Consider the following 46224-nt stretch of genomic DNA (forward strand, 5'->3'; position numbering starts at 1 on the left):
GTTCGATACCGGAATGTGCCCGACGTCCGCCCCGATCAGGTAGGACTCGTACCAGCGCACCATCAGGCCGGTGAAGCCCATCAGCACGGCGACCCACGTGAGCTTCTGGCCGATCGCGGAGCCCGACTCCGAGCGCGCGAGCAAGCCGATCCAGTAGAAAATCGTCGCGAGCACGAACAGCGCGCTCATCCACAGGATCGCCGACTGGCTCGACAGGAAGTACTTGAGGAAGAACGCCGAATCGGCGCGCGCGAGTTCGCCCTGGTAGATCTGGATCGACAGCAGCGCCAGCACGGCGATCGACGCCATCATCAGCCGCGCGGGCTTCCAGCGCCAGCCGAGCGCGATGAGCGCCGGCACGGTGCCGATCATCACCGCCTTGTCGTAGTAATCCATGTGCCCGTTGTAGTGCACGAGCGCATAGCCCGCGCCCACCACGAGCGCCAGTGCGAACAGCCAGTCGAGCAGCGACAGGCGCGCGAGGAACGGACGGTCGTCGAACAGCGGCGCCGTCACCGGAGCCTGGGCCGACGCCCGATGGGAAGAGGAGACTTGCGTGAGATCCATGATGTTACCGGGTGGAATTCTCGGAATCGGAACCGCCGCCGGCAGGCGGACGGGCCGTCGATACCGCACCGGCCGGTGCGGCGTCGCGAGGTGCGGCGTGCAAGGCGGCACCGGCCGCGTCGCGCGTCTGCACGAACTCTTTCTCGAAATCGAAGGTCTTGCGGGCCGTGGACATTGCCATCACCACATCGACGCCCGAACCGGCGTCCTTCAACCAGAACCAGAGGCGCCGCTCGCGCACGTAGAACATCGAGAAGATGCCGGCGACCAGCAGCAGGCTGCCAAGATACACCAGATTCTTGCCGGGTGCGCGCGTCAACTGAAATACCGAAGCTTGCACCTGCTTGAATGAGTCAAGCTGCAAATAGACCGGCGATCCATACAAAAAGCTGTCGGATAGCGCGTTGATCGCGTTCTGCACGAAGCGGATCGTGTCGGTGCCCTGCTGCGCCGCCGGCTCGCCCGCACGCTCGCGCGCGATCTGCCAGACCTCCCACATCGAGCCTTCGAGCATGCGCAACAGCAGGCTCGCGGCCTTCTCCTGCTCGGCCTTCGGCACCGAGCGGTCGATGAACGTCGCCACGGCCTGGAAGCCGCCGATCGGCTGGCCATCGGCGCCACGGCCGACGCTGTCGTCGCCCGCCGCAAAAAGGGTCAGCACCTTCAGCGCGCTGTCCTGCAGGCGGCTGCGCAGCGATGCGTCCATGCCCGGCAGCGAACGCTGCGCGAAGCGCGCAGCGGCCTCGGCGCGCGCGGACGGATCCTCGAGCGCGGCACGCAGGTGCATCCATTCGCCGATCGAATCCTGGCTGTCGGCCGGAATCCGCATGTAGCGGAACGGGTCGTTCGGGCTCGCACGCACGCCGGCGAGGAACACGCGCTCGCCGTTCATGTCGACGGGCAGCATGTAGTTGTTGAATTCGCGCGCCTGGCCGTCCTTGCCGCGGATCTTGTACTGCACGGACGGGCCGATGTTGTGGAGCTGCGTCGGCTTCGACGTCTTCGCGCCGGAGCCCAGGCGTTCGTCGAACGCTTCTTTCAACGAGCTCGTCGTCGCGACGCCGCGCACGTCCGGCTTGCCGTTCGCGTCGGCCATGTTCTCGACGTTGATCGCACGGAAATCGGAGAACTCGATCGTGTCGCCGTCGTTGCCCGGCATCTGCAGCGGCGCCGAACTGCCGATCGTCCCCTTCACGGGGAAGGTTTTCGCGTTGCCGCCGGTCATCGGGTAGGCCGTCATCTGCATCTGCGAGCCGCCGTCCTGGAAGCTCGACTGGTAGATCGACACGCCCTTGTACGTGAACGGCTTGTTGACCTCGACGCGCGCCGGGATCTTCTGGCCGGTCTCGCGATCGATCACGACGATGTCGCTCGCGAACAGCTTCGGCATGCCCGTCGTGTAGTAGTCGACGATGAATTTGTTGAGCTGGATCGAGAACGGCAGGTCCTGGATCAGCGAGCCGCTCGGCTGGTTCAGGATCGCGGTCGACACGAACTGCCCCTCGGGCACCCACGCGTAGCCGCGGAACGTCGGGTTCGACGCGGACAGGCGATGGTCGGGTGAGATCTCGCTGATCGTCGCGCTCGTGTTGACCGGGCTCTTGCCGAACATCCACATCTGGAATTTGATCGGCAGGTTGCTGTCGAGCAGGCCGCCGATACAGATCACGACGATCGCGAGGTGCGCGGAGATGTAGCCCCACTTGGTCATTGCACCGCGCTTCGCGGAGATCAGCGTCGCGCCGTCGTTCTCACGCACGATGTGCTTGTAGCCGGCCTTGGTGACGAACGTCGCGAGCGTCGCCGTGACCGTCGCGCGCGTGCCGGACGTCGTGTATTCGGCCTTGTGGTGGAACGCCCGCAGGCTGCCTTCGCGAACCTTGTCCTTCCAGCTCTTCGCATCGGCGAGCATCTTCGGCGCGTTGCGGATCACGCACAGCGAGATCGACACGACGAGGAAGATCAGGATCAGCATGAACCACCACGCGCTGTACACGTTGTACAGGCCGAGCGAGCGGAAGATGTCCGCCCAGAACGGCCCGAACTGGTTCACATAATTCGGATACGGATCGTCCTGGGTAAGGACCGTGCCGATGATGCTCGCAATCGACAGCACCACCAGCAGCGCAATCGCGAAGCGCATCGAGCTCAGCAACTCGACCGCACGCTTCGGTGCACCCTGACCCGACTTCGACTGCAACCCCGACGTGGTAACGCTCATTCAAACTCCGACTCAGGGGAAACAGCCCCCAACGCTCACTTTGATTATTGCCCCCGAAGGGGCGGCCAGCACGCTCGTGACGGCCGGCGCGCTGACAAAAAAGAAGGGCGAGGCAACCGCAACGATGCGGCGCCCCACCCTTTTCTTGTTCTGACTCCGGCCGCCCTTCGGGCGCCCGGTCATTCCGTTCGCGGCTGACCGCTCAACGCAGGCCCGCGATGTAATCCGCGACGGCCTTGATCTCGTTGTCCGACAGCCTCGTGGCGATCTGATGCATCGCCTCGTTGTTGTTGCGCGCGCCGGCACCCTGCTGGAACGCGGTCAACTGCGCGACCGTGTAATCGGCCCATTGCCCCGACAGACGCGGGTACTGAACCGGGATCCCTTGCCCTGTCGGCCCGTGGCAGCTCGCGCAGGCGGGTACGCCCTTTTCCGCGATGCCGCCGCGATAGATCTTCTGGCCGATCGGCACGGTTGCCGCATCGCGTGCGGTGCCGAGCTTCGTCGTCTGCGACCCGTAGTACGCTGCGACGTTGCGCATGTCGTCCGCGCTCAGCGCACTCGCGAATCCGACCATCACCGCGTTGGTACGCACCGGCCCCTTCGCGCCCGGCTGCGTCTTGAAGTCGTTCAACTGCTTGACCAGATATTCGGGATGCTGGCCGGCGAGCTTCGGGAAACTGCCCGACGCGCTATTGCCGTCGGCGCCGTGACACGACGCGCAGACTTGCCCGGCAATCGCCTTGCCACGGTCGAGATCCGGCTTTGCCGCATCCGCCGCGTTTGCCTCCGCTACCAAACCTACGAACCCTGCTGCAACCTGAAGCACCATCAGAGACTTGCACAGTCGATTCATTCGCACACCCTGTTTCGTCTTGTGGGAATTTGAGGTTCTGCAAAAAACGACGGCGTTCAGTCTACCGCAGAAGCTACATAAAAGCGCGAGGCAGGCGCCCGGTAGCCTTCGGTAAAACCGCCGTATTGTACAATATCGTGTTGAAAGCTCCGGCGCCTATCGGGGCTACCCCGCCTCCACCAAGCGGCTCGCGCCGCCCGTCCTTCCGGTTCCCATGGCCTTTCTGCTCCATCAAGCCCGCTTCTACACGACCGTCAACCATCTGCGCGACCTGCCGCCGACGGTCCAGCCGGAAATCGCGTTCGCGGGCCGCTCGAATGCCGGCAAGTCGACGGCGATCAACGTGCTGTGCAACCAGAAGCGGCTCGCCTTCGCGTCGAAGACGCCCGGCCGCACGCAGCATATCAACTACTTCTCCGTCGGCCCGGCCGCCGAACCCGTCGCAAACCTCGTCGACCTGCCCGGCTACGGCTACGCGGAAGTGCCCGGCGCCGCCAAGGCGCATTGGGAAATGCTGCTGTCGTCCTACCTCGCGACCCGCTCGCAGCTCTGCGGCCTGATCCTGATGATGGATTCGCGCCGTCCGCTGACCGATCTCGACCGCCGCATGATCGAGTGGTTCGTGCCGACCGGCAAGCCGATCCACACGCTGCTGACGAAGTGCGACAAATTGACGCGGCAGGAAAGCATCAACGCGCTGCGGACCACGCAAAAGGGGCTCGATGCGTATCGTGACCAGGGCGTTCAGGGCAAGCTGACGGTCCAGCTGTTCTCGGCGATGAAGCGCATTGGGCTCGACGAGGCGCACGAATTGATCGAAAGCTGGGTGCGGCCGTCCGTCGCCGACGAAAAAAGCGAGCCTGTAGCACAATGATCGGGCAACGCGCGGCCGGGATCGGCGGCGCGCACCTGACGGCGCCTGCGGTTTCGGCCGGCTCATAAAAAAACCCGCCGTTGAACGGCGGGTCAAACAGCCTAATCGAAAAACGACAGGCACCCGCTCAGGGAGGAGAAGCGGGGAGCTGCACGCGACGCGTGCCGCTCGATCGCTATCATATACCAACGCTCCCGAAAATGACCTAAGGGTTCCGTAAGGTCTTACTGCCCTGATTTCTACCCAATCGCCATGAGCTTCCATCCGCTTCATCGTCCGCGCCGGATGCGCCGCGACGACTTCTCCCGGCGCCTGATGCGCGAAAACCGCCTGACCACCGACGACCTGATCTATCCGGTGTTCGTCGTCGAAGGCACCAACGAACGGCAGCCGGTGCCGTCGATGCCCGGCGTCGAACGCGTGTCCGTCGATCTGCTGATGCAGGTCGCCGAGCAGTGCGTCGAACTCGGCGTGCCCGTGCTGTCGCTGTTCCCGGCCATCGAGCCGTCGGTGAAAACGCCTGACGGCCGCGAGGCAGCCAATCCGGAAGGCCTGATCCCGCGCGCGGTGCGCGAGCTGAAGAAGCGCTTCCCCGAACTCGGCGTGCTGACCGACGTCGCACTCGATCCGTACACGAGCCACGGCCAGGACGGCGTGCTCGACGAAAACGGCTACGTGATCAACGACGACACGATCGAGATCCTGATTGATCAGGCGCGCGCGCAGGCGGAAGCCGGCGTCGACATCGTCGCCCCGTCGGACATGATGGACGGCCGCATCGGCGCGATCCGCGAAATGCTGGAAAGCGACGGTCATATCCACACGCGGATCATGGCCTATTCGGCCAAGTTCGCGTCGGCGTTCTACGGCCCGTTCCGCGACGCGGTCGGCTCGGCGTCCAATCTGGGCAAGGGCAACAAGATGACCTACCAGATGGATCCGGCGAACAGCGACGAAGCGCTGCGCGAAGTGCGCCTGGACATCGACGAAGGCGCCGACATGGTGATGGTCAAGCCCGGCATGCCGTACCTCGACATCGTGCGCCGCGTGAAGGACGAGTTCCGCTTCCCGACCTACGTGTACCAGGTGAGCGGTGAATACGCGATGCTGAAGGCCGCCGCGATGAACGGCTGGCTCGATCACGACAAGGTCGTGCTGGAATCGCTGCTCGCGTTCAAGCGTGCGGGCGCCGACGGCGTGCTCACGTACTTCGCGCTCGACGCCGCGCGTCTGCTGAAAGCACAGCGCTAAGCGCCTGCCGGCAGGTGGAAAGAAAAACGGCGGGACACTTCGGTGTCCCGCCGTTTTTTTGTTTGCTGTCGATCGCGGCCGTATGCCTCGATCGTCAATTCATGCCACGCAAGCGCCCCGGTTCGCCACGAGCGCGCCCGCGACGCGCATGGTCATACCGTCGGGACCGCAGCCCGGTCGAGGCTGCGCAGGAACGTCTCGGCCGCCTGATAGCCGACCACGCGCCCGATCTCGTTGCCGCTTCGATCGAAGAAGATGATGCCCGGCGGGCCGAACAGGTTGAAGCGCTTCAGCAGCGCCTGGTCATCCGGGTTGTTCGCGGTGACGTCCGCGCGCACCAGGTGAAGCTGCGCGAGTCGCGCCTGCACGCGCGCGTCGGTGAACGTCAGATGCTCCATCTCCTTGCAGCTCACGCACCAGTCGGCGTAGAAGTCGAGCATCACGGGCTGGCCCGCCGTCTTCAGCAGCGTGTCGAGCTCGCCGCTCGAGCGCACCGATGCGAACGCGGGCCCGTCCTGAGCAGCGGCCGCGCCTGCTGCCGCCGTACCGCCCGACGCAACCGTGCGTGCCGCCAGCACCGCCAGCGGCTTGACCGGATCGGTCGAGCCCGCGGCCAGGCCGACGAGCAGCGTAGCCGCCCAGATCGCGAGCGCAGCGCCCACGCCACGGCCAAGGCGACGCCAGATCGACGTGGCGCCGGCATTCGGCGTGAACAGCCCGAGCGCCGCGGCCGCGATCAGCAGCCACAACGCAGCGAGCACCATCTTCAGGCCACCGGCCAGCACCGGCCACACGATCCACAGCGCGGCTGCGAGCAGCACGATGCCGAAGAACACCTTCACGCCGTCCATCCATGCGCCGGCGCGCGGCAGTACCGTCCCGGCCCCGACGCCGACGACCAGCAGCGGCACGCCCAGCCCCAGCCCCATCGCGAACAGTGCAGCGCCGCCGAGCAGTGCATTGCCCGTGTGCGCGATGAAGGCGAGTACCGCGAACAGCGGTGCCGTCATGCATGCGCCGACAACCAGTGCGGACAGCGCGCCCATCGCCGCGACCGCGACGAAATGACCGCCCTGGCGCGCGCTCGATGCCTCGGCCGCGCCGTTCTGCCAGCGTGCGGGCAGCGCGATGTCCTTGCCCGAGATCAGCGAGACGGCAAACGCGGTCAACAGCACGCCGAACGCGCCGAGCACCCACGGGTTCTGCAGCCACGCGCCGAGGCTCTGGCCCACCAGCGCCGCGGCGATGCCGAGCACCGTGTAGACCAGCGCCATGCCGACCACATAGGTCAGCGACAACGCGAAGCCGCGCGCATGCGTCGCGCGTGTGCCTTGTCCGATGATGATCGCCGACACGATCGGAATCATCGGATACGAACACGGCAGGAGGCTCAGCACGACGCCCGCGACGAAATACAGTCCGACGATCGTGAAGAAGCCATGCCCTTCGAGCAGCGACTGCGCGAAATCGGCGCTCGTGACCTTGTCGAACCAGCTGCCCGCGGCAACCGCATCGGCGGACGACGGCGACGACGAGGCGGCGCCCAGCGCGGCGCCATCGACCTTCACGACGTGCTCGGCCGGCGGATAGCAGATGCCCTCGTCCGCGCACCCCTGCGACGTCACCGCGAGCTCGAACGGACCTGACGCCTGCTTGACGGGCACATGCACGACGACTTCGTCACGGTAGGTCTCGACGTCCTTCTGGAACGTCTGGTCGAACTTCACGTGGCCGGCCGGGAATTGCGGATCGCCGAGCGTCGCCTGCCCGCTCTTCACCGCGAACGCGAACCGCTCGCGGTACAGGTAATAGCCGTTGGCGACCTTGAAGTGGACGTCCACCTGCCCCGGCGATTCGCTCGCACTGAACTTGAACGCAACCGACGGATCGAGGAAATCGTCGGCCGCGCGCGCGACCGACAGGCTGCCGAGCACGAGCATGAACGACAACAGGACTGCGAGGAATCGCAGCGCGCGCACGCGCACGGGAAGCGCCATACCGTTAAACATGAAATAGACGTTGAGTTTCGCTCGTCACCCACTGGCCGTACGCGGCCGATGCCGTCGTCTGCCACGAGACGATTTCGGGCGTCTCGTAAGGATGATGCGCGAGAATAAATCGCTCCAGTTCGAGCGCCCGCACAGGGCTCGTCTTGAACAGCAACTGGATCTCGTCGGCCGTTTCGACCTTGCCCTGCCAGTGGTAGCGCGACTTGATCGCGCCGAGCTCCGACACGCACGCGGCAAGCCGCCCATCGAGCGCACCGTCGGAAAGCGTCTTGGCGGTCTCGGCATCGGGCACCGTCGTCAGCATCAGCACCACTATCATCCGCGCCCTCCTGGCTGGTCTATCGGCTCCTGCCGACGCGAATTGCCCACCTGGAGCGCGCGCCGGCTGCCCCGTATCGTAGCGCAGCCCGCGCAACGCTGCCGGCACCGCCCTGCGACAATCGATCGCAGCCGGCGCCGGAAAAACAAAAAGGGCCAAGCAATTGCTCGGCCCCTTTCAGATACTGCTGCGTACCGGAAGCTTACTCAGCTTCTTGCACGTTTTCCGTTTCGTCGACTTCCGGACGATCGAGCAGCTCGACCAGTGCCATCGGCGCGTTGTCGCCCACGCGGAAGCCGAACTTCAGCACGCGCAGGTAGCCGCCCGGACGGTTCGCGAAACGCGGACCGAGCACGTCGAACAGCTTCGCCACCGAGTCACGATCGCGCAGGCGGTTGAACGCCAGGCGACGGTTTGCCAGCGACGGCTTCTTGCCGAGCGTGATCAGCGGCTCGACGACTTTACGGAGTTCCTTCGCCTTCGGCAGCGTCGTCTTGATGACTTCGTGCTCGATCAGCGAGTTGGACATGTTACGGAGCATAGCCAGACGGTGGCTGCTCGTGCGGTTCAGTTTCCGCAGACCATGACGATGGCGCATTTCAGTTTCCTTGATTCAAAGTTTTGATCCAGCTCTTCTATCGCACCTCGATGGGTGCACGGGCCGGTAACGAAAAAAAGCAAGATGCGGATTTTAAAGGAAAATCCGCATCTTTGCCAACTACAGCAACAACCAGGCTTACTTGTCGAGACCAGCCGGCGGCCAGTTTTCGAGCTTCATGCCCAGCGTGAGACCGCGCGAAGCGAGCACTTCCTTGATCTCGTTGAGCGACTTGCGACCGAGGTTCGGCGTCTTCAGCAGCTCGTTTTCCGTGCGCTGGATCAGGTCGCCGATGTAGTAGATGTTCTCGGCCTTCAGGCAGTTCGCCGAACGAACCGTCAGCTCGAGATCGTCCACCGGACGCAGCAGGATCGGGTCGATCTGCGGTGCACGCGACGGCGCTTCGGCTGCCGTTTCCGTGCCTTCCAGCGCCGCGAACACGGACAGTTGGTCGACCAGGATGCGGGCCGATTGACGGATCGCTTCTTCCGGCGTGATCACACCGCTCGTCTCGATGTTCATCACGAGCTTGTCGAGGTCGGTACGCTGCTCGACACGTGCGCTTTCGACAGCGTAGCTCACGCGGCGAACCGGCGAGAACGATGCGTCGAGGACGATGCGGCCGATGATCTTGGCCGTGTCTTCGCCGTAGCGACGAACGTTGCCGGGCACATAGCCGCGACCCTTTTCGATCTTGATCTGAACGTCGAGCTTGCCGCCCTTCGACAGATGCGCAATCACGTGATTCGGGTTGATGACTTCGCAGTCGTGAGCCAGCTCGATATCGCCGGCCGTGACCACGCCTTCACCTTCCTTGCGCAGCGTAACCGTCACTTCGTCACGGTTATGCAGCTTGAACACCACGCCCTTCAGGTTCAGCAGCAGGTTGACGACGTCTTCCTGCACGCCATCCAGCGTCGAGTACTCGTGCACCACGCCCGCGATCGTCACTTCGGTCGGCGCGTAGCCAACCATCGACGACAGCAGCACGCGGCGAAGCGCATTGCCCAAGGTGTGGCCGTAACCGCGTTCGAACGGTTCCATGACCACCCTCGCGTGGTTCTCGCCCAGCGATTCCACGGCGATGATCTTGGGTTTCAGCAAACTGGTTTGCATGGGCTTTCCTTTTCAATACCCTCGGCTCGTTACACCGATAAGGCTGACCGGTAACAACCAGAAAATAAACAGCCGAGGCCCCTCCTTGCGCAACGCAATCGGGGTACCTCGGCCGTCAATCGGATTAACGCGAATACAATTCGACGATCAGGCTTTCGTTGATGTCGCCTGCGATTTCAGCGCGTTCCGGCATTTGCTTGAACGTGCCTTCGAACTTCTTCGCATCGACTGCAACCCAGCTCGGCATGCCGCCTTGCTCGGCCAGCGACAGCGCTTCGACGATACGCGCCTGCTTCTTCGCCTTTTCGCGGATCGCGACGATGTCACCTGCCTTCACTTGCTGCGACGGGACGTTCGCAACGACGCCGTTCACGGTGATCGACTTGTGGCTCACCAGCTGACGCGCTTCAGCGCGGGTCGAGCCGAAGCCCATGCGATACACGACGTTGTCGAGACGCGACTCCAGCAGTTGCAGCAGGTTTTCACCCGTGTTGCCCTTGCGGCGGTCGGCTTCAGCGAAGTAGCGGCGGAACTGACGCTCCAGCACGCCGTAGATACGCTTGACCTTCTGCTTTTCGCGCAGCTGCGTACCGTAGTCGGACGTACGTGCGCCCGAGGTACGGCCGTGCTGACCCGGCTTGCTGTCGAGCTTGCACTTGTCGGCGAGCGAGCGGCGTGCGCTCTTCAGGAACAGGTCGGTGCCTTCACGGCGGGACAGCTTGGCCTTCGGGCCGATATAACGTGCCACTTTGCATTCCTCTATCAATCAGTCACGCAGATCTGAATCCGCGCTAGTTCGCGCCCTTTGGGGCGAACGGTGGGCTTAGTCAATCAAAAAAGCAACGCCCGTCGACGCTAAGCGGCGACAGGCAATGTGCTAGCACGAACGTGCCAGCACACCTTTAGATACGACGACGCTTCGGCGGACGGCAGCCGTTGTGCGGAATCGGGGTGACGTCCGAAATCGCGGTGATCTTGATGCCGAGGCCGTGCAGTGCGCGCACTGCCGACTCGCGACCCGGGCCCGGGCCCTTGATCCGCACTTCCAGATTCTTCACGCCGTATTCCATCGCGACGCGGCCAGCCGACTCGGCTGCGACCTGGGCAGCGAACGGCGTCGATTTGCGCGAGCCCTTGAAGCCCTGACCGCCCGACGTCGCCCATGCCAGTGCGTTGCCTTGGCGATCGGTGATCGTGATGATCGTGTTGTTGAACGACGCGTGAACGTGAACCACGCCTTCAGCGACGTTCTTCTTAACCTTCTTGCGAACGCGTTGCGCCGCGGTGTTCGAAGCCTTAGCCATTACGTTTTCCTGTAACTGTCAGTTCCGCTTACTTCTTCAGCGCTTGCGCTGCACGACGTGGACCCTTGCGAGTACGTGCGTTCGTACGCGTACGCTGACCGCGCATCGGCAGGCCCTTGCGATGACGAACACCACGGTAGCAACCGAGGTCCATCAGGCGCTTGATGTTCATCGTCACTTCACGGCGCAGATCGCCTTCGACGACAAACTTGCCCACTTCTTCACGCAGCTTTTCCAAGTCTGCGTCGGTCAAGTCCTTGACCTTCTTCGAAAAATCGACGCCAGCTGCCACGCAGATGCTGCGCGAACGGGTGCGGCCGACACCAAAGATTGCCGTCAGGCCGATCTCGGTGTGCTGGTGATTCGGGATGTTAACCCCTGCGATACGAGCCATTGTTTTTCCTCAAACAAAAAGCGCAAACAAACGCGCGGTCAGCCTTGGCGCTGCTTGTGGCGCGGATCCGAGCTGCAGATCACGCGAACGACGCCTTTGCGCTTGATGATCTTGCAATTGCGGCAAATGCGCTTAACCGATGCCATCACTTTCATGATAATACCCTTTTTTCAAATCACTTCGCCCGGAACACGATCCGCGCACGAGACAGATCGTAAGGCGTCAATTCAACCGTCACCTTGTCGCCCGGCAGGATGCGGATGTAGTGCATCCGCATCTTTCCGGAAATATGCCCCAACACGACATGGCCGTTTTCCAGCTTCACACGGAAGGTCGCATTCGGGAGGTTTTCGATCACCTCACCCTGCATCTGGATTACATCGTCTTTGGCCATAGTCCTTTCAACGCATCGGGATGTTGCCGCCCTTGAAGTTCGCCTTCTTGAGCAGTGACTCATACTGTTGCGACATAACGTACGACTGCACCTGCGCCATAAAGTCCATCGTGACGACGACAATGATCAGCAGCGACGTTCCACCAAAATAAAACGGCACGTTCCAGCGCAGCACCAGAAACTCTGGCAGCAGACACACGAAGACGATGTAGATCGCACCGGCCAGCGTCAGACGCGTGAGGATGCGGTCGATATATCGTGCGGTCTGATCGCCCGGGCGGATGCCCGGAACAAACGCGCCACTCTTCTTCAGGTTGTCTGCGGTTTCCCTGCTGTTGAACACCAGTGCGGTGTAGAAAAAGCAGAAAAACACGATCGCCAGCGTGTACAGCAGCACATAGACCGGCTGGCCCGGCTTCAGCGCTTCCGCAACGTTATGCAACGTATTGGAAATCCAGCTTCCCGTCGGCTGACCGGTACTGAACCAGCCGAGAATCGTTGCCGGGAACAGAATGATCGACGATGCGAAGATCGGCGGAATCACACCCGACATGTTCAGCTTCAGCGGCAGATGCGACGACTGCCCACCGTAGATCTTGTTGCCGACCTGGCGCTTCGCGTAGTTCACGAGGATCTTGCGCTGACCGCGTTCGATGAACACGACCAGGTAAGTCACCGCGGCAATCAGGACGACGATGATGATCGCCGAAATGATGCTCATCGAACCCGTACGCACCAGCTCGAACAACCCACCGACGGCATTCGGGAACCCTGCTGCGATCCCGCCGAAGATGATGATCGAGATACCGTTGCCCAGACCACGCTCGGTAATCTGCTCGCCGAGCCACATCAGGAACATCGTACCGGTAACCAGCGTCACGACCGTCGTCAGACGGAACAGCATGCCGGGGTCAGTAACGAGGCCCGGCTGGTTTTCCAGCGCAGCCGCGATACCGAACGCCTGGAAGGTCGCGAGCACCACGGTGAAATACCGCGTGTACTGCGTGATCTTCCGTTGCCCTGCCTGCCCTTCCTTCTTCAGCGCCTCGAGCTGCGGCGAGACAATCGCCAGCAACTGCATGATGATCGACGCCGAGATGTACGGCATGATCCCCAGCGCAAAGATCGTGAAGCGGGAAAGCGCGCCGCCCGAGAACATGTTGAACATGCCCAGGATGCCGCCCGCCTGGCTCTGGAACAGCTTCGCCAGTTGATCCGGATCGATGCCCGGCACGGGAATGTGCGCGCCGATGCGATAGACGATCAGCGCCAGGAGCAAGAACATTGCTCGCCGGCGCAGATCGCCGAATTTCGCCGTGCTTCGACCGGGTTTTGCAAGACTCGGGCTGTTAGCCAAGTACCTTCTCCGATGAATGCAAGTGACGACGCGCTACGCGTGTCACTCGGCGAACGAACCGCCAGCCGCTTCGATCGCAGCGCGCGCACCCTTGGTGGCACCGAGACCCTTCACGACGATCTTGCGCTTCAGTTCGCCCGTCGCGATGATCTTTGCGCTCTTCGTCAGCTCGCCGACCAGGCCGGCTTGCTTCAGTGCGAGCAGATCGATCTCATCGACCGGCAGCTTCTCGAGGTCGCTCAGGCGCACTTCACCGACGAATTCCTTCGTCAGCGACGTGAAGCCGCGCTTCGGCAGACGACGTTGCAGCGGCATCTGACCGCCTTCGAAACCGACTTTGTGGAAGCCGCCCGAACGCGATTTCTGACCCTTGTGACCACGGCCAGCCGTCTTGCCGAGGCCCGAACCGATGCCACGGCCGACGCGACGCTTGGCGTGCTTGGCGCCAGCTGCCGGCTTCAGGTTATTCAATTCCATATCAACTCCTTGATCCGTAGGGCCGCTTACGCGATGACCTTAACGAGGTACGAGACCTTGTTGATCATGCCGCGGACCGCCGGCGTGTCCTGAAGCTCGCTGACCGAGTTGAGTCGGCGCAGGCCCAGGCCACGCACGGTCGCGCGGTGCGATTCGCGGGTCCCGATCAGGCTCTTAACGAGCTGAACCTTGACAGTTTTTTCAGACATGGTGACCACCCGGGCTTAGCCCAAAATTTCTTCGACGGACTTGCCGCGCTTCGCCGCGATGTCTGCCGGGGTGGACTGCTTGCGCAGACCGTCCAGCGTGGCGCGAACGAGGTTGTACGGGTTCGTCGAACCGTGGCTCTTCGCCACGACGTTCTGAACGCCCATCACATCGAACACTGCGCGCATCGGGCCGCCGGCGATCACGCCCGTACCTGCCTTCGCCGGAGCGAGGAGGACAGCGGATGCGCCATGCTTGCCGTGCACTTCGTGTTGCAGCGTGCCGTTCTTGAGCGGCACCTTGAACATGTTGCGGCGAGCTTGTTCCATTGCCTTCTGGACAGCGACCGGCACTTCCTTCGCCTTGCCCTTGCCCATACCGATGCGGCCATCACCGTCGCCAACCACGGTCAGTGCGGCGAAGCCGAGAATACGGCCACCCTTCACGACCTTGGTCACGCGATTGACCGAAATCATCTTTTCGCGAAGGCCGTCGTCGCGCTCGTCAGCCTGAACTTTCGCTTGCATCTTTGCCATGACGAATTCCTTCCTTAGAACTTGAGCCCAGCTTCGCGAGCTGCCTCAGCCAGCGCCTTGACGCGGCCGTGGTAGCGGAAGCCCGAGCGGTCGAAGGCGACGGATTCGATGCCGGCAGCCTTTGCCTTTTCGGCAATACGCTTGCCGATCAGCGTCGCGGCATTGACGTTGCCGCCCTTGCCCGACTTGTCGGCCAGTTCTGCGCGCACTTCTGCTTCGAGCGTCGACGCGCTGGCGAGCACCTTGGTGCCGCACGGCGAGAACACTTGAGCGTAGATGTGCGTGTTCGTGCGATGCACGGCGAGACGCGCGACCTGCAGCTCAGCGATCTTGATACGCGTCTGGCGAGCGCGGCGCAGGCGAGATTGAGTCTTATCCATGATTGCGCACCCTTACTTCTTCTTCGTTTCTTTGAGGATCACAACCTCGTCGGAATAGCGCACGCCCTTGCCCTTGTAGGGTTCCGGCGGACGGTAACCGCGGACTTCCGCAGCCACTTGACCGACTTGTTGCTTGTTGATCCCCTTGATCACGATTTCGGTTTGCGTCGGGGTTTCTGCCTTGACGCCTTCCGGCATCTGGTGCACCACCGGGTGCGAGAAACCCAGCGACAGGTTCAGCTTGTCGCCTTGCGCTTGCGCACGATAACCGACGCCAACCAGCGTCAGCTTGCGCTCGAAACCCTTGGTCACGCCGTGCACGGCATTCGCGATAATCGCGCGCATCGTGCCCGACAGTGCATTTGCTTCGCGGCTTTCGTCCACCGGCGACAGGTTCAGCGTGCCGTCGTTGTTCGCCACGTTCACGAGCGGATTGATCGCTTGCGTGATGGTGCCCAGCGGGCCCTTGACGGTGATCGCACCGTCGGCCAGCTTGACTTCCGCGCCTTGCAGCGCGATCGGGCTCTTACCTACTCGAGACATGTTTCTCTCTCCTCGGCTTTAAGCGACGTAGCAGATGACTTCGCCGCCGACGCCGGTAGCGCGCGCCTTGCGGTCGGTCATCACGCCCTTGGGCGTCGACACGATTGCCACACCGAGGCCATTCATGACCTGCGGGATGTCGTTACGGCCGCGGTACACGCGCAGGCCAGGCTTCGACACGCGTTCGATGCGTTCGATGACCGGGCGGCCAGCGTAGTACTTCAGCGCGATATTCAGTTCGGACTTCGCACCTTCCGCCTTCACGGCGAAATCGTCGATATAGCCTTCGTCTTTCAGGACTTGCGCGATTGCAACCTTGACTTTCGACGAGGGCATCGACACCGATACCTTCTCGACCATCTGCCCGTTGCGGATGCGAGTCAGCATATCGGCGATAGGATCACTCATGCTCATTTACGTTTCTCCTATTACCAGCTCGCCTTGGTCAGGCCAGGAATCTCGCCACGGAATGCGATTTCACGAATCTTGTTACGCGCGAGGCCGAATTTACGGAACGTGCCACGCGGACGGCCCGTGATCGCGCAGCGGTTACGCTGGCGGGTCGGGTTTGCGTTGCGGGGCAGTTGCTGCAGCTCAAGGCGTGCTTCGTAGCGCTCTTCTTCCGACTTGCTTTGGTCTTCGACGATCGCCTTCAGCGCATCGCGCTTTGCTGCGAACTTCGCGACCAGGCGGGCGCGCTTCTTTTCACGTTCGATCAGTGCCAGTTTAGCCACGGTAACCTCAGTTTCTGAACGGGAACTTGAAGCTGGCGAGCAGAGCCTTTGCTTCGTCGTCGGTCTTCGCAGTCGTCGTGATGCTGATGTTCAGCCCACGCAGTGCGTCGATCTTGTCGTAGTCGATTTCGGGGAAAATGATCTGCTCTTTCACACCGATGTTGTAGTTGCCACGGCCATCGAAAGCACGACCCGACACGCCGCGGAAGTCACGCACGCGGGGCAGGGCAACCGTCACGAAACGGTCGAGGAATTCGTACATCGCTTGGCCACGCAGCGTCACCATCGCGCCGATCGGGTAGCCCTGGCGGATCTTGAAACCTGCGATTGCCTTGCGTGCCTTGGTCACGACCGGCTTCTGACCAGCGATCTTCGTGAGGTCGCCAACGGCGTTCTCGATGATCTTCTTGTCAGCGATCGCTTCGCCAAGACCCATGTTCAGCGTGATCTTGGTGATGCGCGGCACTTCCATGACCGACTTGTAACCGAACTTCTCGATCAGGCCGGGCACAACCTTTTCTTTGTAAAACTCTTGAAAACGAGCCATTTTTTACTCCGCTGCGTCAGGCGCTCAGTACAGCACCGGTCGTCTTCAGGAAGCGAACCTTCTTGCCTTCCTCGACCTTGATGCCAACACGCGACGCCTTGCCATTCGCGTCGACCAGTGCGACGTTCGAAATATGCAGGGGCATCGTCTTCGCTTCCACGCCGCCCGTCGTACCCTTCATCGGGTTCGGCTTCACATGCTTCTTGACGAGGTTGATACCTTCAACCGTCACATGCTCTGCACCGACAGCCAGCACGACGCCGCGCTTGCCCTTGTCCTTGCCAGTGACGACGATGACTTCGTCACCTTTGCGAATCTTGTTCATCGCGACTCCTTACAGCACTTCCGGCGCAAGCGAAACGATCTTCATGAATCGTTCGCTACGCAGCTCACGCGTGACCGGCCCGAAAATACGGGTGCCGATCGGCTCGAGCTTGTTATTCAAAAGCACAGCGGCGTTGCCGTCGAACTTGATCAGCGAGCCGTCTTGACGGCGCACGCCCTTGGCGGTGCGGACCACCACGGCGTTGTAAATTTCGCCTTTCTTCACGCGCCCGCGCGGCGTTGCCTCTTTGACGCTCACCTTGATGATGTCGCCAATGCCGGCATAACGACGCTTCGAGCCGCCGAGCACCTTGATGCACAGGACTTCACGTGCACCCGTGTTGTCGGCTACTTCGAGCCGAGATTCGGTCTGGATCATGGTTTGTCTTTCCCAACTTAATCCGGATGCACCACCATGATGCATTCGGTCAGTCTTGGTCCCGTCAGCCAATCGGCTGCTTGGGTTGGAACAGCAGCGACGGCAAACGAAACCCGCCATCGCAATTCGGTGAATCTTTCGGACAGGCAGGCGCCAGTCCGCTTCCCCCACCAACTTCGCCCGCGACGGGGCTCCCATAAAGAGGGAAGACCAGGATTATAACAAATAATCCTGGTCACGCAAGCAAATACTTTGCGATTTCAAGCACTTCGCGGAGAAGTGCCTGTTACTGCCTACTGCGCTGCCCGCTTAGATGACGCGAGCTGCTTCGACGAGGCGCGACACCGTCCAGGCCTTCGTCTTCGACACAGGACGAGTTTCCTGGATTTCGACGAGATCGCCTTCGTTGTAGGTGTTCGCTTCATCGTGCGCGTGGTACTTCTTCGAACGCACGACATACTTGCCGTAGATCGGGTGCTTGACGCGGTGCTCGATCAGCACGGTGACGGTCTTGTCCATCTTGTTGCTGACGACCCGACCGACCAGCGTCCGCTTCAGCGAGGTTTTCACGCTATCGTTCATTTCTGGTTCGCCTTCTGAGTCATGACGGTCCGCACACGTGCGATGTCGCGACGAACCTTCTTCAGCTGGCTCGTGTTCGTGAGCTGCTGGGTCGCGAGTTGCATGCGCAGGCCGAATTGCGCCTTCAGCAGGTCCGCCAGCTCCTTGTTGAGCGCGGCCTGGTCTTTCTGGAGAAGTTCGGAAGCCTTCATATTTTCTCCTTAGGCGCCGAGCTGGCGCACGATGAACGCCGTCTTCAGCGGCAGCTTGGCTGCAGCCAGACGGAACGCTTCGCGTGCCAGTTCTTCGGTTACGCCGTCCATTTCATAGAGCATCTTGCCCGGCTGAATCTCGGCGACGTAGTACTCCGGGTTACCCTTACCGTTACCCATACGCACTTCGGCCGGCTTCTGCGAAATCGGCTTGTCCGGGAAGATCCGGATCCAGATGCGGCCGCCACGCTTGATGTGACGCGTCATTGCACGACGCGCCGCTTCAATCTGGCGTGCGGTCAGACGACCGCGACCGATAGCCTTCAGGCCGAATTCACCGAACGACACTGCGTTGCCGCGCGTCGCCTTGCCGGTGTTACGACCCTTCTGCTCTTTACGATACTTTCTGCGTTTCGGTTGCAGCATCGTTATTCTCCAGTCTTGCCGTCTTCGGGCTTGCCGGCGCCGCGGCGCGGTGCGCCACGACGAGCACCCGGAGCGCCGCCTTCGCCGTCACGGCGCGGACGACGGTCGCCCGGACGCGCATTGCGACGCGGACGCTTGTCTTCGGCTACTTCTTCCACCACCGGTGCGTCGTTGCGGCCGAGCGTGTCGCCCTTGTAAACCCACACCTTGACGCCGATGATCCCGTAGGTCGTCTTCGCTTCCGAGGTTGCGTAGTCGATATCGGCACGCAGCGTGTGAAGGGGCACGCGACCTTCGCGATACCACTCCGTACGAGCGATTTCGATACCGTTCAGACGGCCCGCGCTCATGATCTTGATGCCTTGGGCACCCAGACGCATCGCGTTCTGCATCGCACGCTTCATCGCGCGACGGAACATGATCCGGCGCTCGAGCTGTTGCGTGATCGAGTCAGCGATCAGCTGAGCATCGGTTTCCGGCTTGCGGATTTCTTCGATGTTGACGTGAACCGGAACGCCCATGCGGCGTTGCAGTTCCGTCTTCAGCTGCTCGATATCCTCGCCCTTCTTGCCGATGACCACACCCGGACGCGAGCTGTAAATCGTGATGCGCGCGTTCTTCGCCGGACGCTCGATGACGACCCGACCGACCGAAGCGTTCTTCAGCTTCTTCTTCAGGTATTCACGAACACCGATGTCTTCCTGCAGCATCGCCGCGAAATTGTTGTTGTTCGCGTACCAACGCGAAGCCCAATTGCGGCTGACAGCCAGGCGGAAGCCAGTCGGATGAATTTTCTGTCCCATCGTATGGCTCCTTAATTCCCGACCGTCACAGTGATGTGACAGGATTGCTTCTCGATGCGGTTACCGCGGCCCTTGGCGCGCGCGGTGAAACGCTTGAGCGATGCAGCCTTGTCGACGTAGATGCTCTTGATCTTGAGCTCGTCGATATCAGCGCCTTCGTTGTGCTCCGCATTCGCGATTGCCGACAGCACAACCTTCTTCACGATGCCAGCCGCCTTCTTCGGCGAGAACGTCAGAACGTTCAGCGCCTTGTCGACCGGCAAACCGCGGATCTGGTCAGCCACAAGGCGCGTTTTCTGCGCCGAGATGCGGGCACCGCGATGAATTGCTTTCACTTCCATCTTGATTGCCCCTTATTTCTTGGCCTTCTTGTCGGCTGCGTGACCCTTGAACGTACGGGTCAGTGCGAACTCGCCAAGCTTGTGGCCGACCATGTTTTCCGAGATGTACACCGGAACGTGTTGACGGCCGTTGTGAACAGCGATCGTCAGGCCGATGAAATCCGGCAGAATCGTCGAGCGACGCGACCAGGTCTTGATCGGCTTTTTGTCGCGCGAAGCTGCAGCCGCCTCAACTTTCTTCAGCAAATGGGCGTCGCAGAACGGACCTTTTTTAACAGAACGTGCCATTGCCTACTCCTTAACGCTTGTGACGGCGCTGGACGATCATCGTCGTCGTGCGCTTGTTGCTACGGGTGCGATAACCCTTAGCCGGCGTACCCCACGGGCTAACCGGATCGCGACCTGCAGCCGTCTTGCCCTCACCACCACCGTGCGGGTGATCAACCGGGTTCATCGCAACGCCACGCACCGTCGGGCGGATACCGCGCCAGCGGTTCGCGCCAGCCTTGCCGATCTGGCGCAGGCTATGCTCTTCGTTGCCGACTTCACCGATCGTTGCACGGCACTCGATGTGCACGCGGCGGATTTCGCCCGAACGCAGACGAACCTGCGCGTAGACGCCTTCACGTGCGAGCAGCATGGCCGACGTACCAGCCGAACGCGCCATTTGCGCGCCCTTGCCCGGCAGCATCTCGATGCAGTGGATCGTCGTACCGACCGGAATGTTGCGGATCGGCAGCGTGTTGCCTGCACGGATCGGCGCTTCCGAACCCGACATCAGCTGTTGGCCGACGGTCAGGCCCTTCGGGGCGATGATGTAGCGACGTTCGCCGTCTGCGTAGAGCACCAGCGCGATGTTCGCGCTACGGTTCGGGTCGTACTCGAGACGCTCGACCTTTGCCGGAATGCCATCCTTCGTGCGACGGAAATCGACGATACGGTAGTGCTGCTTGTGACCACCACCCTTGTGACGCGTGGTGATACGACCGTTGTTGTTACGGCCGGCGGTCGAGCTCTGCGAATCGAGCAGTGCCGCGAACGGCTTGCCCTGGTGCAGGTTCTTGTTGACCACCTTGACCATCGCGCGGCGACCCGGCGATGTCGGCTTAACTTTAACGATTGCCATGATTACTTGGCCTCCGCTTCAAAGTTGATTTCCTGGCCGGGCTTCAGGCAAACGTACGCCTTCTTCACGTCCTTGCGGCGGCCCATCGAACGGCCAAAGCGCTTCTGCTTGCCCTTCTGAACCAGCACGTTGACGGAATCAACTTCAACCTTGAACAGCAGCTCGACAGCCGCCTTCACTTCCTGCTTCGTGGCATCCGGTGCGACTTCGAACACGACTTGCTCGTTCTTGTCGGCAACCAGCGTCGCCTTTTCCGAGATCACCGGCGCGAGCAGGACCTGCATCAAACGATGATCGTTCTTGCGAATCTCGCTCATGACAGCAACTCCTCGATCTGGGCGACCGCAGCCTTCGTGACCAGCACTTTCTTGAAGTAGATCAGCGACAGCGGGTCAGCGTAGCGCGGCTCGACAATCGCCACGTGCGGCAGGTTGCGCGAAGCCAGGTACAGGTTCTCGTCGACCGTATCCGTAATGATCAGCACGGAGTCGAGACCCATGGTCTTGAATTTTTCGGCCAGCAGCTTGGTCTTCGGCGCTTCGAGGATGATGTCCTCGACGACCGACAGACGGCCTTCACGGGCCAGCTGCGAGAAGATCGAGCAGAGACCTGCGCGATGCATCTTCTTGTTGACCTTGTGCGAGAAGTTTTCTTCCGGCGAATTCGGGAAGATACGACCACCGCCACGCCACAACGGGCTCGACGACATACCGGCACGAGCGCGGCCCGTACCCTTCTGGCGCCACGGCTTCTTCGTCGTGTGCTTGACTTGCTCACGGTCCTTCTGTGCGCGGTTACCCTGGCGAGCATTCGCCTGGTAAGCGACGACGACCTGGTGGATCAGCGCTTCGTTGTAGTCACGACCGAACACGACGTCCGATGCGTTGACCACTGCACCTTCCTGACCATTTTCGTTCAGGAGCTTGAGTTCCATTATTTCGCCCCCTTGGTCTTGACGGCCGGCGTCACGAAGACCTTGCCGCCCTTCGCGCCCGGAATCGCACCCTTCACGAGCAGCAGCTTGCGCTCTGCGTCGATACGGGCGATTTCGAGGTTCTGCACCGTCACCGTCACGTCACCCATGTGACCCGTCATGCGTTTACCCGGGAAAACACGACCCGGATCCTGCGCCATACCGATCGAGCCCGGCACGTTGTGCGAGCGCGAGTTACCGTGCGTGGCACGGCCGGAGGAGAAGTTGTAACGCTTGATCGTACCGGCGTAGCCCTTACCGATCGACACGCCTTGCACGTCGACCTTCTGGCCCACTTCGAAAAGATCAGCACCGACCACGGCGCCATTCGACAGCTCAGCTGCCTTGGCCGCGTCAATGCGGAATTCCTTGAGGATTTCACCGGCTTCGACACCGGCTTTGGCGAGATGACCTGCCAGCGGCTTCGTCACGCGCGAGGCACGACGGGAGCCGAATGCAACCTGCACGGCCGTGTAGCCGTCGGTTTCAACAGTCTTGATCTGCGTCACGCGGTTGTCCGACACGTCCAGCACGGTGACGGGAATCGAATCCCCTTCCGCCGTGAAGATACGGGTCATGCCAACCTTGCGACCTACGAGTCCAAGGCTCATCATTTTCTCCATTCCCGACTGCGATTGGTCGGGGCTGATTTACAAAATGCCGGGCACGCAAGGCCCAACTTTTTTACGCGAATACGCGAAAAGCCAAGCATTATAGCCCGCCTCCGCGTTTTCCGCAAGCAATCAAAGACTTAGCGCCGCCCGGCAAGCCGATCGACGCCGGAAGCCTTACTGCAGCTTGATTTCCACGTCGACGCCAGCCGGCAGGTCGAGCTTCATCAGCGCGTCAACCGTCTTGTCGGTCGGATCGACGATGTCCATCAGGCGCTGGTGGGTACGGATTTCGAGCTGATCGCGCGACGTCTTGTTGACGTGCGGCGAACGCAGGATGTCAAAACGCTGAATGCGCGTCGGCAGCGGCACCGGGCCACGGACGATTGCGCCAGTCCGCTTCGCGGTATCGACGATCTCGGCAGCCGATTGATCGATCAGACGATAGTCGAATGCCTTCAGGCGAATGCGGATTTTCTGTTGCTGCATGACGATTCCTTGGAAAGAGCGAGGCGATGTTGCATCGCCGGACACTAAAAGAACGTGAAACTTGACGCCTGCGGGGAGCGAGACATCAGGTTCCGGACGGTACTTCCACTGCTAAGCCCGCGATTCTACACGAAATTCCGGCGCGTTGGTGCGAGTTTCTCGCCCCGCGCTTTCGCGTGACGGAAAAACAAAACCGGGTGCCAGCGCAAGCTGGACACCCGGTTTCGACGGTACGGACTGCATACCGCGGAATCGCGGACCCCGTCGGGATCCGCGGATCGTCGATATTACTCGATGATCTTGGCGACGACACCGGCGCCGACCGTACGGCCGCCTTCGCGGATTGCGAAGCGCAGACCTTCTTCCATCGCGATCGGAGCAATCAGCTTCACCGTGATCGACACGTTGTCGCCCGGCATCACCATTTCCTTGTCCTTCGGCAGCTCGATCGAGCCCGTCACGTCCGTCGTACGGAAGTAGAACTGCGGACGGTAGTTGTTGAAGAACGGCGTGTGACGGCCGCCTTCGTCCTTGCTCAGCACGTACACTTCAGCCGTGAAGTGCGTGTGCGGCGTGATCGAACCCGGCTTCGCCAGAACCTGGCCACGCTCCACGTCTTCACGCTTCGTGCCGCGCAGCAGGATACCAACGTTGTCGCCTGCTTGACCTTGGTCCAGCAGCTTGCGGAACATTTCAACGCCCGTGCAGGTCGTCTTCACCGTCGGCTTGATACCGACGATTTCGATTTCTTCGCCGACCTTCACGATGCCGCGCTCAACGCGACCCGTCACAACCGTACCGCGGCCCGAGATCGAGAACACGTCTTCCACCGGCATCAGGAACGCGCCGTCACCTGCACGCTCCGGCGTCGGGATGTACGTGTCCAGCGCGTCGGCCAGGCTCATGATCGCCACTTCGCCCAGCTCGCCCGTGTCGCCTTCCAGCGCCAGCTTGGCCGAACCCTTCACGATCGGCGTGTCGTCGCCCGGGAAGTCGTACTTCGACAGGAGTTCGCGAACTTCCATCTCGACCAGCTCGAGCAACTCAGCGTCGTCCACCATGTCGCACTTGTTCAGGAACACGATGATGTACGGAACGCCAACCTGACGTGCCAGCAGGATGTGCTCACGCGTCTGCGGCATCGGGCCGTCAGCTGCCGAGCAAACCAGGATCGCGCCGTCCATCTGCGCTGCGCCCGTGATCATGTTCTTCACATAGTCAGCGTGGCCCGGGCAGTCGACGTGTGCGTAGTGGCGGTTAGCCGTTTCGTACTCGACGTGTGCCGTGTTGATCGTGATGCCGCGCGCCTTTTCTTCCGGTGCCGCGTCGATCTGGTCGTATGCCTTCGCTTCGCCGCCGAACTTCTTCGTCAGAACCGTCGTGATCGCTGCCGTCAGCGTCGTCTTGCCGTGGTCAACGTGACCAATCGTACCAACGTTCACGTGCGGCTTGGTCCGCTCGAATTTACCTTTTGCCATGATTCTCTTCTTTCAAAAATTATCGATTGAGATAACGAATTACTTCGACTTCGCGCTGATGATCGCGTCAGCAACGTTGCGCGGAGCTTCAGCGTAGTGCTTGAACTCCATCGTGTACGTTGCACGACCTTGCGTCAGCGAACGCAGCGACGTCGAGTAACCGAACATTTCCGACAGCGGTACTTCGGCGCGCACGATCTTGCCGCCGCCAACCATGTCTTCCATGCCCTGGACGATACCGCGACGGCCCGACAGGTCGCCCATCACGTTGCCCATGTAGTCTTCCGGCGTCTCGACTTCGACAGCCATCATCGGCTCGAGGACGACCGGGTTCGCCTTGCGCATCGCTTCCTTGAACGCCATCGAACCGGCCATGCGGAACGCGTTTTCGTTCGAGTCAACGTCGTGGTACGAACCGAACGTCAGGTGAACCTTCACGTCGACGACCGGGAAGCCGGCCAGCACGCCCGACTTCAGCGTGTCCTGGATACCCTTGTCGACCGCCGGGATGTATTCACGCGGAATCACACCACCCTTGATCTCGTCGAAGAACTCGTAGCCCTTGCCTTGTTCGTTCGGCTCGAGCGTGATGACTGCGTGACCGTACTGGCCGCGACCACCCGACTGCTTGACGAACTTGCCGTCGACGTCCTTCGCCGTCGAACGGATCGTTTCGCGGTAGGCAACCTGCGGCTTGCCGACGGTTGCTTCCACGCCGAATTCACGCTTCATTCGGTCGACCAGAATTTCGAGGTGGAGCTCGCCCATGCCCGAAATGATGGTCTGGCCCGACTCTTCGTCGGTCTGCACGCGGAACGACGGATCTTCCTGAGCCAGACGGTTCAGCGCCAGGCCCATCTTTTCCTGGTCAGCCTTGGTCTTCGGCTCGACAGCCTGCGAAATCACCGGCTCCGGGAACACCATGCGCTCGAGAATGATCGGGTTCGCCGGATCGCACAGCGTGTCGCCCGTGGTCGCTTCCTTCAGGCCGACCGCAGCAGCGATGTCGCCTGCGCGAACTTCCTTGATTTCTTCGCGCTGGTTCGCGTGCATCTGCAGAATACGACCCAGACGTTCCTTCTTGTCCTTCGTCGAGTTCAGCAGCGTGTCGCCCGAATTCACCACGCCCGAGTACACGCGGAAGAAGATCAGCTGGCCGACGAACGGGTCGGTCATGATCTTGAACGCGAGTGCCGAGAACTTCTCGTCGTCCGACGCGCGGCGCTCTGCCGACTCGCCGTTTTCGAGTTCGCCCTTGACCGGCGGGATGTCGACAGGCGACGGCAGGAAGTCGATCACGGCGTCGAGCATACGCTGCACGCCCTTGTTCTTGAACGCGGTACCGCACAGCATCGGCTGGATTTCGCACGCGATCGTACGGTCACGCAGCGCCTTGACGATGTCGGCTTCCGGCAGGTCGCCTTCTTCCAGGTACTTGTTCATCAGGTCTTCGTTGGCTTCAGCAGCCACTTCGACCATCTTTTCACGCCATTCCTTGCAGGTCTCTGCGAGCTCGGCCGGGATGTCGACGTAGTCGAACTTCGTGCCTTGCGACGCTTCGTCCCAAATGATCGCCTTCATCTTGATCAGGTCGACGACGCCCTTGAAGTTCTCTTCCGCGCCGATCGGCACCACGACCGGAACCGGGTTCGCCTTCAGGCGCAGACGGAGCTGGTCGTAGACCTTGAAGAAGTTCGCGCCGGTACGGTCCATCTTGTTGACGAACGCGAGACGGGGCACCTTGTACTTGTTAGCCTGGCGCCACACCGTTTCCGACTGCGGCTGCACGCCGCCCACTGCGCAGTACACCATGCACGCGCCGTCGAGCACGCGCATCGAGCGCTCGACTTCAATCGTGAAGTCGACGTGGCCCGGGGTGTCGATGATGTTGATGCGGTGTTCCGGATAGTTGCCGCCCATGCCCTTCCAGAAGGCGGTGGTAGCAGCGGACGTGATCGTGATGCCACGCTCCTGTTCCTGCTCCATCCAGTCCATCGTAGCTGCGCCGTCGTGGACTTCACCGATCTTGTGGTTCACACCGGTGTAAAACAGAATGCGCTCGGTCGTCGTCGTTTTGCCGGCGTCGATGTGAGCGCTAATACCGATATTGCGGTAGCGCTCGATAGGAGTCTTGCGAGCCACTTTGATCCTCTACTGGGATGACACGATGCAGCCCTGCTGCATCATGCTTCAACACAAACGGGCGAGGCGCCTGAAAAGCGCACCCGCCCGGAATTTATTTCCGCTAAAAGCCCAGCCAGGCGCTTAGAAACGGAAATGCGAGAACGCGCGGTTGGCTTCTGCCATGCGGTGAACTTCGTCGCGCTTCTTCATCGCGCCGCCACGGCCTTCGGCCGCTTCGGAGAGTTCACCTGCCAGACGCAGGGCCATCGACTTCTCGCTACGCTTCTTCGCAGCCTCACGCAGCCAGCGCATCGCCAATGCCATACGACGCGACGGGCGCACTTCGACCGGAACTTGATAGTTGGCACCACCAACGCGACGGCTCTTCACTTCGACCACCGGCTTGACGTTGTTGAGCGCAACCGTGAACACTTCCAGCGGGTCCTTGCCACCCTTGGTCTGGATTTGTTCGAATGCGCCATAAACGATGCGCTCTGCGACCGACTTCTTGCCGGACAGCATCAGCATGTTCATGAACTTGGCTACATCAACGTTACCGAACTTCGGATCCGGCAACACTTCCCGCTTGGGGACTTCGCGACGACGCGGCATGATTCTTCCTTTACTTGTTCAGTTGGAGCTGGTTCCAGCTCCGCGGCCACCAACAAACCCGATCACATCTTCACGACTAACCAGCTTGGCCGGGTGACCACTTACTCGACAGCACCGGCAATCCGGCACTCCCGCCTTGACCGCCCTGTGGCGATCCCTGATCAAAAACTGCTTACTTGGCAGCCTTTGCACGCTTCGCGCCGTACTTCGAGCGCGCTTGCTTACGGTCCTTGACGCCCTGGGTATCCAGCGAGCCGCGAACCATGTGGTAACGCACACCCGGCAAGTCCTTCACACGGCCGCCGCGGATCAGCACAACCGAGTGTTCCTGCAGGTTGTGGCCTTCACCGCCGATGTACGAAATCACTTCGAAGCCGTTCGTCAGACGAACCTTGGCGACCTTACGGAGTGCCGAGTTCGGCTTCTTCGGCGTCGTCGTGTACACACGGGTGCACACGCCGCGACGCTGGGGGCAGTCCTGCAGGGCCGGGCTCTTGCTCTTCGTCGTTTCCGACTGACGGCCTTTGCGAACCAGTTGGTTGATGGTTGGCATTGTTTATTCCTGAAATTGAACAAAATCTGCGCATCGATTTCGGGCAAAGCGAGAATCGGCGCACAGTTGACTTCCGAACCGGCGAAACGGGTGCGAACCTTGGAACGCGACTCGGCCCACCGAATACCGGAACCCAGCATGATATTCCGGAAATGCCAACTAAGTCAACGGCTTGCGTGATTCGCCAGCCGGACGCTTGGTTTGCCGGAAGGGTCGGAACGCCTGTGTCAGGCCGACTCGACGACGTCGATGATCTCGTCGCCGAAGCGCTCGAGCTTGCGCACGCCCATGCCGGGGATATGGCGCAGGTCCTCGATCGACTCCGGCGCGTTGCGCGCGATCTCGGCAAGCGTCGCATCGTGGAAGATCACGTAGGCCGGCACGCCGTCCGTTTTCGCCGTTTCCGCACGCCAGGCGCGCAGCGCATCCCACCGTGCGCGCTCACGCGTGCCCATGCCGGCCGTCGGATCGACGCGCGTCCCGCTGCGGCTCGACGACTGGCGCGTGCGCTGCGGCTTCACGTAGCGGCGCAGCGTGACCTTCTCCTCGTTCTTCAGCACGGGCTTCGCGGCCTCGGTCAGCACGAGCGCGCCGAAGCCGCCATGATCGACGGCCAGGTAGCCGTACGCGACGAGCTGCCGGAAAATCGCCCGCCATTCGGGCTCCGACAGCGACGCGCCGATTCCGAACGTCGTGAGCTGATCGTGGCCGCGCTGCAACACCTTCTCGGTGCGCCCGCCGCGCAGGATCTCGATCAGGTGGCTCGAGCCGAAATTGAAACCGCTCGCGCGCTGCGCGCGGAACACGCAGGACAGCGCCATCTGCGCTTCACGCGTGGCGTCCCACGAAGCCGGCGGCTCGAGGCACGTGTCGCAGTTGCCGCACGGCTTGCTCTCCTCGCCGAAGTAGTTCAGCAGCCTCACGCGGCGGCACGAGATCGTCTCGCACAGCCCGAGCAGCGCGTCGAGCTTCGACGTCTGGACGCGCTTGTGCGCATCATCCGCATCGGACTCGTCGATCATCTTGCGCTGCTGGACGACGTCGCCGAGGCCGTACGCCATCCACGCATTCGCGGGCATCCCGTCGCGGCCGGCGCGGCCCGTCTCCTGGTAGTAGCCTTCGACGCTCTTCGGCAGGTCCAGGTGCGCGACGAAGCGCACGTCCGGCTTGTCGATGCCCATGCCGAACGCGATCGTCGCGCACATCACGATACCTTCCTCGCGCTGGAACATTTCCTGATGCTTCTGCCGCACCTCGAACTCCATCCCCGCGTGATACGGCAGCGCACGCACGCCCTGCGCCTTCAGCCATTCGGCCGTTTCCTCGACCTTGCGGCGCGACAGGCAATAGACGACGCCTGCATCGGTCGTACCGTCGGCATTCGTGTGCTCGGCGCGAATGAAATCGAGCAGTTGCGAACGCGCGTTGTCCTTTTCGACGATCCGGTAGCGGATGTTCGGGCGGTCGAAGCTCGACACGAACAGGCGCGCATCGTCGAGCGCGAGACGGTGGATGATCTCGTCGCGCGTGATCGCATCGGCCGTGGCGGTCAGCGCGATGCGCGGCACCGACGGAAACCGCTCGTGCAGCACCGACAGCTGGATATATTCCGGGCGGAAATCGTGCCCCCATTGCGACACGCAGTGCGCTTCGTCGATCGCGAACAGGCCGATCTTCGCGCGCTCGAGCAGATCGAGGAAACGCCCCGTCATCAGCCGTTCCGGCGCGACGTAGAGCAGATCGATTTCGCCCTCGCGCAGCGCGCGCTCGGTCGCCGCGGCCTCGGCGCCCGACAGCGTCGAATTCAGGTACGCGGCGCGCACCCCCACTTCGCTCAGCGCGGCGACCTGGTCCTGCATCAGCGCGATCAACGGCGACACGACGATGCCGGCGCCCTGCCCGGCTTCGCGGCGCAGCAACGCGGGAATCTGATAGCACAGCGACTTGCCGCCGCCGGTTGGCATCAGCACGAGGCAATCGCCGCCGCCGGCGACGTGCTCGACGATCTCGCCCTGCTGGCCGCGAAAGGCGGGGTAACCAAATACTTCGTCGAGGATTTCGAGGGCGCGGGACATGAATGAGGACAGGGACGGCTAAACGATGACCGCAATTTTAACAACCCGCTCGCGCGACGCGTGGCGAATCGTGCGGTTTGGCCGATCGGCCAGGGTTCGTTCGTGTGCATGACGGGCTGCGACAGCCGCGCGACAGGCCCGTCATGCGCATGAACGACAGACGAAAAAAAACCGCCCGGCATAACCGGGCGGTCTCGGTGACAGCAAGGTAAGGCAAGGCGGCTCGCGCCGCCCGCACTTACTCGGCTGCCGGGTGTTGCTGCGGCTCTTCTGCCGGCGCGCTCGGCGTGCCGAAGTCGAATGCCTCTTCCGCTGCGATCTGGTCGAAACGCTCGCGATCCGACGATTCCTTCGCCTTGCGCGCCTTGTGGAACGCGAGACCCGTACCGGCCGGAATCAGACGGCCGACGATCACGTTTTCCTTCAGGCCACGCAGATCGTCGCGCTTGCCCATGATCGCCGCTTCGGTCAGCACGCGGGTCGTTTCCTGGAACGATGCCGCGGAGATGAACGAGTCGGTCGACAGCGATGCCTTCGTGATACCGAGCAGCACGTTGTCGTACGAAGCCGGACGCTTGTCCTCGGCGATCATGCGATCGTTCTCGTCCAGCATGTCGGAACGCTCGACCTGTTCGCCCGGGATGAAGCGCGTATCACCGTTGTCGGTGATCTGCACACGACGCAGCATCTGGCGAACGATCACCTCGATGTGCTTGTCGTTGATCTTCACGCCCTGCAGACGATACACGTCCTGCACTTCGTCGACGATGTAGCGCGACAGCGCCTCGATACCCTGCAGACGCAGGATGTCGTGCGGATCGGCCGGACCGTCCACGATCATTTCGCCCTTGTTGACCACCTGGGCATCGTGAACCAGAACCTGCTTTTCCTTCGCGATCAGGAACTCGTGCTGATTGCCTTCGAGGTCCGTGATGACGAGACGCTGCTTGCCCTTCGTGTCCTTACCGAACGACGTCGTACCGGTGACTTCCGCGAGAATGCCGGCATCCTTCGGCGAACGCGCTTCGAACAGTTCCGCCACCCGCGGCAGACCGCCGGTAATGTCACGCGTCTTCTGCGCTTCCGTCGGGATACGTGCGAGCACTTCACCGACCTGCACCTGCTGACCATCCTTCACGGTGATCAGTGCGCCGACCTGGAAGCCGATCTGCACCGCGTGCTCCGTGCCCGGAATCTTCACTTCGTCGCCGTTCGCGTCGAGCAGCTTGACCTGCGGACGCACGCTCTTCGAAGCTTGCGAGCCACGACGCTTCACGTCGATCACGACCAGCGTCGACAGGCCGGTCACGTCGTCGATCTGCTTCGCGACGGTCACGCCTTCCTCGACGTTCTCGAACTTCACCGTACCACCGTACTCGGTGATGATCGGACGCGTCAGCGGATCCCACGTGGCGAGCTGCGTGCCTGCCTTGATCGTCGCACCGTCGAGCTGCAGCAGCGTCGCGCCGTACGGCACTTTGTGACGCTCGCGCTCGCGACCGAAATCGTCGGTGATCATCGCTTCGCCCGAACGGGAAATGACGATCTGCTCGCCCTTCGCGTTCGTGACGTAGCGCATCGTCGCCGTGAAGCGCACGATACCGTTGCTCTTCGCTTCGACCGACGAAGCCACTGCCGCACGCGATGCCGCACCACCGATGTGGAACGTACGCATCGTCAGCTGCGTGCCCGGCTCACCGATCGACTGTGCCGCGATCACGCCGACTGCTTCGCCGACGTTCACGAGCGAGCCGCGGCCGAGGTCACGGCCGTAGCAGGCCGCGCACAGGCCGTAGCGCGTTTCGCAGGTCAGCGGCGTGCGCACGCGCACTTCGTCGATGCCGAGGCGTTCGATTTCCTCGACCGCCGTTTCGTCGAGCAGCGTGCCCGATTCGTACACCGTTTCCTGCGTTTCCGGGTTCACGACGTCCGCCACCGCAACGCGGCCGAGGATACGGTCACGCAGCGCTTCGACGACTTCACCGCCTTCGACGAGTGCCTTCATCGCCACGCCGTTCGACGTGCCGCAATCGTCTTCCACCACGACCAGATCCTGCGTGACGTCGACGAGACGACGCGTCAGGTAACCCGAGTTCGCGGTCTTCAGTGCCGTATCAGCCAGACCCTTACGTGCACCGTGGGTCGAGATGAAGTACTGCAACACGTTCAGACCTTCGCGGAAGTTCGCGGTAATCGGCGTCTCGATAATCGAGCCGTCCGGCTTCGCCATCAGGCCTCGCATACCGGCCAGCTGACGAATCTGAACCGCCGAACCCCGGGCGCCCGAGTCGGCCATCATGTAGATCGAGTTGAACGATTCCTGGCGCGTTTCCTTGCCGTCGCGGTCCGTCACCGGCTCCGTCGACAGCTGCTCCATCATCGCCTTGCCGACCGCTTCCGACGTTGCCGACCAGATGTCGACCACGTTGTTGTAGCGTTCCTGCGCGGTGACGAGACCCGACATGTACTGGCGGTCGTACTCCTTCACCTTCTTCGCGGCGTCGCCGACGATCGTTTCCTTCTGCGGCGGCACGAGCATGTCGTCCACGCAAATCGAAATACCGGCACGCGTCGCGAGACGGAAACCCGACTGCATCAGCTGGTCGGCAAACACCACCGTCGCGCGCAGACCGCACTTGCGGAACGCCGTGTTGATCAGGCGCGAGATTTCCTTCTTCTTCAGCGGCTTGTTCAGCACCGAGAACGGCAGGCCGTGCGGCAGGATCTCCGACAGGATCGCGCGGCCGACGGTCGTCGCGTACAGCGAGATCTTCGGTACGAACGGCGGTGCGCCTTCCGACGTGTCTTCGTTGTGGACCATTTCGGTGATCCGCACGTTGACACGCGATGCCAGCTCGACTTCCTTGTTCTCGTACGCGCGGATCACTTCCGACACGCCCGTGAACGACAGGCCCTCGCCCTTGGCGTTGACCGCTTCGCGGGTCGCGTAGTACAGACCCAGCACGATATCCTGCGACGGCACGATCGACGGATCGCCGTTGGCCGGGAACAGCACGTTGTTCGACGCCAGCATCAGCGTACGCGCTTCCATCTGCGCTTCGAGCGACAGCGGCACGTGAACGGCCATCTGGTCACCGTCGAAGTCGGCGTTGAACGCCGCGCAGACGAGCGGGTGCAGCTGAATTGCCTTGCCTTCGATCAGCACCGGCTCGAACGCCTGGATACCGAGACGGTGCAGCGTCGGCGCACGGTTCAGCATCACCGGGTGCTCGCGGATCACCTCTTCGAGGATGTCCCACACCACCGGCGTCTGGTTCTCGACTTCCTTCTTCGCAGCCTTGATGGTCGTCGCGACACCCATCACTTCCAGCTTGTTGAAGATGAACGGCTTGAACAGCTCGAGCGCCATCAGCTTCGGCAGGCCGCACTGGTGCAGCTTCAGCGTCGGGCCGACCACGATGACCGAACGGCCCGAGTAGTCGACGCGCTTGCCCAGCAGGTTCTGACGGAAACGACCGCCCTTACCCTTGATCATGTCGGCGAGCGACTTCAGCGGACGCTTGTTCGCGCCCGTCATCGCCTTGCCGCGACGACCGTTGTCGAGCAGCGAGTCGACGGCTTCCTGCAGCATCCGCTTTTCGTTGCGGACGATGATTTCAGGTGCCTTCAGCTCGAGCAGACGCTTCAACCGGTTGTTACGGTTGATCACGCGGCGATACAGGTCGTTCAGGTCCGACGTCGCGAAACGGCCGCCGTCCAGCGGCACGAGCGGACGCAGTTCCGGCGGCAGCACCGGCAGCACTTCGAGGATCATCCACTCGGGCTTGATGCCCGAGCGCTGGAATGCCTCGAGGACCTTCAGGCGCTTCGCGTACTTCTTGATCTTCGCTTCCGAGCCGGTGTTCTTCAGCTCGGTGCGCAGCGTCTCGACCTGCTCGTCGATGTTGATCGCGCGCAGCAGTTCACGCACGCCCTCCGCGCCCATTTCGGCACGGAATTCGTCGCCGTATTCCTCGACCTTGTTGTAGTAATCCTCTTCGGTCATGATCTGCCGCGCCTTCAGCGGCGTCATGCCCGGTTCGATCACCACATAGGCTTCGAAGTACAGCACGCGTTCGATGTCGCGCAGCGTCATGTCGAGCACCATGCCCAGACGCGACGGCAGCGACTTCAGGAACCAGATGTGAGCGACCGGCGAGGCCAGCTCGATGTGGCCCATCCGTTCGCGACGCACCTTCGCCAGCGTCACTTCGACGCCGCACTTCTCGCAGATCACGCCGCGGTGCTTCAGACGCTTGTACTTGCCGCACAGGCACTCGTAGTCCTTGATCGGCCCGAAGATCTTCGCGCAGAAGAGACCATCGCGTTCCGGCTTGAACGTACGGTAGTTGATGGTCTCCGGCTTCTTCACTTCGCCGAACGACCACGAACGGATCTTGTCCGGCGAGGCCAGACCGATCTTGATCGCGTCGAAAACTTCTTCCTGTTGGACTTGCTTGAATAGATCGAGCAGAGCTTTCATTGCTTTCTCTCCGTAGTCCGATTAATTGCGGTCGAGATCGATATCGATACCGAGCGAGCGGATTTCCTTCACGAGCACGTTGAAGGATTCCGGCATGCCTGCATCGATCACGTGATCGCCCTTGACGAGGTTTTCGTACACCTTCGTCCGGCCGGTCACGTCGTCCGACTTCACCGTCAGCATTTCCTGCAGCACGTAGGACGCGCCGTACGCTTCGAGTGCCCACACTTCCATTTCACCGAAACGCTGGCCACCGAACTGCGCCTTACCACCCAGCGGCTGCTGCGTGACGAGCGAGTACGGGCCGGTCGAACGCGCGTGCATCTTGTCGTCGACCAAGTGGTGCAGCTTCAGGTAGTGCATGTAGCCGAGCGTCACGCGACGTTCGAACATTTCACCCGTGCGGCCGTCGTACAGACGGACCTGGTTCTTCGACGGGTTCATGCCGAGCTGTTCAGCGATGTCGTCCGGGAACGCGAGGTCGAGCATCTTGCCCATTTCTTCCTCGGTCGCACCGTCGAACACCGGCGTTGCGAACGGCACGCCTTCGCGCAGGTTCTTCGCGAGTTCGAGGATCTCTTCGTCGGTGAAGCTTTCCAGGTCTTCCTGGCGGCCCGAGTCGTTGTAGATCTTCGTCAGGAACACGCGCAGTTCCTCGATCTTCGCCTGACGCTGCAGCATTTCGCCGATACGCCAGCCGAGGCCCTTCGCGGCCCAGCCGAGGTGCACTTCCAGAACCTGACCCACGTTCATCCGCGACGGAACGCCCAGCGGGTTCAGCACGACGTCTGCCGGACGGCCATCGGCCATGTACGGCATGTCTTCGATCGGGACGATCTTCGACACGACACCCTTGTTACCGTGACGGCCTGCCATCTTGTCGCCAGGCTGCAGGCGACGCTTGACCGCGAGGTACACCTTGACCATCTTCAGCACGCCCGGCGGCAGTTCGTCGCCTTGCGTGAGCTTCTTGCGCTTCTCTTCGAACGCGAGGTCGAACTGGTGACGCTTTTCTTCGATCGAGTTCTTGATCGCTTCGAGCTGCGCCGCTGCTTCGTCGTCCGCGAGGCGGATGTCGAACCAGTGGTAGTGGTCGAGGTCTTCCAGGTAAGCCTGGTCGATCTTCGTGCCCTTCGCGAGCTTCTTCGGACCGCCGTTCGCGACCTTGCCCACGAGCATGCGTGCGAGACGCTGGAACGCGTCGCCTTCCACGATGCGCAGCTGGTCGTTCAGGTCGAGACGGTAACGCTTCAGTTCGTCGTCGATGATCTGTTGCGCACGCTTGTCGCGCTGGATGCCTTCACGCGTGAACACCTGTACGTCGATCACGGTGCCGCTCATGCCCGACGGCACGCGCAGCGACGTGTCCTTCACGTCGGAGGCCTTCTCGCCGAAGATCGCGCGCAGCAGCTTCTCTTCCGGCGTCAGCTGGGTCTCGCCCTTCGGCGTGACCTTGCCGACCAGCACGTCGCCTGCTTCGACTTCAGCACCGATGTACACGATGCCCGATTCGTCGAGACGGCCGAGCTGGACTTCCGCCAGATTCGAGATGTCGCGCGTGATTTCTTCCGGCCCGAGCTTCGTGTCGCGTGCAACGACGTTCAGCTCTTCGATGTGGATCGACGTGTAGCGATCGTCGGCCACGACCTTCTCCGAGATCAGGATCGAATCCTCGAAGTTGTAGCCGTTCCACGGCATGAACGCGATCAGCATGTTCTGGCCGAGCGCGAGCTCACCCAGGTCCGTCGAGGCGCCGTCGGCCAGCACGTCGCCGCGCGAGACCTTGTCGCCCATCTTCACGATCGGACGCTGGTTGATGTTCGTGTTCTGGTTCGAACGCGTGTACTTGATCAGGTTGTAGATGTCGACACCGACTTCACCTGCGACTGCTTCGTCGTCGTTCACGCGAATCACGATACGGCCTGCGTCGACATAGTCGACGACGCCGCCGCGGAACGCCTGAACCGTCGTACCCGAGTCGACCGCACAGGTGCGCTCGATGCCCGTACCGACGACCGGCTTTTCCGGACGCAGACACGGCACGGCCTGACGCTGCATGTTCGAACCCATCAGCGCACGGTTCGCGTCATCGTGCTCGAGGAACGGAATCAGCGAAGCTGCCACCGACACGATCTGCGACGGCGCGACGTCCATGTACTGGATACGGTCCGGCGTGACCATCATCGTTTCGCCGGCTTCCCGCGACGACACGAGTTCGTCGATCAGCTGGCCGTTCTCGTCGATCGCGGCGTTTGCCTGAGCGATCATGTAGCGGCCTTCTTCGATCGCCGACAGGTAATCGATCTGATCGGTCACCTTGCTGTCCACGACCTTGCGGTACGGCGTCTCGAGGAAGCCATACTCGTTCAGGTGCGCATACAGTGCGAGCGAGTTGATCAGGCCGATGTTCGGACCTTCCGGCGTTTCGATCGGGCACACGCGGCCATAGTGGGTCGGGTGCACGTCGCGGACTTCAAAGCCTGCGCGTTCGCGCGTCAGACCGCCCGGGCCCAGTGCGGAAACACGACGCTTGTGCGTGATTTCCGACAGCGGGTTGGTCTGGTCCATGAACTGCGACAGCTGCGACGAACCGAAGAACTCGCGGATCGCCGACGAAATCGGCTTCGAGTTGATCAGGTCGTGCGGCATCAGGTTTTCGCTTTCGGCTTGGCCGAGGCGTTCCTTGACCGCGCGCTCGACACGCACGAGACCTGCGCGGAACTGGTTTTCCGCCAGTTCGCCGACGCAACGCACACGACGGTTGCCGAGGTGGTCGATGTCGTCCACTTCGCCCTTGCCGTTGCGCAGCTCGACGAGGATCTTGATCGTCGCGAGGATGTCGTCGTCCTGCAGCGTCATCGGGCCGGTGATCTCGTCACGGCTGACGCGGCGGTTGAACTTCATACGGCCGACCTTCGACAGGTCGTACGCTTCTTCGCTGTAGAACAGACGGTTGAACAGTGCCTCGACCGCTTCTTCGGTCGGCGGCTCGCCCGGACGCATCATGCGGTAGATCGCGATGCGCGCGGCCGTCTTGTCGGTCGTTTCGTCGACACGCAGCGTCGACGAGATGTACGGGCCCTGGTCCAGATCGTTCGTGTAGAGCGTCTGGATGTCCTTGATGCCCGCTTCGCGCAGCTTCTCGAGCACGCTTTCCGTGACTTCGTCGTTCGCGCTCGCGATCACTTCGCCGGTGTCGCCGTCGACGACGTTCTTCGCCAGCACGCGGCCGAGCAGATAGTCTTCCGGCACCGAGATGAACTTGGTCTTCGCGGCTTCGAGGTCGCGAATGTGCTTCGCGTTGATCCGCTTGTCCTTCTGGACGATGACCTTGCCATCACGATCCGTGATGTCGAAGCGCGCGACTTCACCACGCAGGCGCTCGGGCACGAACTCGAGTTGCGCGCCTTCGTCCATCAGCGTGAAGTTGTCGAACACGAAGAAGTTCGCGAGGATCTGTTCCGGCGTGAGGCCGATGGCCTTCAGCAGGATCGTGACCGGCATCTTGCGGCGACGGTCGACGCGGAAGTACAGGATGTCCTTCGGATCGAATTCGAAGTCGAGCCACGAGCCGCGGTACGGAATGATCCGTGCCGAGAACAGCAGCTTGCCCGAGCTGTGCGTCTTGCCCTTGTCGTGTTCGAAGAACACGCCCGGCGAACGGTGCAGCTGCGAGACGATGACACGCTCGGTGCCGTTGATGACGAACGAGCCCGTCGGCGTCATGAGCGGAATTTCGCCCATGTACACTTCCTGCTCTTTCACTTCCTTGACGACCGGCTTGTTCGGCGATTCCTTGTCGAGAATGACAAGGCGGACCTTCGCGCGCAGCGCGGAGCAGTACGTCAGGCCGCGCTGCTGGCATTCCTTGATGTTGAATGCCGGCGCGGACAACGCATAGCTCACGAACTCGAGACGTGCGAAACCGTTGTGCGAAACAATGGGAAATACCGATGTGAACGCGGCCTGCAAACCTTCAGGCTTGCGTTGCGTGGCCGGCACATCGGCTTGCAGAAACGTGCTGAATGATTCAAGCTGGGTAGCCAGCAAGAAAGGAACTTGGTGAACGATGGGGCGCTTCGCGAAACTCTTGCGAATGCGCTTCTTCTCGGTGAAGGAATATTGCATACGATCTCCGAATCACGGCGGGTGCTATCGAGGCGGAATACCTGGACGTTTCAAACCCGAGTGTTCACCGACTGAGACCCGATGGCCGTCCGACGGCTTGAACGAGCCGAGAAGCTTGGTGGTTGGCCGCTACCAACCGCTGGCTGACGGCAGCGGATGCCTGTGTTGCCCGCTACCCGACCAAACTTGCCTTCTGCAGTCGCTTCAGAAGACAAAGAGAACCGCCATTCGTGATCAATGACAACGATCAGGCGGTTTTCTTTGGCTTCTGGGGCCAATTATTCGGGCTCCCGAATGAGTGCCAGAATAACGTCCCCACAAAGCACAAAAAGGCCGGCGGTGAAAATACCGCCAGCCTTCGCACAGCGCGCCGAAACTTACTTGACTTCGACCTTCGCGCCTGCTTCTTCCAGCTTCTTCTTGGCTTCTTCAGCAGCAGCCTTGTCGACGCCTTCCTTGACAGCCTTCGGTGCGCCGTCAACGACGTCCTTCGCTTCCTTCAGGCCCAGGCCCGTCAGTTCGCGAACTGCCTTGATGACTGCAACCTTGTTGCTGCCTGCTTCAGCCAGAACGACCGTGAATTCGGTCTTTTCTTCTGCTGCAGCAGCTGCGCCGCCGCCTGCCGGGCCAGCGACTGCCACTGCAGCTGCCGACACGCCAAACTTCTCTTCGAATGCCTTGACCAGTTCGTTCAGTTCCAGAACGGTCATCCCTTCGACTGCTGCCAGGATGTCTTCTTTTGCGATTGCCATTTGAAATACTCCTAAATTGAATTCGGATACAGCCAGCGATCAATGACGCTGATGCACGCTCGATTACGCAGCTTCCGCTTGCTTCTTCTCGGCCAGCGCGGCCAGAGCGCGCGCGAAGCCCGAAACAGGCGATTGCATAACGAACAGCAGCTTCGAGAGCAGTTCTTCGCGGCTCGGGATGCTTGCCAGCGCTTGCACGCCAGCCTTGTCCATCACCTTGCCATCGAACGAACCAGCCTTGATGACCAACTTGTCATTGCTCTTGCTGAAGTCGTTGACGACCTTAGCAGCAGCAATTGCATCTTCCGAGATGCCGTAGATCAACGGGCCAGTCATCTGCTCTGCCAGCGGAGCAAACGGGGTACCTTCAACAGCGCGACGCGCCAGCGTGTTCTTCAACACGCGCAGGTAAACCTGTTGCTCACGCGCTTTCGCGCGCAGCTTGGTCAGATCGCCAACCGCAATTCCACGATACTCAGCCAGCACAACGGTCTGGGCCTTCGCGACTTGCGCGGAAACCTCAGCGACGACGGCTTGCTTGTCTTCTCTATTAAGCGGCACGGTTAGCCTCCAGAAACGATACGTTCGGCGCGGCCGGCATGGCCGAAACCTCACGTACCTCGTTCAACAACGGCGTCCGACCTCGTTAGGAGTATTTCCACCTCACGCCGGGAATCGCTTCGCGGCCTGCGGCTTCACCACTGCAAAACTTTTTCGGGTTCGCCATCTGCGTTGGCTTGAATTAAGGGAACACCTGACTGCTGCGCCCCACCAACGGTCTTTGATAACCGGTTGCCCGCCCTACCGCACGAACAACCGCCCAAAGCCCATGTAGGCCGCTTCGCGAACGAAGCGGCCCGAATACTTGCTTACTGTGCTGCCAGCGTAGCCTGGTCCACACGCACGCCGACGCCCATCGTGCTCGACAGTGCGATCTTGCGCAGGTAGACGCCCTTGCTCGTTGCCGGCTTTGCCTTCTGCAGCGCTTCGATCAGTGCCGACAGGTTCGAACGCAGTGCGGTCGGTTCGAACGATGCACGGCCGATGGTCGCGTGGATGATACCGGCCTTGTCGACACGGAATTGCACCTGACCAGCCTTCGCGTTCTTGACGGCGGTTGCGACGTCCGGCGTGACCGTGCCGACCTTCGGGTTCGGCATCAGGCCGCGCGGGCCCAGGATCTGACCGAGCGTACCGACGATACGCATCGTGTCCGGCGAAGCGATCACGATGTCGAAGTCCATTTGGCCAGCCTTGATCTGCTCTGCCAGGTCTTCCATACCGACGATTTCCGCGCCTGCTGCACGCGCTTGCTCAGCCTTCTCGCCTTGCGCGAACACAGCAACGCGAACCGACTTGCCCGTACCTGCCGGCAGAACGACCGAACCACGAACGACTTGATCCGACTTCTTCGCATCGATGCCGAGCTGGACTGCGACGTCGATCGACTCGTCGAACTTCGCGCTCGCGCATTCCTTCACGAGGCTCAGTGCGTCTTCGATCGCGTACAGCTTCTGACGATCAACCTTGGCGGCAAATGCCTGACGGCGCTTGGAGATCTTAGCCATTTACACGCCCTCCACAGTGATGCCCATCGAGCGTGCGCTACCAGCGATGGTGCGAACGGCTGCGTCCAGATCAGCTGCCGTAAGGTCCGGCATCTTGGTCTTCGCGATTTCTTCAGCTTGAGCGCGCGTGATCGAACCGACCTTGTCGGTGTGCGGCTTGCTCGAGCCCTTGTCCACCTTCGCCGCCTTCTTGATCAGGACGGTCGCCGGCGGCGTCTTCATCACGAACGTGAAGCTCTTGTCAGCGAATGCCGTGATGACCACCGGCACCGGCAGACCCGGCTCCATGCCTTGAGTCTGCGCGTTGAACGCCTTGCAGAACTCCATGATGTTCAGGCCGCGCTGGCCCAGTGCCGGACCGACCGGCGGCGACGGGTTGGCTTTACCTGCAGGGATCTGCAGCTTGATAAAGCCGATAATCTTCTTTGCCATTTGTGAACCTCATTGGAACGCCGGAGAAGGCGTTCGGTGAGTGATAACGCGCTTTCGCCACTGGCTACTGACGCTCCTCAACGGCCATGACGCGGACCGTAAGCGCGAAGGTGGGCAGCCGAGGCTGCCCACCGAATCGGGATCAAACTTTTTCGACCTGGCCGAACTCGAGTTCGACTGGGGTGGATCGGCCAAAGATGGTGACCGACACACGCACGCGCGATTTTTCATAATTGACTTCTTCGACGGTGCCGTTGAAGTCCGTGAACGGGCCTTCCTTGACACGCACCATCTCGCCGACTTCGAACAGGGTCTTCGGGCGCGGCTTCTCAACGCCTTCCTGCATCTGCGACATGATCTTCTCGACTTCCTTCGGGGAAATCGGGGTCGGACGGTTGCGCGCACCGCCGACGAAACCGGTGACCTTCGCGGTGTTCTTCACGAGGTGCCACGTTTCGTCCGTCATCTCCATCTCAACCAGCACGTAGCCGGGGAAGAAACGACGCTCAGTCACTGCCTTGTGGCCGCCTTTGACTTCGACCACTTCTTCGGTCGGGACCAGGATCTGACCGAATTTGTCCTGCATGCCAGCACGTTCGATGCGCTCCTGAAGCGCACGCTGCACGCTCTTCTCCATACCGGAGTAGGCGTGCACGACGTACCAACGTTTTCCGCTCGGGGATGCCGGAGTATCGCTCATATCATTTCCAACCCAGAATCGCCGAGAAAATCACCCATTCGATCGATTTGTCACTCAACCAGAGGAAAATCGCCATCACGAGCACGAAACCGAACACGACGAGTGTGGTTTGCGTTGCTTCCTTGCGGGTGGGCCAAACGACCTTCCGGACTTCCTTGTACGAATCCTTGGCAAAGGCGATGAGACTCTTGCCAGGTGCGGACATCAGCCCGACGGCAACGCCGGCGATGATACCTACCGCCAACGCAGCACCGCGGACATACCATTGCTGATTGGCCAGCCAGAAGAAGCCCACGAATCCGGCCAAGACCAACAATACGCCCAGGGCCAGCATCAGCTTATCGCCGGAGGTATTTACAGTTTCGACGGATGGATTCGCCATAACACCTTAAAACAAATGCCACGTAGGACACGTGGCTATTTTTTTGGCAGGGGCAGAGGGAATCGAACCCCCAACCTTCGGTTTTGGAGACCGACGCTCTGCCAGTTGAGCTATACCCCTAAACCATGCTGGGGCTGGCTGTTGCCAGCCCCAAAACTGTCGATCAACGAATAACTGGCTTACTCGATGATCTTGGCGACGACACCGGCGCCGACCGTACGGCCGCCTTCGCGGATTGCGAAGCGCAGACCTTCTTCCATCGCGATCGGAGCAATCAGCTTCACCGTGATCGACACGTTGTCGCCCGGCATCACCATTTCCTTGTCCTTCGGCAGCTCGATCGAGCCCGTCACGTCCGTCGTACGGAAGTAGAACTGCGGACGGTAGTTGTTGAAGAACGGCGTGTGACGGCCGCCTTCGTCCTTGCTCAGCACGTACACTTCAGCCGTGAAGTGCGTGTGCGGCGTGATCGAACCCGGCTTCGCCAGAACCTGGCCACGCTCCACGTCTTCACGCTTCGTGCCGCGCAGCAGGATACCAACGTTGTCGCCTGCTTGACCTTGGTCCAGCAGCTTGCGGAACATTTCAACGCCCGTGCAGGTCGTCTTCACCGTCGGCTTGATACCGACGATTTCGATTTCTTCGCCGACCTTCACGATGCCGCGCTCAACGCGACCCGTCACAACCGTACCGCGGCCCGAGATCGAGAACACGTCTTCCACCGGCATCAGGAACGCGCCGTCAACTGCACGCTCCGGCGTCGGGATGTACGTGTCCAGCGCGTCGGCCAGGCTCATGATCGCCACTTCGCCCAGCTCGCCCGTGTCGCCTTCCAGCGCCAGCTTGGCCGAACCCTTCACGATCGGCGTGTCGTCGCCCGGGAAGTCGTACTTCGACAGGAGTTCGCGAACTTCCATCTCGACCAGCTCGAGCAACTCAGCGTCGTCCACCATGTCGCACTTGTTCAGGAACACGATGATGTACGGAACGCCAACCTGACGTGCCAGCAGGATGTGCTCACGCGTCTGCGGCATCGGGCCGTCAGCTGCCGAGCAAACCAGGATCGCGCCGTCCATCTGCGCTGCGCCCGTGATCATGTTCTTCACATAGTCAGCGTGGCCCGGGCAGTCGACGTGTGCGTAGTGGCGGTTAGCCGTTTCGTACTCGACGTGTGCCGTGTTGATCGTGATGCCGCGCGCCTTTTCTTCCGGTGCCGCGTCGATCTGGTCGTATGCCTTCGCTTCGCCGCCGAACTTCTTCGTCAGAACCGTCGTGATCGCTGCCGTCAGCGTCGTCTTGCCGTGGTCAACGTGACCAATCGTACCAACGTTCACGTGCGGCTTGGTCCGCTCAAATTTACCCTTGGCCATTTTCGACTCCCAGAAGGAATTTCACAGGTTGCGCCGCGCGCAAACAAGACACTGACTTTTTACTGCTGGTGCCCATGGGCAGGATCGAACTGCCGACCTCTCCCTTACCAAGGGAGTGCTCTACCACTGAGCCACATGGGCGCTTTACGCTTCAACTTCGCGGTCTGGAGCGGGTGAAGGGAATCGAACCCTCGTCGTAAGCTTGGAAGGCTTCTGCTCTACCATTGAGCTACACCCGCACGGGCCACAAACGATTCCTTACCGCTCACTGCGCTGATAATCTTGGTGGAGGAGGTTGGATTCGAACCAACGTAGGCGTAAGCCAACAGATTTACAGTCTGCCCCCTTTAGCCACTCGGGCACCCCTCCGTAGAGAACTGACGATTATGGGGGTGCATCGCACTTCTGTCAAGCGGATCCGGAAGATTATTTTTACTTTCTTCCCGACACCTGCCTGACCACCGATCTCCCGCCCTTGCCCGGCTAAGGCAAGCATGGGTACTGCTGATCAATGCCACATCTTCGTCAGACTCCGCCCTCAACGTCGATCTGCATCTACGCTGAAAACGAAAGACCGCCATCATACGACCTCTTACGCGCTCTGCCAAGCGGGTAAGCGAAAAATTTCCGCAAATTTCGTGCCGAGTGGATTCGCTGATATGCCCCCCGATATTTCAAGGGATATCGCTTCCAATCTCACCGGTTGTCTGACCGGACCTGCGGGGGGATGACGTGTCGAGGCTTTCGGGTGTTTTCCAGCAACTGCATCGGATCCTGCGGCCACGGCAACCGACAGGAAGTGGTGGGCGCGCCACCGACCCTAGCCGACTTCAGCCACGGCCGCGATACCATCGCAGGACAGCTGCCCGCCTCCGGTTCCGATCCTCATGCGCCTGCTTGCCCGTGCGATGACCTTCACGGCTTTGACCGCGCATGTCGCGGGTCCGTCGGATGCCTGGTGTCGATCGAGCACGATCACCAGGCTCCGCCATCAGGCACTGCCGACAGCCACGCCCCGGGACGCAGCGCGGCAGCTTCATTGCTCGTCGCATATGACCGACTGAAACCCGCGCTCGATGCCCGGTGCCTCGGTTCGGCACACGTCGGTTTCGTTGGGGCGTCCCGCTGAGCAAGATGCAATCGCCTATGCGTGGCTGCTCAACGATGCGTCCACGTACCTCGTCGGCGCAGGCGATAGTGCGTCAGAAGGTGAGTCCGGCGGCCCAGCCTGAAGCGACGCATTGCAGCCACTACTCGGCGATGATATGCGGTCCCGCCTCGGCCTGCCCGCGGGCTTGTCGACGCGATCTCGGCGAGCATTCTGCAATGTGCCGCCCACTCCTTCGCCATCATGCAAGCCGACCAACGTCAGCATCTGGTTGGCCTACCGCAGCGAATCCACGGCATACGCATGACATCCCGCATGCCCGGACGATGCCCGCATCGTGCAGCTGAACGCTAGTACCTGCGCAGGATTCGACGCCGGCGCGTTCTCCGCTCCGCATCCATCCGACGACGACGGAAAGCTGGCGTGCGACATCCAGTCTCCGACATCGATCGCTCGCTGCCCGGCGTTGGTCGTGCTAACCCGAAATCAAGGCAGGAACACGACCCGTCAGTTTTCGCCGGGCAATGGCTCCGCACTCCGGGATCCGAGTACCGCATGCACGGTGCGATCGACCGGCATCGACGCCGGCGGCAAGCACTTCGCGTTATGGGTAATGGGCGAGACTGCTTTGGCGGCACGGCCTATTCACTCATCGAAGAAATCGATGCGGTGCGAGACGGGCAGCCCGTGCTCGTCAAAAGGAACAGCGCGGATTTCTGATGCTATCGGGTCGACGAACTCGCGGACGCAGGTTCGCGCTAGCAGCGCCCATGTCCATCCGGTGGGTTACACGCGCCCGTTCCGTCGCTCAAGCCGACTTGAGCGAAGATGCAACCAATTGAGTCATAAACAACCCTGGATGGCTACACAGTGGGATTCACGGCACGATTCGACTTCGTCCGCTCGATGGGCATCAGCCACTCAGCGCGCGCAGCGAGAACGCGCCAAACGTCCGATAGAGGGCCCCGTTGCCCCGCATGTCGAGGGCTCGTTGTGGTGACCGGGGCCGCGAACATGCTTGATAGGCACGAAATTGCAATAGTGACTTTTGGCCGAGGATGAGCTCGATATGCCGCTGAACGATGCCCGATAATCGGCAATCGAGGAGTTGGCGATGCTCCACCGGGCCGCAGCCCGGCAACGCTCAAATCTGCCCTGAGCGGTAGCCAGATACGCGAGATGGAGTCGCTACTCGACCTGGCCGCAATCGTCGCGAGCAGCGGGAGGATGAATGTTTGAATGTGGGTTTCAGCCAACGCCAACTACCAGTGCGGGAGCAGCTCGATCGGTTTGATCTGTAGCGCGGCGCTGCGAGTTCTCGGGAACGGCAGGTGTCTGAATCGACGCATTCGGCGCCTGGATGTGGCTAGGCCACCACTCCGCGCCCCCCGTGCATTACCGCCGCGCCAATGCAAAAACCCCCGCCTTTCGGGCGGGGGTTTCTGGCTTAGGGAGCCTGACGATTACCTACTTTCACACGGGAATCCGCACTATCATCGGCGTAGAGTCGTTTCACGGTCCTGTTCGGGA

49 protein-coding genes, 4 tRNA genes and 1 pseudogene are annotated in these 46224 nt (G+C 61.4%); 2 read left to right on the plus strand and 52 right to left on the minus strand.

Going from position 1 to position 46224, the window contains the following annotated elements:
* From LGM56_RS35570 to LGM56_RS35580, 3 genes and pseudogenes are all read right to left on the minus strand, one after another.
* Positions 1-567 (minus strand): annotated as a pseudogene (locus LGM56_RS35570) (c-type cytochrome biogenesis protein CcsB); the annotation flags it as partial.
* A 4-nt stretch (positions 568-571) separates the two neighbouring features.
* Positions 572-2788 (minus strand): cytochrome c biogenesis protein ResB, encoded by a 2217-nt coding sequence (locus tag LGM56_RS35575; protein WP_089493947.1) that lies wholly within the window; start codon positions 2786-2788, stop codon positions 572-574.
* Positions 2789-2990: 202 nt separating this feature from the next.
* Positions 2991-3644: a c-type cytochrome gene (locus LGM56_RS35580; RefSeq protein WP_089493946.1), complete on the minus strand. Its 654-nt coding sequence runs from the start codon at positions 3642-3644 to the stop codon at positions 2991-2993.
* Positions 3645-3858: 214 nt separating this feature from the next.
* Between LGM56_RS35580 and yihA the strand changes: the two genes are divergently transcribed.
* Positions 3859-4518, plus strand: a complete 660-nt coding sequence (gene yihA, locus LGM56_RS35585; protein ID WP_089444802.1) for a ribosome biogenesis GTP-binding protein YihA/YsxC — start codon at positions 3859-3861, stop codon at positions 4516-4518.
* Between the two features lie 252 nt (positions 4519-4770).
* Positions 4771-5769 carry a porphobilinogen synthase gene (gene hemB / locus LGM56_RS35590; protein ID WP_089424302.1) on the plus strand — a complete coding sequence of 333 codons (999 nt, stop codon included), beginning with the start codon at positions 4771-4773 and terminating at the stop codon, positions 5767-5769.
* Between the two features lie 152 nt (positions 5770-5921).
* Here hemB and dsbD read toward each other — a convergent pair whose 3' ends face one another.
* The 49 genes from dsbD to LGM56_RS35835 all read right to left on the minus strand — a co-directional run bounded on the left by dsbD (position 5922) and on the right by LGM56_RS35835 (position 43955).
* A complete protein-coding gene (gene dsbD / locus LGM56_RS35595; RefSeq protein WP_226208119.1) occupies positions 5922-7778 on the minus strand; it encodes a protein-disulfide reductase DsbD in 1857 nt (618 codons plus the stop codon).
* Positions 7771-8097 (minus strand): divalent-cation tolerance protein CutA, encoded by a 327-nt coding sequence (gene cutA / locus LGM56_RS35600; protein ID WP_226208120.1) that lies wholly within the window; start codon positions 8095-8097, stop codon positions 7771-7773. Before cutA ends, dsbD begins: the two co-directional genes overlap by 8 nt.
* 202 nt (positions 8098-8299) lie before the next feature.
* On the minus strand, positions 8300-8695 hold the full coding sequence (gene rplQ / locus LGM56_RS35605) for a 50S ribosomal protein L17 (protein ID WP_006477175.1): 396 nt from the start codon (positions 8693-8695) through the stop codon (positions 8300-8302).
* A 138-nt stretch (positions 8696-8833) separates the two neighbouring features.
* A complete protein-coding gene (locus LGM56_RS35610; protein WP_006477176.1) occupies positions 8834-9811 on the minus strand; it encodes a DNA-directed RNA polymerase subunit alpha in 978 nt (325 codons plus the stop codon).
* A 124-nt stretch (positions 9812-9935) separates the two neighbouring features.
* Positions 9936-10559, minus strand: coding sequence for a 30S ribosomal protein S4 (rpsD, locus tag LGM56_RS35615; RefSeq protein ID WP_021161733.1), 624 nt, complete (start codon positions 10557-10559; stop codon positions 9936-9938).
* 154 nt (positions 10560-10713) lie between these two features.
* Positions 10714-11115, minus strand: coding sequence for a 30S ribosomal protein S11 (rpsK, locus tag LGM56_RS35620; RefSeq protein WP_004197937.1), 402 nt, complete (start codon positions 11113-11115; stop codon positions 10714-10716).
* A gap of 28 nt (positions 11116-11143) precedes the next feature.
* Positions 11144-11509, minus strand: a complete 366-nt coding sequence (gene rpsM / locus LGM56_RS35625; RefSeq protein WP_006477178.1) for a 30S ribosomal protein S13 — start codon at positions 11507-11509, stop codon at positions 11144-11146.
* A 38-nt stretch (positions 11510-11547) separates the two neighbouring features.
* Positions 11548-11664, minus strand: a complete 117-nt coding sequence (gene rpmJ / locus LGM56_RS35630) for a 50S ribosomal protein L36 (protein ID WP_004199844.1) — start codon at positions 11662-11664, stop codon at positions 11548-11550.
* 20 nt (positions 11665-11684) lie between these two features.
* A complete protein-coding gene (gene infA, locus LGM56_RS35635; protein WP_004521905.1) occupies positions 11685-11903 on the minus strand; it encodes a translation initiation factor IF-1 in 219 nt (72 codons plus the stop codon).
* A gap of 7 nt (positions 11904-11910) precedes the next feature.
* On the minus strand, positions 11911-13260 hold the full coding sequence (secY, locus tag LGM56_RS35640) for a preprotein translocase subunit SecY (RefSeq protein WP_006482915.1): 1350 nt from the start codon (positions 13258-13260) through the stop codon (positions 11911-11913).
* A gap of 42 nt (positions 13261-13302) precedes the next feature.
* Complete coding sequence (rplO, locus tag LGM56_RS35645; protein ID WP_006477180.1) at positions 13303-13737, minus strand: 50S ribosomal protein L15; 435 nt, start codon at positions 13735-13737, stop codon at positions 13303-13305.
* Positions 13738-13763: 26 nt separating this feature from the next.
* The gene (gene rpmD, locus LGM56_RS35650) at positions 13764-13946 is read right to left on the minus strand and encodes a 50S ribosomal protein L30 (protein ID WP_006400644.1); all 183 of its coding nucleotides are present in this window, start codon (positions 13944-13946) and stop codon (positions 13764-13766) included.
* 15 nt (positions 13947-13961) lie between these two features.
* Positions 13962-14480, minus strand: a complete 519-nt coding sequence (rpsE, locus tag LGM56_RS35655; protein ID WP_006482895.1) for a 30S ribosomal protein S5 — start codon at positions 14478-14480, stop codon at positions 13962-13964.
* A 14-nt stretch (positions 14481-14494) separates the two neighbouring features.
* Positions 14495-14860 (minus strand): 50S ribosomal protein L18, encoded by a 366-nt coding sequence (rplR, locus tag LGM56_RS35660; RefSeq protein WP_006477183.1) that lies wholly within the window; start codon positions 14858-14860, stop codon positions 14495-14497.
* A 12-nt stretch (positions 14861-14872) separates the two neighbouring features.
* A complete protein-coding gene (gene rplF / locus LGM56_RS35665; RefSeq protein WP_006758786.1) occupies positions 14873-15403 on the minus strand; it encodes a 50S ribosomal protein L6 in 531 nt (176 codons plus the stop codon).
* 18 nt (positions 15404-15421) lie between these two features.
* Positions 15422-15817 carry a 30S ribosomal protein S8 gene (gene rpsH, locus LGM56_RS35670; protein ID WP_011350677.1) on the minus strand — a complete coding sequence of 132 codons (396 nt, stop codon included), beginning with the start codon at positions 15815-15817 and terminating at the stop codon, positions 15422-15424.
* Between the two features lie 14 nt (positions 15818-15831).
* On the minus strand, positions 15832-16137 hold the full coding sequence (rpsN, locus tag LGM56_RS35675; protein WP_011350676.1) for a 30S ribosomal protein S14: 306 nt from the start codon (positions 16135-16137) through the stop codon (positions 15832-15834).
* Between the two features lie 7 nt (positions 16138-16144).
* Positions 16145-16684, minus strand: coding sequence for a 50S ribosomal protein L5 (rplE, locus tag LGM56_RS35680; RefSeq protein WP_006477186.1), 540 nt, complete (start codon positions 16682-16684; stop codon positions 16145-16147).
* A 16-nt stretch (positions 16685-16700) separates the two neighbouring features.
* Positions 16701-17009, minus strand: coding sequence for a 50S ribosomal protein L24 (gene rplX, locus LGM56_RS35685; protein ID WP_006477187.1), 309 nt, complete (start codon positions 17007-17009; stop codon positions 16701-16703).
* Positions 17010-17018: 9 nt separating this feature from the next.
* Positions 17019-17387, minus strand: coding sequence for a 50S ribosomal protein L14 (gene rplN, locus LGM56_RS35690; protein WP_006482918.1), 369 nt, complete (start codon positions 17385-17387; stop codon positions 17019-17021).
* Positions 17388-17696: 309 nt separating this feature from the next.
* Positions 17697-17969 (minus strand): 30S ribosomal protein S17, encoded by a 273-nt coding sequence (gene rpsQ / locus LGM56_RS35695; protein ID WP_006477189.1) that lies wholly within the window; start codon positions 17967-17969, stop codon positions 17697-17699.
* Positions 17966-18160, minus strand: a complete 195-nt coding sequence (gene rpmC / locus LGM56_RS35700) for a 50S ribosomal protein L29 (RefSeq protein ID WP_006400652.1) — start codon at positions 18158-18160, stop codon at positions 17966-17968. The genes rpsQ and rpmC overlap by 4 nt, the downstream gene beginning before the upstream one ends.
* A 9-nt stretch (positions 18161-18169) precedes the next feature.
* Positions 18170-18586 (minus strand): 50S ribosomal protein L16, encoded by a 417-nt coding sequence (gene rplP, locus LGM56_RS35705; protein WP_006482873.1) that lies wholly within the window; start codon positions 18584-18586, stop codon positions 18170-18172.
* A 2-nt stretch (positions 18587-18588) separates the two neighbouring features.
* Complete coding sequence (rpsC, locus tag LGM56_RS35710; protein ID WP_006482899.1) at positions 18589-19389, minus strand: 30S ribosomal protein S3; 801 nt, start codon at positions 19387-19389, stop codon at positions 18589-18591.
* 11 nt (positions 19390-19400) lie between these two features.
* On the minus strand, positions 19401-19730 hold the full coding sequence (gene rplV, locus LGM56_RS35715; protein ID WP_004199272.1) for a 50S ribosomal protein L22: 330 nt from the start codon (positions 19728-19730) through the stop codon (positions 19401-19403).
* Positions 19731-19742: 12 nt separating this feature from the next.
* A complete protein-coding gene (rpsS, locus tag LGM56_RS35720) occupies positions 19743-20018 on the minus strand; it encodes a 30S ribosomal protein S19 (protein WP_004199273.1) in 276 nt (91 codons plus the stop codon).
* A gap of 10 nt (positions 20019-20028) precedes the next feature.
* A complete protein-coding gene (gene rplB / locus LGM56_RS35725) occupies positions 20029-20856 on the minus strand; it encodes a 50S ribosomal protein L2 (RefSeq protein ID WP_006482900.1) in 828 nt (275 codons plus the stop codon).
* Positions 20857-20858: 2 nt separating this feature from the next.
* The gene (gene rplW, locus LGM56_RS35730) at positions 20859-21173 is read right to left on the minus strand and encodes a 50S ribosomal protein L23 (protein ID WP_004199275.1); all 315 of its coding nucleotides are present in this window, start codon (positions 21171-21173) and stop codon (positions 20859-20861) included.
* The gene (gene rplD / locus LGM56_RS35735) at positions 21170-21790 is read right to left on the minus strand and encodes a 50S ribosomal protein L4 (protein ID WP_011350675.1); all 621 of its coding nucleotides are present in this window, start codon (positions 21788-21790) and stop codon (positions 21170-21172) included. Before rplD ends, rplW begins: the two co-directional genes overlap by 4 nt.
* Entirely contained in the window at positions 21790-22440 is a 651-nt protein-coding gene (rplC, locus tag LGM56_RS35740; protein ID WP_006482922.1) for a 50S ribosomal protein L3, read from the minus strand. The genes rplD and rplC overlap by 1 nt, the downstream gene beginning before the upstream one ends.
* A gap of 177 nt (positions 22441-22617) precedes the next feature.
* Positions 22618-22929 (minus strand): 30S ribosomal protein S10, encoded by a 312-nt coding sequence (gene rpsJ / locus LGM56_RS35745; RefSeq protein ID WP_004199280.1) that lies wholly within the window; start codon positions 22927-22929, stop codon positions 22618-22620.
* Positions 22930-23216: 287 nt separating this feature from the next.
* Positions 23217-24407: an elongation factor Tu gene (gene tuf, locus LGM56_RS35750; RefSeq protein WP_226208121.1), complete on the minus strand. Its 1191-nt coding sequence runs from the start codon at positions 24405-24407 to the stop codon at positions 23217-23219.
* A 39-nt stretch (positions 24408-24446) separates the two neighbouring features.
* The gene (gene fusA / locus LGM56_RS35755; RefSeq protein WP_089472003.1) at positions 24447-26549 is read right to left on the minus strand and encodes an elongation factor G; all 2103 of its coding nucleotides are present in this window, start codon (positions 26547-26549) and stop codon (positions 24447-24449) included.
* A gap of 123 nt (positions 26550-26672) precedes the next feature.
* Entirely contained in the window at positions 26673-27143 is a 471-nt protein-coding gene (gene rpsG, locus LGM56_RS35760; protein WP_006477195.1) for a 30S ribosomal protein S7, read from the minus strand.
* 172 nt (positions 27144-27315) lie between these two features.
* Complete coding sequence (gene rpsL, locus LGM56_RS35765) at positions 27316-27696, minus strand: 30S ribosomal protein S12 (RefSeq protein WP_006400662.1); 381 nt, start codon at positions 27694-27696, stop codon at positions 27316-27318.
* 227 nt (positions 27697-27923) lie between these two features.
* Positions 27924-29771, minus strand: coding sequence for a DNA helicase RecQ (gene recQ / locus LGM56_RS35770; RefSeq protein WP_226208122.1), 1848 nt, complete (start codon positions 29769-29771; stop codon positions 27924-27926).
* Between the two features lie 238 nt (positions 29772-30009).
* Positions 30010-34254, minus strand: coding sequence for a DNA-directed RNA polymerase subunit beta' (gene rpoC / locus LGM56_RS35775; RefSeq protein WP_046544763.1), 4245 nt, complete (start codon positions 34252-34254; stop codon positions 30010-30012).
* Between the two features lie 21 nt (positions 34255-34275).
* Positions 34276-38382, minus strand: coding sequence for a DNA-directed RNA polymerase subunit beta (gene rpoB / locus LGM56_RS35780; protein WP_039339224.1), 4107 nt, complete (start codon positions 38380-38382; stop codon positions 34276-34278).
* Between the two features lie 377 nt (positions 38383-38759).
* A complete protein-coding gene (gene rplL / locus LGM56_RS35785; RefSeq protein ID WP_021161757.1) occupies positions 38760-39134 on the minus strand; it encodes a 50S ribosomal protein L7/L12 in 375 nt (124 codons plus the stop codon).
* A gap of 63 nt (positions 39135-39197) precedes the next feature.
* A complete protein-coding gene (gene rplJ, locus LGM56_RS35790; protein ID WP_021161756.1) occupies positions 39198-39695 on the minus strand; it encodes a 50S ribosomal protein L10 in 498 nt (165 codons plus the stop codon).
* Between the two features lie 308 nt (positions 39696-40003).
* Entirely contained in the window at positions 40004-40702 is a 699-nt protein-coding gene (rplA, locus tag LGM56_RS35795) for a 50S ribosomal protein L1 (protein WP_006482906.1), read from the minus strand.
* The gene (gene rplK, locus LGM56_RS35800; RefSeq protein ID WP_006477201.1) at positions 40703-41134 is read right to left on the minus strand and encodes a 50S ribosomal protein L11; all 432 of its coding nucleotides are present in this window, start codon (positions 41132-41134) and stop codon (positions 40703-40705) included.
* A gap of 142 nt (positions 41135-41276) precedes the next feature.
* On the minus strand, positions 41277-41834 hold the full coding sequence (gene nusG, locus LGM56_RS35805; RefSeq protein WP_006400672.1) for a transcription termination/antitermination protein NusG: 558 nt from the start codon (positions 41832-41834) through the stop codon (positions 41277-41279).
* A gap of 1 nt (position 41835) precedes the next feature.
* Entirely contained in the window at positions 41836-42216 is a 381-nt protein-coding gene (gene secE, locus LGM56_RS35810; protein WP_006482892.1) for a preprotein translocase subunit SecE, read from the minus strand.
* 44 nt (positions 42217-42260) lie between these two features.
* A tRNA-Trp gene (locus tag LGM56_RS35815) sits at positions 42261-42336 on the minus strand.
* Between the two features lie 59 nt (positions 42337-42395).
* A complete protein-coding gene (gene tuf / locus LGM56_RS35820) occupies positions 42396-43586 on the minus strand; it encodes an elongation factor Tu (RefSeq protein ID WP_011350666.1) in 1191 nt (396 codons plus the stop codon).
* A 66-nt stretch (positions 43587-43652) separates the two neighbouring features.
* Positions 43653-43727: transfer RNA gene (locus LGM56_RS35825), tRNA-Thr, on the minus strand.
* A 24-nt stretch (positions 43728-43751) separates the two neighbouring features.
* A tRNA-Gly gene (locus tag LGM56_RS35830) sits at positions 43752-43825 on the minus strand.
* Between the two features lie 44 nt (positions 43826-43869).
* A tRNA-Tyr gene (locus LGM56_RS35835) sits at positions 43870-43955 on the minus strand.
* Positions 43956-46224 lie beyond the last annotated feature (2269 nt).

Origin of the sequence: Burkholderia sp. AU38729 (assembly GCF_020419725.1) — a bacterium.
Classification (GTDB): Bacteria; Pseudomonadota; Gammaproteobacteria; order Burkholderiales; family Burkholderiaceae; genus Burkholderia.

Excerpts from the sequence above, each read along its gene's own strand:
- LGM56_RS35575 (WP_089493947.1), bottom strand. The coding sequence starts at position 2,788 with ATGAGCGTTACCACGTCGGGGTTGCAGTCGAAGTCGGGTCAGGGTGCA.
- LGM56_RS35580 (WP_089493946.1), bottom strand. The coding sequence starts at position 3,644 with ATGAATCGACTGTGCAAGTCTCTGATGGTGCTTCAGGTTGCAGCAGGG.
- yihA (WP_089444802.1), top strand. The coding sequence starts at position 3,859 with ATGGCCTTTCTGCTCCATCAAGCCCGCTTCTACACGACCGTCAACCAT.
- hemB (WP_089424302.1), top strand. The coding sequence starts at position 4,771 with ATGAGCTTCCATCCGCTTCATCGTCCGCGCCGGATGCGCCGCGACGAC.
- dsbD (WP_226208119.1), bottom strand. The coding sequence starts at position 7,778 with ATGTTTAACGGTATGGCGCTTCCCGTGCGCGTGCGCGCGCTGCGATTC.
- cutA (WP_226208120.1), bottom strand. The coding sequence starts at position 8,097 with ATGATAGTGGTGCTGATGCTGACGACGGTGCCCGATGCCGAGACCGCC.
- rplQ (WP_006477175.1), bottom strand. The coding sequence starts at position 8,695 with ATGCGCCATCGTCATGGTCTGCGGAAACTGAACCGCACGAGCAGCCAC.
- LGM56_RS35610 (WP_006477176.1), bottom strand. The coding sequence starts at position 9,811 with ATGCAAACCAGTTTGCTGAAACCCAAGATCATCGCCGTGGAATCGCTG.
- rpsK (WP_004197937.1), bottom strand. The coding sequence starts at position 11,115 with ATGGCTAAGGCTTCGAACACCGCGGCGCAACGCGTTCGCAAGAAGGTT.
- rpsM (WP_006477178.1), bottom strand. The coding sequence starts at position 11,509 with ATGGCTCGTATCGCAGGGGTTAACATCCCGAATCACCAGCACACCGAG.
- rpmJ (WP_004199844.1), bottom strand. The coding sequence starts at position 11,664 with ATGAAAGTGATGGCATCGGTTAAGCGCATTTGCCGCAATTGCAAGATC.
- infA (WP_004521905.1), bottom strand. The coding sequence starts at position 11,903 with ATGGCCAAAGACGATGTAATCCAGATGCAGGGTGAGGTGATCGAAAAC.
- rplO (WP_006477180.1), bottom strand. The coding sequence starts at position 13,737 with ATGGAATTGAATAACCTGAAGCCGGCAGCTGGCGCCAAGCACGCCAAG.
- rpmD (WP_006400644.1), bottom strand. The coding sequence starts at position 13,946 with ATGTCTGAAAAAACTGTCAAGGTTCAGCTCGTTAAGAGCCTGATCGGG.
- rpsE (WP_006482895.1), bottom strand. The coding sequence starts at position 14,480 with ATGGCAAAGATGCAAGCGAAAGTTCAGGCTGACGAGCGCGACGACGGC.
- rplR (WP_006477183.1), bottom strand. The coding sequence starts at position 14,860 with ATGGATAAGACTCAATCTCGCCTGCGCCGCGCTCGCCAGACGCGTATC.
- rplF (WP_006758786.1), bottom strand. The coding sequence starts at position 15,403 with ATGTCTCGAGTAGGTAAGAGCCCGATCGCGCTGCAAGGCGCGGAAGTC.
- rpsH (WP_011350677.1), bottom strand. The coding sequence starts at position 15,817 with ATGAGCATGAGTGATCCTATCGCCGATATGCTGACTCGCATCCGCAAC.
- rplE (WP_006477186.1), bottom strand. The coding sequence starts at position 16,684 with ATGGCTCGTTTTCAAGAGTTTTACAAAGAAAAGGTTGTGCCCGGCCTG.
- rplX (WP_006477187.1), bottom strand. The coding sequence starts at position 17,009 with ATGAACAAGATTCGCAAAGGTGACGAAGTCATCGTCGTCACTGGCAAG.
- rplN (WP_006482918.1), bottom strand. The coding sequence starts at position 17,387 with ATGATCCAGACCGAATCTCGGCTCGAAGTAGCCGACAACACGGGTGCA.
- rpsQ (WP_006477189.1), bottom strand. The coding sequence starts at position 17,969 with ATGAACGATAGCGTGAAAACCTCGCTGAAGCGGACGCTGGTCGGTCGG.
- rpmC (WP_006400652.1), bottom strand. The coding sequence starts at position 18,160 with ATGAAGGCTTCCGAACTTCTCCAGAAAGACCAGGCCGCGCTCAACAAG.
- rplP (WP_006482873.1), bottom strand. The coding sequence starts at position 18,586 with ATGCTGCAACCGAAACGCAGAAAGTATCGTAAAGAGCAGAAGGGTCGT.
- rpsC (WP_006482899.1), bottom strand. The coding sequence starts at position 19,389 with ATGGGACAGAAAATTCATCCGACTGGCTTCCGCCTGGCTGTCAGCCGC.
- rplV (WP_004199272.1), bottom strand. The coding sequence starts at position 19,730 with ATGGAAGTGAAAGCAATTCATCGCGGTGCCCGCATCTCGGCGCAGAAA.
- rpsS (WP_004199273.1), bottom strand. The coding sequence starts at position 20,018 with ATGGCACGTTCTGTTAAAAAAGGTCCGTTCTGCGACGCCCATTTGCTG.
- rplB (WP_006482900.1), bottom strand. The coding sequence starts at position 20,856 with ATGGCAATCGTTAAAGTTAAGCCGACATCGCCGGGTCGCCGCGCGATG.
- rplW (WP_004199275.1), bottom strand. The coding sequence starts at position 21,173 with ATGAGCGAGATTCGCAAGAACGATCATCGTTTGATGCAGGTCCTGCTC.
- rplD (WP_011350675.1), bottom strand. The coding sequence starts at position 21,790 with ATGGAACTCAAGCTCCTGAACGAAAATGGTCAGGAAGGTGCAGTGGTC.
- rplC (WP_006482922.1), bottom strand. The coding sequence starts at position 22,440 with ATGAGCCTTGGACTCGTAGGTCGCAAGGTTGGCATGACCCGTATCTTC.
- rpsJ (WP_004199280.1), bottom strand. The coding sequence starts at position 22,929 with ATGCAGCAACAGAAAATCCGCATTCGCCTGAAGGCATTCGACTATCGT.
- tuf (WP_226208121.1), bottom strand. The coding sequence starts at position 24,407 with ATGGCAAAAGGTAAATTCGAGCGGACCAAGCCGCACGTGAACGTTGGT.
- rpsG (WP_006477195.1), bottom strand. The coding sequence starts at position 27,143 with ATGCCGCGTCGTCGCGAAGTCCCCAAGCGGGAAGTGTTGCCGGATCCG.
- rpsL (WP_006400662.1), bottom strand. The coding sequence starts at position 27,696 with ATGCCAACCATCAACCAACTGGTTCGCAAAGGCCGTCAGTCGGAAACG.
- recQ (WP_226208122.1), bottom strand. The coding sequence starts at position 29,771 with ATGTCCCGCGCCCTCGAAATCCTCGACGAAGTATTTGGTTACCCCGCC.
- rpoC (WP_046544763.1), bottom strand. The coding sequence starts at position 34,254 with ATGAAAGCTCTGCTCGATCTATTCAAGCAAGTCCAACAGGAAGAAGTT.
- rpoB (WP_039339224.1), bottom strand. The coding sequence starts at position 38,382 with ATGCAATATTCCTTCACCGAGAAGAAGCGCATTCGCAAGAGTTTCGCG.
- rplL (WP_021161757.1), bottom strand. The coding sequence starts at position 39,134 with ATGGCAATCGCAAAAGAAGACATCCTGGCAGCAGTCGAAGGGATGACC.
- rplA (WP_006482906.1), bottom strand. The coding sequence starts at position 40,702 with ATGGCTAAGATCTCCAAGCGCCGTCAGGCATTTGCCGCCAAGGTTGAT.
- rplK (WP_006477201.1), bottom strand. The coding sequence starts at position 41,134 with ATGGCAAAGAAGATTATCGGCTTTATCAAGCTGCAGATCCCTGCAGGT.
- nusG (WP_006400672.1), bottom strand. The coding sequence starts at position 41,834 with ATGAGCGATACTCCGGCATCCCCGAGCGGAAAACGTTGGTACGTCGTG.
- secE (WP_006482892.1), bottom strand. The coding sequence starts at position 42,216 with ATGGCGAATCCATCCGTCGAAACTGTAAATACCTCCGGCGATAAGCTG.
- tuf (WP_011350666.1), bottom strand. The coding sequence starts at position 43,586 with ATGGCCAAGGGTAAATTTGAGCGGACCAAGCCGCACGTGAACGTTGGT.